This is a genomic window from Microbacterium nymphoidis (assembly GCF_021044885.1).
GTDB lineage: Bacteria > Actinomycetota > Actinomycetes > Actinomycetales > Microbacteriaceae > Microbacterium > Microbacterium nymphoidis.
This window is the reverse complement of record NZ_JAJNOD010000004.1, coordinates 56,923-111,448: the sequence shown is the minus strand read 5'-3', so window position 1 is coordinate 111,448 and position 54,526 is coordinate 56,923. Positions and strand designations below refer to the sequence as shown.

Sequence of the window (54,526 nt, the reverse complement as noted above, 5' to 3'; positions counted from 1 at the left end):
GTGGTGCGCTTGAAGTACGCCATGTCCTCGGGTGCGCGCCACGGCATGTCACCGTCACGGCCGATGACGCCGTCGATGGTCTGCGCCCAGATCAGTCCGATGCGTGCCATCTCACACCGCCACCGGAGCGCTGATTTGCGGGTGGTGCTGGTAGTCGTGCACGGCGAAGTCCTCGAACGCGTAGTCGAAGATGCTGTCCGGCCGCCGCGTGAAGGTGAGCGTAGGCGCCGGGTAGGGCTCCCGCCTCAGCTGCGTGCGGACCTGCTCGAGGTGGTTGTCGTAGATGTGGCAGTCGCCGCCGGTCCAGACGAATTCCCCGGCCTCCAGCGCCGTCTGCTGCGCGATCATCCGCGTGAGCAGTGCGTAGGAGGCGATGTTGAACGGCACGCCGAGGAACATGTCGGCCGAGCGCTGATAGAGCTGGCAGGAGAGCCGGCCGTCCGCCACGTAGAACTGGAAGAAGGCGTGGCACGGGGGCAGCGCCATGTTCTCGATCTCCGCCACGTTCCAGGCCGAGACGATGATGCGACGAGAGTCGGGGTTGTTCTTCAGCTGGTCCATGACCTGGCTGATCTGGTCGATGTGACCGCCACCGGGGGTGGGCCAGGAGCGCCACTGCACCCCGTAGACCGGGCCCAGTTCGCCGTCGTCGTCGGCCCACTCGTTCCAGATGCGAACGCCGTTCTCCTGGAGCCAGCGCACGTTGGAGTCACCACGCAGGAACCACAGCAGCTCCAGGGCGACGGATTTGAAATGGACGCGCTTGGTCGTGATGAGCGGGAATACATCATCTGCGAGATCGAAACGCAGCTGACGCCCGAAAACACTGGTGGTGCCCGTTCCGGTGCGATCCGTCTTGTGCGTGCCGTTGTCCAGCACGTCGCGCAGCAGGTCCTCGTACGGGGTCGGGATGCTCATGCTCCGATCCTAGTTCGGCAGATGCCGCACGGGCTCAGCGCGTACGGATCACGAGTTCCGGCGCGACGAGCTTCTCCGCCGGCTGCGGGCCCGCGGACGCTGGCAGGACATGACGGCCATCGGGTCCCATGAGCAGGCGCAGCACGGCACCGGCCACCTTCTCGGGACGCTGCTCGACGCTGGAAAGACCCAGCGCCTCCGCGGCCGGGGTGTTGTCGAAGCCGATGATCGGCAGCGCGCCCCGCCCGGCCGCAGCCGCCGCGAGCAGCGCGCCGATGGCGAGCGAATCGCTGGCGCACACCACCGCATCGACGTCGCCGATACCCGCAGCGGCGACGTCGCGGGCAGCTGCCACGTCATCGACGCTGCTCCATCGCGGTCCGGTGGCTGAGGCCGCGGCCATCGCTTCGCGCCACCCGCGTTCGCGGTCATCTCCGGTGCCCGAGCCCTCGGGCCAGCCGAGGAACGCCACCCTGCTGCCGTGCGTGAGCGCGTGCTCGGTGGCCTGCCGCGTGCCCGCAGCACCATCGACGTCGACCCACGGGTGCGCGGGTTCGGCACCGTCGTCCCAGGGCCGCCCGAACGCCACGAACGGCAGCCGGCGCGACGCCAGGAAGGACGCGCGCGGATCGCCCCGGAAGGTGCCGGTGAGGACCGCGGCGTCGATCTCGCCACCATCGGTGATCTCCGTGAGCCGGGCGACCTCCTCCTCCGGCGTGCGCGCAGCGTAGACGAGGATGCGCATGCCGCGATCACTCGCGCGCTCGGCGAGCGCGTGCACGAACCGGTCGAGCACCACGCCGGAGACCCCGCCGACGTACGGGTCCAGGTGGATGCCGATGGTGGAGCTGCGCTGCGTGCGCAGCATCCGTGCGGCCGCGTGCGTGCGGTAGCCGAGCTCCTCGATGGCCGCGGCGACGCGTTCCCGGGTGGCGGGACGCACGATATCCGGCGAGTTGAGGACGTTGGAGACGGTCTGTCGCGACACACCCGCACGGCGAGCGACATCCTCCACCGTGGGAGCACGACCCATCGCATCCCTCCTCTCCGATCCGGCGCCTGCCTGCACATCATATGCGTCATCCGGACGGGCTTGACACGGCCGGATCGGTCTGCTTAATGTGTCTCCAACCTGAATTTGATCGTTCAAATTGGCCGTGTCCACATGCGCGGCGATGAGCGGTCCTGCACCTTGAGCTCCCGAAGGAGAGAGTCATGACGAACAACGCACGCACCCGGGTGGGCGCCGGTGCCCTGATCGCGGTGAGCGCCCTCACCCTCACCGCCTGCGGTTCCGGATTCTCGTCCGGCGAATCCACGGCCGACGCCGGCTCCTCGGCCGGCGCCGCGGGAGGTCTGACCAGCTCGGACAGCGCCCTCACCGTGCTCATCGGATCCTCCGGTGACGCCGAGACGAAGGCGGTCACCGATGCCGTCGCAGCCTGGTCGAAGGAGTCGGGCACGGAGGCCACCGTGCAGGTGGCCAGCGACCTGAACCAGCAGCTGTCGCAGGGCTTCGCCGCGGGTAAGCCCGCCGACCTCTTCTACCTGTCCACCGACCAGATCGCCGGTTTCGCGCAGAACGGCTCACTGCAGGCGTACGGCGACGAGCTCTCCAACAAGAGCGACTTCTACCCTTCGCTGGTACAGAACTTCACCGTCGACGGCCAGTTCTACTGCGCCCCGAAGGACTTCTCCACACTGCAGCTCGTCATCAACACCGACATGTGGAAGGCCGCCGGACTCACCGATGCCGATCTCCCGAAGACCTGGGACGACCTGGCGGCGGTGGCGAAGAAGCTGACGACTCCGGAACACGTCGGTCTCGCGTTCGGCGGCGAGTACGCGCGTGTCGGGGCGTTCATGGCCGAGGCGGGCGGTGGGCTGGTGAAGGATGGCAAGGCCATCGCCTCCGACGAGGCGAATGTAACCGCGCTCGACTACGTGAAGACGCATCTCGCCGATGGCACGTTCGCGTTCGCGAAGGATGTCGGGGCGGGCTGGGGCGGCGAGGCGCTCGGCAAGAAGGCCGCCGCGATGGTGATCGAGGGCAACTGGATCACCGGCGCGATGAGCAACGACTTCGCCGACGTGGCGTACCAGGTGGCGGAGCTCCCCGAGGGCCCCGCGGGCAAGGGCACGCTGCAGTTCACCAACTGCTGGGGAATGGCGGCCGACAGCCCCAACCAGAAGGCGGCCCTGGATCTCGTCCAGTACCTCACCAGCGCCGACAGCCAGCTCGCGTTCTCGAAGGCCTTCGGCCCGATGCCGTCCATCATCTCGGCTGCTGACGCCTGGAAGAGCGCGAACCCGGAGCTCGCTCCCTTCCTCGCCGGTGCCGACTACGCGGGCTTCGTGCCCAACGAGGCGGGCGCCGCGGACGTGGTCAGCGACTTCAACTCCCAGCTGGAGTCGCTGAAGACCAGCGAGCCGAAGACGATCCTCGACTCCACCCAGTCCAACCTCGAAGCCATCCTCAAGTAATCACGATGGCGACCCCGACCACAGCGCCTCGTCGCGCGGGAGCCCGTGGGCTCCGGCGCGGCGAGGCCGCCGCCGGGTGGCTGTTCACCGCTCCGGTGATCGTCATCCTCGGCGTGTTCATGCTCATCCCGGTGCTCATGGCCGTCTGGGTGAGCGTCTCCGACTGGGGCGGCCGCGGCAGCCCGCTCTCCAGCAGCGTCCGCTTCGTGGGCGGGGCCAACTACGCGGCCATCACCACCGACGGCGGACTGGCCACCAAGGACTTCGGCACCGCGGTGCGCAACAACGCGTGGTACGTGCTGCTCGTCGTGCCGCTGCAAACGGCGCTCTCGCTCTTTCTTGCGGTGCTCGTCAACCGGGCCGTGCTGCGGGGTCGCGGTTTCTTCCGCACTGCGTTCTATTTTCCGTCTGTGACCAGCTCGGTGGCCATCACGGTGCTCTGGCTGTTCCTGTTCAACGCCTCCGGCGCCGTGAACGCGGTGCTCGGCTGGTTCGGGGTGAACGGACCGAACTGGTTCAACGACCCGTCCGGCATTCTGCAGAACTTCCTGCGGCTGTTCGGTGTGGAGCAGGGCCCGGAGGCTCTCACCGGCGGCGGATTCCTCGGCATCACGTGGTGGGACTGGCTGGCCGGCCCCTCGGTGGCGATGTCCGCCTACATCCTCATGGCGGTGTTCACCACCAGCGGGACGTTCATGCTGCTGTTCCTCGCGGGCCTGCAGAACATCGGCGGCGATGTGGACGAGGCGGCGATGATGGACGGCGCGAACGGCTGGCAGCGCTTCTGGCGGATCACCCTCCCGCAGCTGCGCCCCACCCTGTTCACCGTGCTCACGCTGGGACTCATCGGCTGCTGGCAGGTGTTCGACCAGATCTACACGGGCACGCAGGGGTCGCCGAGCAAGACCACGCTGACGCCCGCATTCCTCTCCTACCAGGCCGCGTTCAAGAACCAGGAGTGGGGCCAGGGCGCGGCCATCGCGTTCATCCTGTTCGGCATCATCGTGATCTTCACGCTGATCCAGCGCTGGGTGCTCCGCGACCGCCCGGTCTCGAAGCGCCGGATTCGGGCCTACCAGGTTCGCCCGGATTCCACGAAGGGAGGATCGAAGTGACCGCCACCTCCGTCATCACCGCGGCCCCGGGCGCACGGCTGCGCCATCTGCCGCCCCGCCGCATCATCGCGCAGGTGCTGCTCTACGTGCTGCTGGTGCTCATGGCGCTGGTCTACATCTTCCCGTTCCTGGTGGAGATCTCGACCTCGTTCAAGACCGACGGCGACGCGGCGCAGAATCCCGTGTCGCTCGTCCCCTCGGTGTTCACGTGGGCGGCCTACGAGCGGCTGTTCGCCAACTCGGACTTTCCGCTGTGGTTCGCCAACAGCGCGATCGTCACCGTGTTCGTCACCCTCGGCCGCGTGTTCTTCGACTCGCTCGCCGGTTACGCGCTCGCCCGCCTCCAGTTCCGGGGCCGCGCCGTGGTGTACGGCGCGCTGGTCGCTGTGATGTCGGTGCCGGCGGTGGTGCTCCTGATCCCGAAGTTCCTCGTGATCAACCAGCTCGGCATGTACGACTCCTACGCGGGAATGATCCTGCCGCTTCTGGTGGACGCCGCAGGAGTGTTCATCATGAAGAACTTCTTCGAGTCGATCCCCGCGTCCGTCGAAGAACAGGCGCGCATCGACGGGGCGGGCTCCTTCCGCCTGTTCTGGTCGGTGGTGCTGCCGATGGCACGTCCCGCGCTGATCACGATCATCATCCTGTCCTTCCAGGGCTCGTGGAACGAGCTGAGCCACTTCATCGTGTCGACGCAGTCCCCCGAGCTGACCACCCTCACCAAGGGTGTCGCCTCCCTCGCCAGCGGACAGCTGAGCCAGGGAACCCAGTACCCGATCAAGCTGGCCGCAGCGCTGATCATGACGATCCCCGTGGCCGTCATGTTCTTCGTGTTCCAGCGTCACATCATGAACTCCAGCGAGGGCGCGGTGAAGGAGTGATCTTTCGCTCCGTTCCGTCTCCCGCACGATCCCCGAGGCACGAATGACTTCCCCTGCAGTTCCCCGTCAGCCCCTGCTCGATGACGCCGTCATCCTTCTGCACGCGCCCACCCAGGCGTGGTCGGGACGCGACGGTGATATCGGCGACGCCGCGATCGACGGCGTCTATCACGGCGATGTGCGCCATCTCCGCTCCGTGCGGGTGAGCGTGGCCGGTTCGGGCATCGAGACCATCTCGCGCTCGATCATCGATGCCGGCACGGCCGAGTTCGGCAGCGTGCTGCGCGGGCTCGACGACGACGCCGCCGATCCGAAGGTGCGCCTCATCCGCCGCCGCGAGGTCAGCGCGGGGGTCGTGAGCGAGAGCCTCCGACTGCACTCGCATCGCGACGTCCCGCTGCGGTTCGCCGTGACCGTGGAGCTCGCCCCGGAGTTCGCGCCGATGCAGGACGTGAAGGCGGGGCTCGCCACTGCCATGCCCTGGCGCGCAGAGGCGGTGGCCGCTTCGGGCACCGCCCCCGGGCGCGTCGAGGTGATCTCCGCCGACGGACACCGGTCATTCCAGCTAGAGGCGGCAGGGGCTGCCGCCACGATTGCAGAAGCCATCGTGCTGCGTTGGGAGGTCGAGCTGGAACCGCATTCCGTGACGGACATCGGCTGGAGTGCGACGCTTGACGACGACACGCTGGTCGTGGGGGCGGCCTCGAATGCGGAGCTCGCCGTTCCATCGGCAGACGACCCGCGGCTGGCGCGATGGATCCGGCAGGCGACGCAGGACCTGGCCGCGCTGCGTCTCGTGCGGCCGGCCGATCCCGAGGATGCGTTCTATGCCGCGGGGGCGCCGTGGTTCTTCACGCTGTTCGGTCGCGACTCGATCTGGGCCGCGCGGCTCGCGCTGGCGGCCGACCCGGGTATCGCCGCCTCCACGCTTCGCGTGCTCGCGCGCCTGCAGGGCACGAAGTCGGATCCCGCTACGGCGGAGCAGCCCGGGAAGATCCCGCACGAGCTGCGCAGTGCACCGCTCAGCCTGCCGAACGAGGGCGTCCATCTCCCCCCGCTGTACTACGGCACGGTCGACGCCACACCGCTGTGGGTGTGTCTGCTGGCCGATGCGCGCGACGCCGGAATGCCAGAGGCGGAGGTTCGGGAGCTGGTACCCGCGCTCCGCGCGGCGCTGACCTGGATCACCGATTTCGGCTCCGGGACCGGATCGGGCTTCCTTGACTACGTCGACGAGACCGGGCACGGTCTGGCAAATCAGGGCTGGAAGGACTCCGGGGACTCCATCCAGTGGCGCGACGGACGGCTGGCCGAAGGCCCGATCGCGCTGTGCGAGGTGCAGGCGTACGCCTATGAGGCGGCGGTGCGCGGTGCACAGCTGCTCGACGATCTCGGCGAAGACGGCGGTGCGAAGCTGCGGGAATGGGCGACTGCGCTGCGCACCCGCTTCCGCGAGGCGTTCTGGGTCACCACGCCGGAGGGGCGCTACCCCGCCATCGCGCTCGACGCCCACGGTGCCGCTGTCGACTCGCTGACCAGCAACATCGGTCATCTCATCGGCACCGGGATCCTCGACGCGGACGAGGAACGTGCCTGTGCAGAGCTTCTCCTCGGTGCGTCGATGTCCAGCGGCTTCGGCATCCGGACCCTGTCCACGGGGGCCGCCGGGTTCTGGCCGCTCAGCTACCACGGCGGAAGCGTGTGGGCTCACGACACCGCCGTGACGGTCCACGGCATGCTCCGCAGCGGGCTCGTCACCGAGGCACGGCTCATCGCCGGCCAGCTGGTGGACGCCGCCGAGGGCTTCGCCTATCGGATGCCGGAACTGCATTCGGGCGACGGCCGCGATATCGTTCCGTTCCCGACGCCCTACCCCGCGTCGTGCCGTCCGCAGGCGTGGTCCGCCGCCGCCGCGATCGTCTGCGCCGAGGCGTACGCGGCGTCCTGAGGCGATCCGCCGCAGGGCGGCGATGCATCGCGGGGTGGTGTCTGAGATGTCAGACACCACCCCGCTCACGTCGTGGCTCGTCGCGACCCACAGGGCTAGCGTGGCGATATGGCTCTCTCGCACGATCCGCTGTGGCCCCGCGCCGGCTCCTGGCCGCTGGAATCACATCACTCGGCTCTCACTCTGCTCGGCGTTCCCGCGCATCTGACGTCGCTGTCGCCGACCGGAGCGGACCAGACCCCCGCGGCGATCCGCGAGGCGCTGCAACGGTACTCCCCCGCGCTGGTCACCGATGCGATCGCGGATCTCGGTACGCTGCTCGTCTCCGACGCCGGTGACATCACCGATCCGGATTCCCGTGAGGGCGAAGACCGCACCCGTGCGCGCGTCGCCGGCCTGATCACCCGCACGGATCTGCTGGTCGCCCTGGGCGGCGACAACTCGGTGACCTACGCCACCGCCCAGGGTGCGGGTGCCGAGGCGCTGATCACCCTCGACGCGCATCACGACCTGCGCGACGGCGTCTCCAATGGCTCCCCCGTGCAGCGGCTGATCGAGGCTGGTCTGGCCGGCACCCAGGTCGTGCAGATCGGGATCGCCGACTTCGCGAACTCGGTCGCCTACGCCCAGCGCGCTCGCGACTACGGGATCACCGTCATCGGCGTCGACGAGGTGCGCCGGCGCGGCATCGACGATGTGATCGCCGAGGCACGCGACATCGTGGGAACCGCCCGCACCCACCTGGATGTCGACGTGGACGTCTGCGACCGCTCCGTTGCCCCGGGCTGCCCGGCGAGCATGCCCGGCGGTCTCGCCGCCTGGGAGCTGCGATCGCTGGTGCGGGGGCTCGCCGTGCACCCGACGGTGGCGTCGGCTGATATCACCGAGGTGGACGCCACCGCGGATGCCCCCGACGGCCGGACCGTGCGCCTGGCCGCGCTGTGCGTCCTCGAGATGCTGGCCGGGGTCGCCCGGCGCTGACCCCGTTCATTGCGCGCAGTTTGCGCCTATTCGGCCGAGAATGGAGCCATTCGCGCTCGATGAAACGGAGGACCGATGGTCACACTCGCGCTGATCCGGCACGCGAAGTCGGACTGGGACGATCCGGCGCTCAGCGATCATGACCGGCCCCTCAACCATCGAGGACGCCGGGATGGGCCGCGCATGGCGGCACTCGTGGCGGCGCGCGACTGGCGGCCGCAGCTGATCCTCGCCAGCACCGCGGTGCGCGCGCGGACGACGGCGGAGGAGTTCGCCACCGCGCTGGAGGCGCCGCTGGAGCTGCGGGACGAACTGTACGGCGCATCGTCGAGCACCCTGTGGGCCGCGGCCTCCGGCTCCGGCGCCACGGACGTCGTCGTGGTGGCGCACGACCCGGGCATCAGCATCCTCGCCCGGCAGCTGTCGGAGAAGGCGCCGCTGATGCCGACCTGCGCGGTGGCGGTGTTCACCTGGCATGATGCGGACTGGTCGGAGGCGGCCATGCGGGTTCCCGACGACGTACAGTACGACATCCCCCGAGGCGAGAGCTGACCCTCGCCCGTCGCGCCATTGCCGTCGTTTGACATGGACCGCGGTCCAGGTCGGAGCATGGCAGCATGACCGGAAACCTCAACGATCACCCCCAGGATGGCGGAGCATTCGCCATCGGCACCATGCACTTCGGTACGCGGACCACGACGCGGGAGGCGCATCGGATCCTCGACTGCGCGCTCGATCTCGGAGCACGGCACTGGGACACCGCCAACAACTACGCCTTCTGGATGCCGGGTGCCACCGGCGACGAGTCCGAGACCTGCGTCGGCGAGTGGCTGGCGCGCCACCCCGGGCAGCGTGACGCTGTCTTTCTCACCACCAAGGTCGGTGCTCGGCCGAGGCCGGGCTACCGGGATCTCGACCACGTCCTCGGACTGAGCGGGCCGATGGTGCGTGCGCAGGTGGACGAGAGCCTGCGCCGACTGCGCACGGACCGCATCGATCTGCTCTATGCGCACATCGACGACCGGGAGGTGCCGCTGGCAGAGACACTCGGTGTACTCGGTGAGCTGCGCGACGAGGGCGTCATCGGGCAATTCGGCGCGAGCAACCTCACCTCCGATCGGCTGCATTCGGCGATCGAGTCCGCCACGGCGCCGGACGGTGGGTATCGGCACCTCCAGCAACGCTTCACGTTCCTGACCCCCGCGCCACGCGCGCACCTGCATCCGCACGTGCTGCTCACGGACGAGATGATCGCCGCCTGCATGGCTGCCGGATGGACGGCGCACGGTTACGCTCCTCTGCTGTCCGGCGCCTACACGCGTGCCGACCGGCCGCTGCCGGCCGCATATGACACCAGGGCCAATCGGACGGCGCTCCCGCTGTTGCACCGGATCGGAGAGGCACACGGGGCCGACGCCGGCCAGGTCGTCCTCGGGTGGATGATGCACAGGCGGCTTCCGGTCCGCCCCGTGGTCGGCGTCTCCTCGCCGGATCACCTGCGTTCCGCGGTCGAGGCGAGCGCTCTCATCCTGAGCGAGGAGGAACTCGGCCTGCTGGAGAGTGCGAGAATCAGCGGGTGAACGGCAACGGCTCCATCGGCGAGGTGGCGGCGGAGCTCGGCCTCGATCCCGACACGATCCGCTACTACGAGCGCGTCGGCGTGCTCCCTCCCGCGCCTCGCGATCCGGCAGGCCGACGCCAGTACCCGGATGATCACGTCCATCTGCTCGAGGTCCTGCTCCGGTTGAAGGAGACCGGCATGCCGCTGGCCGATGTCGCGGCCTTCACCCGGCTGGTGCAGCAGGATCCGCACGGCGTGCCCGAGCGGCTGCAGTTGTTGCGGGCGCACCGGGAGCGCGTGCTGGCGAACCGAGCCGCGCTGGATGCGGCCCTCGCCCTCATCGACCGGAAGATCGGCGACTACGAGGCGCGCGCTCAGCCGTCGCGGCCGAGCTGACCTTTCATCGCGCGCACCTGGCTCCCATTCGCGAGGAATTGCAGCCAGGTGAGCGCAATGAAACGGGATCAGCCGCCACACACCTCGGACACCAGGGGGACGCCGGGGCGGTAGGCCAGGTGAATTCGGCTGGGAGCGTCGAGCACCGCCAGGTCCGCGCGCGCACCCACCCGCAGCACGCCCACATCGTCGCGGCGGAGCGCGCGGGCACCGCCCGCGGTGGCCGCCCATACGGCTTCGTCCGGGCTCATCCCCATCTCCCGCACGGCAAGCGCCACCATCAGCGGCATCGAGGTGGTGAAGCTCGTCCCGGGATTGCAGTCGCTCGCCAGTGCCACGGTCACGCCCGCATCCAGCAGCCGGCGCGCGGACGGGTAGGGGTGCTTCGTCGAGAACTCCACACCGGGCAGCAGCGTAGCCACGGTGTCCGAGCCGGCCAGCGCCGCGACATCGGAATCGCTGAGGTACGTGCAGTGATCCACGCTTGCAGCGCCGACTTCCACCGCGAGCGCGACTCCCGCTCCCTCGCCGAGCTGGTTGCCGTGGACGCGCGGAAGCAGCCCCGCCGCGATCCCCGCCTGCAGCACCGCACGCGACTCATCGGGGTCGAACGCCCCACGCTCGCAGAAAACGTCGATCCATCGCACGAACGGGCGCACTGCCCTCAGCATCTCTCCGGTCACCAGTGCGACGTAGGCGGCTCGATCGTCGACGAACTCGGCGGGTACCACATGGGCACCGAGATACGTGACCTCCGACGTGACTTCGGCGGCGATGCGCGCGAGGCGGGCCTCCGTGTCGACATCCAGCCCGTACCCGGTCTTCACCTCCTGCGTGGTGGTGCCCTGGGCACGACTCTCGGCACGCAGCGCATGCAGGCGAGCGCGCAGATCATCGTCGCTCGCTGCTCGCGTCGCGGCCACGGTCGTGCGTATGCCGCCTGCGGCATACGGGGTCCCGGTCATCCGCGCGGCGAACTCCGCGGAGCGATCACCGGCGAACACGGTGTGAGTGTGACTGTCCACGAATCCGGGGATCACCGCCGCTCCCGCCACGTCTCGAGCGGCGTCTGCCGCCGGAGCGGCACTCGCATCCCCGATCCAGGCCACCCGGCCGTCCTCGACGACGACGGCCGCCCCATGCACCGTGCCGAGCGCATCCTGTCCGGCGTCGGGGTCGTTGGTGGTGAGCTCCCCGATGCCGGTGATGAGCAGCGACGTCATTCGGCGTCCAGCATCGGAATCGTGAGGCCGCGCTCCCGCGCGACGTCGGCGGCGTGCTCGTAGCCGGCATCCACGTGGCGCATCACTCCGGTGCCCGGGTCGTTGGTGAGCACGCGCTCGATCTTCTCGGCCGCGAGCGCCGTGCCGTCGGCGACGGTCACCTGACCGGCGTGGATGGACCGGCCGATGCCCACGCCACCGCCGTGATGCAGCGAGACCCAGGACGCCCCCGACGCCGTGTTGAGCAGGGCGTTCAGCAGCGGCCAGTCGGCGATCGCGTCGGAGCCATCCTTCATGGACTCGGTCTCCCGGTACGGGCTCGCCACCGAGCCGGAATCCAGGTGGTCGCGCCCGATGACGATTGGCCCGGACAGCTCGCCCGAGGCGACCATCTCGTTGAACTTCAGACCGGCGAGGTGGCGCTCCTTGTAGCCCAGCCAGCAGATGCGAGCGGGCAGCCCCTCGAAGTGGACCTTCTCCCCCGCCTGGCGCAGCCAGCGCTGCAGGTGGGCGTCCTCGGGAAACAGCTCGGCGACCGCGCGGTCCGTCTTGGCGATGTCCTCCGGATCGCCCGAGAGCGCCACCCACCGGAACGGGCCCTTGCCCTCTTCGAACAGCGGGCGGATGTATGCCGGCACGAACCCGGGGAAGGCGAAGGCCCGCTCGTAGCCCCCGAGCTCGGCCTCGCGGCGGATCGAGTTCCCGTAGTCGAAGACCGCGGCCCCCGCGTCCTGGAACTCCACCATGGCCTTCACGTGCGCCGCCATGGACTCCCGCGAACGACGCGTGAAGTCCTCCGGGTCCGCCTCCGCCTGCGCCTTCCACTCGGCGGTGCTGACGCCGATGGGCAGATAGGCGAGCGGATCGTGCGCGCTGGTCTGGTCGGTGACGATGTCGATCGGCACCCCGCGACGCAGGAGCTCCGGGAAGATCTCGGCTGCGTTGCCCACCACGCCGACCGACAGCGCCTCCGCTGCGTCCTTGGCCGCCACGACGCGGTCGATCGCGGCATCCAGGTCGGCGGTGTACTCATCGAGGTAGCCGTGCTCCACGCGGCGGACCAGGCGCGTCTCGTCGACGTCGACGATGAGCACGGCACCGCCGTTGAGGGTCACGGCGAGCGGCTGGGCACCGCCCATCCCGCCGGCGCCACCGGTGAGGGTGAGGGTGCCGGCCAGCGAGTCGCGTCCGAGCGATGCGGCGACGGCCGCGAAGGTCTCATAGGTGCCCTGCAGAATGCCCTGCGTGCCGATGTAGATCCAGGAGCCCGCGGTCATCTGCCCGTACATCGTCAGCCCCAGCGACTCGAGGCGCCGGAACTCGGGCCAGGTCGCCCAGTCGCCCACGAGGTTCGAGTTCGCGATGAGAACCCGCGGCGCCCACTCGTGCGTGCGGAACACGCCCACGGGCTTGCCCGACTGCACCAGCAGCGTCTCGTCAGCGTCCATCTCGTCGAGCGTGCGAACGATCGCGTCGAAGGCCTCCCAGCTGCGGGCCGCCCGGCCGGTGCCGCCGTACACGACGAGCTCGTCCGGATGTTCGGCCACCTCGGGATCCAGGTTGTTCATCAGCATGCGCTTGGCGGCCTCGGCACCCCAGGACTTCGCGGTGCGCTCGGCTCCGCGGGCGGCGCGGACGGTGCGGGGTTCGTGCGTCGACATCGACAGCTCCTTCGTATGGATCCGGTGCGGATCAGATCGTGGTGGCGTGTTCGCGCACGATGCGCGCGAACGACCCGTCCTGGACCATCGCGGTGACGGCCTCGATATCGGGCGAGACGAAGTGGTCGGGGCCGGGACCGGCCACGCGAGTGCGCACGAGGTCGCGCGCGGCCCCGGTGGCGGCGCCGGGCTGCAGGGGCGCGCGCAGGTCGAGCGCTCGCGATCCGGTGATCAGCTCCACGGCCAGCACACGGCCGAGCCCGTCGATCGCACGGCGGAGCTTGCGGGCCGCAGCCCAGCCCATCGACACGTGATCCTCCTGCATCGCCGACGACGGGATGGAGTCGACGGACGCCGGGACAGCGAGACGCTTGAGCTCGGAGACGATGCCGGCGGCGGCGTACTGGGCGATCATCAGCCCGGAATCGACACCGACCTCGTGCGCGAGGAAGGGCGGCAGATCGCGATTGCGCGCCACATCGAGCGCTCGGTCCGTGCGCCGCTCGGAGATGGAGGCCAGATCAGCGACCGCGATGGCGAGGAAGTCGAGCACATAGGCGACCGGGGCACCGTGGAAGTTGCCGTTGGATTCCAGACGGCCATCCCCGGTGAGGATCGGGTTGTCGACGACGCTCGCCAGCTCCCGGTCCGCGATGAGGCGGGCGTGGGCCGCGGTGTCGCGACCCGCGCCATGCACCTGCGGGGAGCAGCGCAGCGAGTACGCATCCTGCACACGTCCGTCTTCCGGGCCGGCGTGGCTGGCCACGATCGGCGAGCCCGCGAGGATCGCGCTCATGCGAGCGGCCGAGGCCGCCTGTCCCACCTGGGGACGCAGCGACATCAGGTCCGCGTCGAACACCCGGTCGGTGCCGAGCTGGGACTCCACCGACATCGCAGCGGCGAGATCGGCGGTGTCGAAAAGGTCCGCGAGGTCCGCGAGGGCGAGCGACAGCATGCCCAGCATCCCGTCCGTGCCGTTGACGAGAGCCAGGCCTTCCTTCTCACGAAGCACGATCGGCTCGATCCCCGCCGCCTGCAGCGCGTCCGCGGAGTCCTGCTCCACGCCGTCGACGCGCACACGCCCCTCGCCCATCGCGGCGAGCGCGACATGCGAGAGCGGCGCGAGGTCTCCCGAACAGCCGAGCGAGCCGTATTCCCGCACGATCGGCATGATACGGGCGTTCAGCATCGCCGCGTAGGTGTCGACCACCTCGGGGCGCACTCCCGTGTGCCCCGAGGCGAGGGTGCGCAGCCGCAGCAACTGCAGCGCACGCACCACCTCCTCCTCGACCTCAGCGCCGGTGCCCGCCGCATGCGAACGGATGAGGGATGCCTGCAGCTGAAGACGGCGATCCGGGGTGATGAAGGTCGTGGCCAGAGCGCCGAATCCGGTGGAGACGCCGTAGTGGGGGTGCGGGTCATCGGCGAGCGCATCGATGCGGGCACGCGATGCAGCCACGGCGGCACGCGCCTCAGCCGTCACCTCGACCCGCGCATGATGGCGTGCGACGGCAACCACCTCGTCGATGGTGAGGGGGTGCAGGCCGACGAGAACGGGGGCGGAAGTGCTCATGGTTCCGATTCCACACCGGCGGCCGCCACCGGACCAGGCGGGTGCTCGATATGCTGTCTGGTATGCCAGACAAGCCCCAGGTGCCCGCCGCCGATCAGACGCTGCGCATCCTCGCTCTGCTCGGTCGCTCCCGGGGCCCGGTGGCTGCCAGCTCGATCGCCACGACGCTCGGGCTGCCGCGCTCGAGCGTCTATCACCTGCTCGCCACGATGCAGGAGCACGGCTTTGTCGTGCATCTTCCCGAGCAGCGCCGATGGGGGCTCGGAACGGCAGCCGCCGAGCTCGCCGGCGGCTTCAACCGCCAGCAGCCGCTCGCACGGCTCGGCGGGCCGGTGGCGGCCGCGCTCGCCGACCGCACGGGCGAGAGCACGCACATCGCGATGCTCACTGGGCGGGACGTGATCTACATCGTCGAGGAGCGCGCCCCACGTCGCCCCGCACTCGTGACGGACGTGGGCGTGCGGCTGCCCGCGCACCTGACCGCGACCGGCCGCGCGATGCTGGCAGGCGTCGGCGCAGCCCAGCTGCGCGCGCTCTATCCGGACGCGGCATCCTTCAGTACGCGCACGGAGCGTGGTCCCACGACACCCCGCGAGCTGAGGGACGTTCTGCGTGAAGTGCGCCGCGCCGGGTACGCGTTCGAGGACGGTGAGGTGACCCTCGGCATGCGATCCGTGGCGGTGGCGGTCCACGATCACACCGGCTGGCCCATCGCCGCGGTGGCCGTGACGTGGTCGGAGGATGCCGCGCGCGACATGGACACCCTGATCGCCGCCGTGCACGACGCCGCCGACCGGCTGGCACGCCGCATCGGCTGACGGAATTGCCTAGACTGCCAGTCATCCGCGCCATCGCCGGGAAGGGAACGCCGTGACCGAACCGCAGAACGCTCCGCAGCAACCCGCAGTGCCCGCGCCTCAGCCGCCGGCGCAGCAGTTGTGGCCGGCATCACCGGACCCTCGGTACGAGGGATCCCCACCGGGCCCCGCCAGCGGACAGCAGGGATACTCCGGTGGGCCGCTGGGGCATCCCGGTCAGCCTCCGGCGCAGCCGTGGCCACCGTCAGCGCACAGCGGCACTGCGGCGACGGTCGCGGTGAACACGCCGTGGGCGTGGGTGATCAGCGCGCTCGCCTTCGTGCAGATCTGCGCGTACTTCGTGGTCGACTGGGGCGCGGTCCTCCGCCTCAACCTCGCGATCATCTCCTTCGGCGTGGGAAGGCCGGTGAGATCGGAACTCTCCCCCTACGTTACGGCGGTCGTGCCGAGCATCGCACTCGCCGGCGGGATCTCGCTCGTCTGCTATGCCGCCAGCATCGTGTGCGCATACCTGGATCAGCGCGCCCTCACCCGCCTCGGCGTCGTGAAGCCGTTCCCCTGGGGGTGGAACTTCCTGCTGCAGCCCCTCCTCTACCTCATCGGGCGCACGGTCGTGCTCCGGCGGCAGGGCCGCAGTTCATTCGGCCCGCTCTGGCTGGCGATCGCCGGCGTCATCGCGTCGTGGATCGCGTCGGCCATCGTGAGCTTCCTGAGCATCTACAGCGCCGGCTGAGACATCACGCGGCCGAGGCATCACGCGGCGGAGGCATCACGCGGCCGAGGCGACAGACGTCAGGCGGCGGGCTCGACCGAGCACACCGTCCCCCCGGTCAGGCGCACCAGCTCGGCGAAAGTGAGCGGGAAGACCGCGTGCGGGGTGCCGCCGGCGGCCCAGAGCGGGTCGAAATCGGCAAGCGATTCATCGACGATGGTGCGCAACGGCGCCGGGTGACCTGTCGGCGATACCCCGCCCACCCGTTGCCCCGTCGCAGCGAGCACCTGCTCGGCGCTGGCCCGGCGTATGCGCCGAACTCCGATCCGATCCGCGAGCGCAGCGGTATCGACCCGGTGCGCGCCCGACGTCATCACGAGCAGGGGCTCGTCGTCCGCGAGGAAGACCAGGCTGTTCGCAATCGCCCCCACCGTCACCCCGAGCGCCTCGGCAGCAAGTGCGGCGGTGGCAGCGGAGTCGGGCAGCGTCACGATGCGCGACTCGATTCCGGCCGCCGTGAGCCCGGCCGACACCAGGCCCGTCCGCTCTTCATCGTCGATCGCATCCACGTTCATCCGCGGCTCCTTTCGCTGTACATGTGCCCACGCTGATGCTCAGCGCTGGAGAAAACGCCGGGTCATCGACTCGATCTCGGCAGCGGAGGGCTGCCACCCCTGGGAGAGGATCCGGAAGACGAGCGGGCCGACCAGCTCAGCCGTGAGCGATCGCTCCTCCCCGTCTAGGGCGATACCACCGGCCCGCGCCCGGGCGATCACCTCTGCGGCTGCCTCCGTGAGCACGTCGGTCCCGGCAAGCAGATCGGCGACCCGGCGGTCGTGCTGAGCTTCCCCAAGCAGGGCCCGGTAGGCGAGTCCCGCGTCCGCTTCGGTCAGGAAGGACGCCAGACCCGTCAGAAAGCCGACGATCTCATCCTCCACCGTGGGGGCGGGTGGACGGGTGAGCTCACGGCGCGCGTCGGCCGCGCTCGCTTCCAGCAGGATCTCCGCCTTCGAGGACCACCACCGATAGACGGTCTGGCGCCCGACTCCGGCGCGCTCGGCGATCCCCTTCATCGTCATGGCCGCGTATCCCTGCTCCACGAGCAGATCATCCGCGGCGTGCAGCACTGCAAGACGGGCGTCCTCGCTACGCGGACGGCCGTGGGATCGAGTGCTCGCGGTCATCCCCGCATCCTATCGATTTCGATACGGCGTGCACCGGAACGGTCTTACGAGACATATTGTCTCGATACCTGCTACGCTTTCGAGACACCTTGTATTGAAACTGAAGGCCATATGACCACTCCGACCCCCGCGCGGGTTCGTCGCGCGATCCCCGCCACCGCCCTGGCGTTTCTCGTCACGATGATGGGGACCACGCTCCCGACGCCCCTCTACGCGCTCTATTCCGCCGAGCTGGATTTCACACCGCTCACGATCACGATCCTGTTCGCCGTCTACGCCGTCGGCGTGGTGGGCGCACTTCTCGCCTTCGGTCGGCTCTCCGACGACATCGGACGGCGGCCGGTCATGGTGCTCGCCGTCCTGCTGGCAGCCGCGAGCGCGCTGCTGTTCCTCCTCCCGCCGTCCCTGCCCGCCCTCATCTCGGCCCGGATCGTCTCGGGGCTCGGAGCGGGCCTCATGAGCGGCACCGGAACCGCCGCCATCATGGACCTCTTCCCGGCCCAGCGGAGGGCGCTCGCCGGCACCGTCGCCGTGATCTCCAACACGGGAGGGCTCGCCCTCGGAACCCTGGTCGCCGGCATGCTCGCCGATGCCGCCCCGTCTCCACTGCAGACCCCTTACCTCGTCCACCTCGCACTGTGCGCCGTCGCGCTTGCCGGGCTGTGGATCTGGACACCCCGGCCATCCCGCCTCCGCCGCGCCCGGTTGCGCCTGAACGGCCTGCGGGTCCCGCCGTATCTGCGTGGGGCATTCGTCCGCGCCGTCCTCGCAGCAGGATCGGGTTTCGCCGTCACCGGGGTACTCACCGCCGTGTCCGCGCTGTTCCTGGCCCGCGAACTGCACCTGGACAGTCACGCGCTGGCAGGCTTCGTCGTCTTCCTGGCGTTCGCGGGCATGGCGCTGGGGCAGGTGATCGCCGGCCGACTCGCGCCGCGCGTCGCGCTCCCGTCCGGATGCTCCGGACTCGTCCTGGCAGCCGCCACGCTGGCCTGGGCGCTGGGCGCATCCGCACTGGCACCCCTGCTCGCTGCCGCCGCGATCCTCGGACTCTCCGGCGGGCTCTGTCTGCATGCCGCGCTCGCCACCACCGTGGGGCAGGTTCCGCCGGCGCATCGCGGCGAGGTCTCCTCCTCCTTCTTCGCCGGGCTCTATGCGATGCTCGCGATCCCGGCGATCGGCGTCGGCCTCCTTGCCGGAGCCATCGGCTTGCGCCCCGCCGGGCTGGTCTTCACTGCGGTTGTGGCCGCCCTCGCCGCCACCGTCGGCGTGATCGAGCTCTTGTCCACCCGGGGCGACGGCAGCACCGTCGCAGCGTGACGACGGGCGAGGACGACCATGGCCGCATTCAGCCGTCGTCCGCGTCTTCCATCCGCGTAAGCACGTCTGCGAGCTCGTGGAGAAGCCGCCGGGCACCCTCCGGGGTCAGCTCCACGAGCTCGCTGTCCGTCGTCAGAGCCACCCACGGTTGTCGCTCGCCGATCTGCTGCACCGCGATCACGGACATCTCGGTGGGCACGACCACGCGGCGGACCTCCCCGGAGGGCAGAACCTGCCGGCGCCGGACCAGCTCCGGCCACCAGTGGGCGACGGACTGATGACGGCGGTCATCGAGCAGCTCCTGGCCGTCATGGTCGCCGCTGCACCAGACAGGACACCATTGCGCGAGCCAGGCGGGTCGTTCGGATTGCACGTGAGACTCCCTCCGATCTGGCGGGGCACACGCCGTTCCTGGAAGTACATCACCCGCTTCGGACATTCCCGCCGAGCCTGTCGCATCGCGGCGAAGGGATCTCTTCACCACGGGCCGCGAGAGTAGCACGCAAAGTCTGCCAGATGAAGGAGGCTATATAGGAGAGGTCGAGCACCGAGTGTGGATGGGTGGCAAAACGACGACCCAGCGGCGAGTGGACCCAGTACGCGCGCGAGCTCGGCGCGAGCATCCACCGTCTTCGCATCGCGCGCGGGCTCACACAGGAGCAGGTGGCCTACGCCGCCGGACTGACCCGGTACACCTTCCAGAAGTTCGAGAAGGGCGAGTCCATGCCGGGCACCCCGGCAAACCCCGCCCTTCACAACATCATGGCGATCGCGCAGGTCCTCGACGTCACGCTGGAAGAACTCCTCCCCCAGCCCTGGCCCGACCTGCGCGCCGGCGGCGTTTAGACGCCCGGTCGCCCGCGAGCCACGTGGCTGCGGGCATGCTCGATGGCTCCGGCAAGGTCGGAGAACTGGTGGTCGGCATGCCGCAGTGATGCGAGGACACCGACCCTCTCCGCAAGGCCACGCTGATCCGCGCGAATGCCCTTGAGCAGCACGACGACGCCACGCCTCTCCAGCGCTTCGATCATCTCCGCGACGACGCGCGCACCGGTGGCATCGAGCAGCTGCACCTGAGACATGCGCAGGACGACCACCTCTACGTTCTCCAGACGGGAGATCCGGTCGATCATCCGCTCCGCGGCCGCGAAGATCAACGCCCCCTCCACGCGGAACACGGCGATCCGTTCGTCTCCCGGTTGTGAGGCACCCGGAATCTCCTCACGATGCACACCGCTCGCACGCGCGACCTGTCGCAACGCGAGAACCCCTGCCACCGCGATTCCCGCGACCACGGCGTAGATGAGGTCCACGCTCACGGTGATCGCCGCGGTGAGGCAGAAGAGCAGAGCATCGGGGCGCGACGCCCGCAGGATCATCGTCGCGGTACGCCGCGAGACCATCCGCGTCGCCGTCACCATCAGCACGCCGGCCAGCGCCGCGAGCGGGATACGGGAGACAGCAGCAGCCCCGACCAGCACGATCAGCAGAAGCAGCAGCGCGTGGGTGATGGCAGCGAGGCGACTGCGCGCGCCGGCCCGAACGCCCACGGCGGTGCGTGCGATAGCACCGGTGGCGGGCATCCCTCCGAAGAAACCGGCTGCGATGGAGGCCAGTCCCTGGCCGACGAGTTCCCGATCCGGATCGTACGGGCCTGTGTCCGCGAGCGTGGACGCGACCCGTGCGGACAGGAGCGACTCGATCGCCGCGAGTGCGGCGACCGCCGCAGCGGGCATCAGCAGCTGCACGACCAGCGACGGGTCGAAGGAGGGAGGGGTCGGGCTGGGCAGGCCGGACGGCAAGGCGCCGATGGTCGCGACGGGGAGCTCGAAACGGATCGCGACGGCAGTGGCCAGTGCAATTCCCACAAGCGATGCCGGAAAGCGGGGAGCCATCCGATCCCCGACGGCCATCACCACCGCCACGATCGTCGCAAGCATGAGGGACCACCCCGCACCGGGCCATGCCATCGACCCCACGGACTCCCCTGCCGCGATCACGGCGTTCGCGCTATGCGCACCCTCCGATCCGATCGCGAGCGGAACCTGCTGGAGGAAGATGATCACGGCGATGCCGAGAGTGAACCCCTCGATCACCGGCCAGGGGATGTAGGCGATCGTCCGCCCCAGCCGCATCACACCGCACAGCAGCACAATGCCACCTGCGAGAGCGCATACTGTGGCCAGCGCGGACAGGCCGTGCGAGGCGATGATGGGCCCCAGAACCACGACCATCGCGCCCGTCGGCCCGGAAACCTGCACGTTCGAGCCCCCGAAGACGGCGGCGATGACGCCCGCAATGATCGCGGTGACCAGCCCGCTCGCCGCCCCGGCGCCGGAGCTGACGCCGAAGGCGAGCGCGAGAGGGAGCGCGACGATTCCCACGGTGAGCCCTGCCAGGAGATCTCCGCGCCACGTTCGCGGCACCTCGCGGTAGTCGGCGATCGAGGGCAGGAGCGAGCTGTGACGCCTCATCAGCGGTCGATACTCCGAGATGTGTCCGGGATCGCCGGAAGAGCGCCTTGCTCGGCGAGCTGCTGCTGCGTGGTCTCCAGGATCTCTCCGAGGAGCGCACGCGCCACCCGAAGCAGGTCCGCTACCTGCGGATACGCCAGCCGGTAGAACACCAGGCTCCCCCGCCGCTCGGACACCACCAGACGATTCCCGCGCAGCACCGCCAGGTGCTGGGAGACATGGGACGGCTCCAGTTCGATGTCCCTCAGCAGGTCCGAAACCGAGACCTCATCGGCTCCGGAGAGGATCTCCAGGATGCGGATGCGAATGGGGTGAGCCAGCCCCTTGAACAGTCCGGCCTTCACCTCATACAGCGGTCGGCTGGGGTCGCTGAGCATGGCTCTCCTTCACGCGATATGATGAATTGATCATATCGCGATATCATGACCCCATGGTTGATCCCCTTCCCTCGTGCCCGGATTGCGGCAGTGAGCACACCTACGAGCTGGGCGCACTCGTCGCCTGCGCCCTCTGCGGCCACGAATGGAGTCAGGCCGGTGCGACTGAGGCCGTGGATCCGCATCCACGCAGCGTGCTCGACGCGGTCGGCAACATCCTCGCCGACGGCGATTCGGTGATTGTGACGACGTCGATCAAGGTCGCCGGCGCAGCCCGGCCCATCAAGGCCGGGACCAAGGTGCGCAACATCCGGCTGATCGAGCCGGTGAACGGCCACGACATCGACTGCCGCGTCGACGGATTCGGAGCCATGCTGCTGAAATCGAGTGTCGTCAAACGCGCCTGACCGGCTGGCGGACGCGGGATCCCGCGGAGTCTCAGGCGCGGGACGGGTCACGTCATTCCGCGGGGGCGCTCCGGCGGACCCGCGGCCGCGGCTCTCGCAGCGCCTCGGCCACCTCGTCGGCGTGCGTCACCGCGAAGTAGTGCCCCTGCTGCTCGAACTCGCGCACCAGCGCGTCCGGGAACCGTGTCGCACCCCACTGTGCCACCGCGATCGGGACGTTCCCATCCGCGGTGCCGTGCAGCAGGTCGACGGGCTGGAGCACATCTTCCAGCGGAAACCGCCGGAAGTACTCGCGAAGGTCATCGATGGCGGCGCGCGAGCCCTGACGGGCGCCCGCGCGAGCATCACGCGCCATCATCGGCGCCATCGCAGCATCGACCATGACCTCGCGATCGGCGCTCGGCCATGCGGAAAGGTTGCGCTCCCGCGTCGCCCCGAACGGACCGCGCCCGTCGAGCATGGCAACGGCCAGGCCCGGCAGGAACCGGGCAACCCGGTAGAGCGCCGTCACGATCGGGATTCGCGCGCGCAGTGTCCGCGGCGGAGCCCCGGGAAGCATGCCGCAGACCAGGACGACGCGCTCGATGCGGTCGGGGTGCTCGCGCGCAAGAGCCAGGGAGTACCCCGCGCCGCCGGAGAAGCCGAGCGCCACCGCCGAGTCGATGCCCAGCTCGTCGAGCAGGGCGATCGCATCCCCGGACCCGGTCGCGAATCCGCGACGCCGCTCACGAGTCGTCTCCCCGAAACCCGGGCGATCCGGACTGATGATGCGCACGCGTGCTCGCGTTGCGGCGGCTGCGAGTGGTGCGAGCTGATACCGCGACCCCGGTGAGCCGTGTGCGGCGAGGACCGGCACGCCGGCGGGGTCGCCGTATTCGCAGTACGCGATCGTGCGCGCACCCACCCGCAACCGGTGCGTGACGGGAGGCGGATTCTCCGCCGGATCGGTCACTCCGCACCCCCGCTCAGCCGCTGCGCGATCCCGTCCAGAAGCAGATCCAGCCCGATACGGAACCGGCGCTCGGGATCGTGATACCTGTCGTAGACGGATGCGGCGCGCCGCGCCGCCGGGATCTCCGACAGCTCGGCATCGCCCCGCCCCAGACGAATGGCCGCGTGTCCGGTGACGAAGTCATGCACAGCGGCGTAGGTGTACACCGCCGCCTCCTCATCGAGTCCGGCATCCCGCAGCGTCGCCACGACCCGATGGGCGATGTCGTCGGCGTCGGGAGTGTCCAGCGAGGCACGCCGATGAGCCTCCAGCACGAGGGGGTGACGCATCAGCAGATCGCGCAGCGCGAGGGCGAACATCTCCACGCGCGCTCGCCAGCCGGGCTCAGCCCACTCCAGAGCGGCGATCCCCTCATCCACCACGCGCGCGATCAGCCGGTGCCGCAGCGCCTCGATGCCGCCGCTCGCGCGGTGAACGGCCATGGGCGATACCCCGAGGCGCTCAGCCAGCGCTCGGAAGGTGACGGCCTCCAGGCCTTCCTCGTCGGCGAGCACGGTGGCCGCTTCGAGCAGCGCCGCAGGATCCAGGGATGCCGGCCGCCCCGCTCTTGCGCGCCTGTGCGAATCCGCTGCCATGAGCCCATCATATCGTTACGCGTAACGAAATAGAAGCCGGCCTGCATCAGCGACGATCAGCGCCATGATCCGAGGAGCCCGATGACCCCCTCACCTCCACTCGCCGCAGCGACCTCCCGCCGCTGGCTCGTGATCTGCAGCCTCGCCATCATCGTGCTCTCCGCAGCCTCGCTCGAGGGGTTCATCGTCCCGGTGCTGCCCCGCCTGCAGCAGGATTTCGCCGTCACCGCGGCAGTGGGAGCGCTGGCCACGGTCATCCCCACCGTCGTGACCGTCATCATCACCCCGATCGCGGGGAGTCTGGCCGATGTGCATGGCGCGGAACGAACGCTGGGATGGCTGATCTGCATCACCGCGTGCGGGGGCCTGCTGAGCGCGTTCGCGCCGGCGTTCTGGGCCTTCATCGCGGGCCAGGCTCTTCAGGGCTTCGCCCTGGGGATCATCCCCGTGGGCTTCGTGATGCTGCGCGGTCTCCTTCCGCCGGACGGGGTGCGCACTGCCTCGGGAGTGCTCATCGCGATGAGCGTCGCCGGTGCGGGATTCGGCGTTCTGCTCGCCGGGCCGATCCTTGAGGCGAGTTCGCGCGCAGCACTCTACGGTGTGCCCACCGCGCTGGTGAGTATCGGGGCGATCGGGGTTTTCGCCGCACGTCGCCGCGGGCGTCGGGAAGCGCGCCACGCGGCTCGCCTCGATTGGCGTGGCGCAGCCCTCCTGTCCACCACACTGCTTCTCCTCGTGGCGACGCTGACGAGTTCGTCCGCTGGCGGGTGGTTCTCACCCCTGACGCTGACGCTTCTCGTGCTCACCGCCGCGGCCGGGACCGTCTGGGTGCGCGTGGAGAGCCGGGTCCCCACACCGATGGTCGACGTGACGGCACTGCGGTCGCGAAGCGTGGGCGGGGCGGTCCTGGTCGGGGTCGCGATCGGTGGCGGCTACGCGTCCCTGGTCTTCCTGGTTCCGCAGTTCATCGCCCAGCCCCCGTCTTCCGGATTCGGCTGGGGCGCCTCACCCAGTCAGACCAGCGCGATGCTCGCCGCGGCGTACGGCGCCGGGATCGTGGCCTCTCTCGCCATGGGACCGCTGTCGCGACCACTCGGCGTTCGAGGGCCGGCGACCCTGGCACTGCTGCTGATGGCCTGCGGAGCGCTGACCGGCATCCTCGCACCGACCCCTGCGGGTATCGCCACATCGCTCATCCTCGCGGGCATCGGTGCCGGGGCCGCCTCCACTGTCGTGTTCGCCTCGGCGGCTGCGGGCGCGGCGGCCGATCAGGTGGGCGTCTCCACGGCCCTCATCACGATCTCCCGGGCGATTGGAGGAGCCCTCGCCACCCAGACAGTGGCGGGGATCATCTCGACCACTCCGCCCGCTCTCGCCGACTTCCGGCTCGGGTTCCTCGTGGCGGCATCGGTCAGCCTTGCCGGCGCCGTCACAGCCGCGCTGCTGCTCAGCCGGGGAGCCCCCGGCACCCCGGCTCCGATCGTGGACCCGGCTCAGGTGGTGTGAGGGATCACACCAATCGCAGTGGCGCTGCCGCGATCGCACGTCGCAGCGCATCCACGGGACGACGCCGTGCCGCACTCGCTCCCGCCACCAGGGACAGGATCCACGGCTCCGGCATGTCCACGATCGGCAGGCTCACGCACCCCGGTGCGGGCATCCCGTCCGGGATCGCGGCGATGCCGAGCCCCGCCGCGACATACTCCGGGATGCTCGGCATGGCCTCGATCTCGGCCACGATGCGACGCGAGAGCCCCCGCTGAGCGAGCGCCCGATCGATCTGGACACGGTTTCCGTAGCCGGGCAGCACGTCGACCCAGGGCAGATCCGCCAGAGCGGCCAGATCGACCGTGCCGGCATCCACCAGTTCGTGGCCGTGCGGAACCAGAGCGACGTACGGCACCTGTGCCAGCTCGTGAGCGATGAGTCCCACGGGCGGCGGCACGGTGGTGAAGGCGAGGTCCAGCCGGCCCTGCATGACGTCGTCGACCAGCCCGGTCGAGCCCGACGGCGAGGCCGTCAGGTGTACGTCGACCAGCGGGAAATCACGGCGGAACTGCCCCAGCACACGCGGCAGGTCCATCAACGGCATCGCTGTGAACGTGCCGATCGAAACGCGGCCTCGGACGCCTGCCGTCGACTCCGACGCAGCTTCGCGCATGCTCTCCCATCCGTCGATGATCGACCTCGCCGCTGCGAGCAGATCCTCGCCCGCCGGTGTCAAGCCGACGCTGCGTGTGGTGCGCTCGAGCAGGGAGACGCCGAGTTCCTGCTCCAGACTTCGCAAGCCGGCGGAAACCGTGGACTGCGCGGCATAGAGCCGCTGCGCCGCGCGAGTCACGCTGCGCTCGTCCGCGACGATCACGAAGTACTCGAGCAGCCGGATATCCACGGTTCATGTTATCGAGTAAAGCGATAGATGATATCCATTCTCTGCGTTGGACACGATCAATCGACGGATCGACCATGGAGTCATGTCCACGATCCTGCTCGAGCGGCGCCGCCTGCTCACCCCCGGCGCCGCCTTCTGGGTGGTCGCCGCATCCTTCCTGCTCATGATGGCGTTCGCGACCGTTCCCACTCCCCTGTACGCGATCTACCAGCAGCGCGAGGGGTTCCCCACGTTCACCGTGACGCTCATCTTCGCCGCGTACGCCGTGGGCGTCATCGTCGCACTGAGCTTCGGTGGCCATATCAGCGACTGGGTCGGCCGTCGGCGCATGCTGGTCATGGCCGCGCTCGTGGAGGCCGTCTCCAGCATCATCTTCCTGCTCTCGGGAGGGATTCCCACCCTGCTGGCCGCGCGCTTCGTCTCCGGACTCGCCGTCGGTCTCCTCACGGCAGCGGCGACGGCCGGGCTGAGCGAGCTCCGCATCCATCATTCGGGCGAGGCCGGGATCGCCGCCACCGTGGCGACCGTCGCCAACCTCGGCGGCCTCGCGCTCGGCCCGCTCATCGGCGGGCTCTTCGGCGAGTGGTCGGCGTGGCCACTGTTCGCGCCGTACCTCGTCTTCCTGGGCGGACTGATCGCCGCCGCCATCCTGCTCTCCCGGATCCCGGAGACCGTGGCGACGGTGCCCCTGCGCACGAGCTACCGACGCCAGCGCGTCGCGGTACCGCGGGAGCGCCGCTCCGCATTCCTGCTCGCCGGCGCCGCAGCCTTCGCCGCATTCGCGATCACCGGATTCTTCGGCTCCGTGTCCCCGGCGTTCCTCGCCGAGATCGGCGGCGTCCACGACCCGCTCGCGGTCGGATCCACGGCCTTCGCCGTGTTCGGGGCCGCAGCCGCCGCCCAGCTCATCTCCGGGCGACTGGTCGCGCGCGCACAGATCATGGCGGGCGCGATCGCCGTCCTCGCCGGGATGACGACGTTCGCACTCGCGGCACTGATCGCCTCGACCGCGTTGTTCATCGGGGGCGGCGTGATCGCAGGGTTCGGCGTGGGGTTCCTCTTCCGCAGCGCCCTGATCACCGGTGCCGCGCTGGGCGACGCGGCCCGTCGCGGAGAGGTACTGGCAGGCGTGTTCCTCATGGCCTACGCCGGCATGACCCTCCCCCCGGTCCTCATCGGCTTCGCCCTGCTGTGGTTGCCGATGATCCCGGTGGTCGTCGTGTTCGCCCTCGCGACCATGGCGCTGTCCACGGCCGCAGCGGCAGGCCTGGCGCGCGTGGTGCGGACGGTCTGAGAACGGGCAGCCAGGTTCAGCGCTCTGCCAGAAACGGCACTACACACTGAGTGTATAGTCGCTGGCGTGGACACATCACAGGCATTCCTCGGACTGATCGAGGCTCGGCCGGGGTACGGCTATGAGCTCAAGCAGCGCTACGACGACTACTTCGGCGCGGAACGCGCGCTCAAGTTCGGGCAGGTCTACGCCATGCTCGCGCGGCTCGAGCGTGACGAGCTCATCGTGATGGACGGCGTGGAGGAAGGCGGAGGCCCCACTCGCAAGCGGTACCGCGGCCTCCCGGCCGGGCGCGAGCGCGTGATGCAGTGGCTCACCCAGCCGGACGAGGAGGCGACCGGGCGCAGCAACCTCTTCGCGAAGGTGGTGGTGTCGCTGCTGCTCGATGAGGACGCCGTACGCCTGCTTGCTCTGCACCGCAGCATGCTCCTGGACACGATGCGCGGCCTCACACGGGCCAAGCAGGGTGCCGATCTGCTCGACGTCCTCGCCTATGACCAGTCCCTCTTCCGCGTCGAGGCGGACCTCCGCTGGATCGACACCACCGAAGCCCGCCTGAACGACCTGAAGGAGTCCCTGCGATGAGCATCGTCACCCCCTCGGAGGCCCGGCCGCCCGCCATCGTGGCGCGCGGCCTCCACAAGCACTACGGCACCGCCCACGCCCTCCGCGGCGTCGACGTGGAGATCACGCGCGGCGAGATCGTCGCAATCATGGGACCGTCCGGCTCCGGCAAATCGACCCTGCTGCACAGCCTGGCCGGCGTGATCGCGCCGGATGCCGGCGAGGTGCGGGTGGGAGACACCGTCATCAGCGCTCTGGATGAGGCCGGCCGCGCCCGGTTCCGCCTCACCCGCCTCGGGTTCATGTTCCAGTTCGGCCAGCTCCTGCCCGAACTGACCGCCGAAGACAATGTCGCACTACCCCTGATGCTCGCGGGGATGAAGCGCAAGAGCGCGCTGGTGCAGGCACACGAGTGGCTGGACCGGCTGGAGCTCGCTGGGTTCGCGAAGCGTCTTCCCGCTGAGCTCTCCGGCGGCCAGGCGCAGCGCGTCGCCCTCTCGCGCGCGCTCGTCACGAGCCCCGAGGTGCTCTTCGCGGATGAACCGACGGGAGCCCTCGACTCCCTGACGGCGGAGAAGGTCATGCAGACCCTCACGGAGGTCGTCCGGACCACCGGCACGACCCTGATCCTCGTGACTCACGATGGCCGGGTGGCGTCGTACAGCGACCGCGAGATCTTCATCCGGGACGGTCTCGTGCTCGACCCGGCGGCTGCGGGCGCGCGATGATCGGCGCGATGCGTCTGCTGACGTTCGGCAGTCGCGGGAACTGGGGGCGATTGGCCGCCATCGCCTCCGGGGTGGCCGCCGGTGTGCTCGTCGTGCTCATGCTCATCGCCGGGGCCGGCGCCATGGAGACGCGCGATCTGCGCGGGGCCTGGTTGCACCCCTCCGGCACCGCCGTCTCCGGGCCCGTCACCGATGCCACGGTCGTCGCCACCGGCACCGACACCTTCCAGGGACAGCGCATCAGCCGGATGGATGCGTCCGTTCCCGCGTCGGGGATGCCGCTGCCCGGCATCGCCGAGCCGCCCGCGCCCGGCAGCTACCTCGCTTCCCCGGCCCTGGTCGCCCTGATCGAGGCGAATCCCGCCGACCGGCTGGGTGAACGCTACGGCACCTTCGTCGGGGAGATCCCGGCCGATCTGCTGCCCAGCCCGGACACCCTCGCCGTGATCGTCGGCGCGACGCCGGAGTCGGTCGCAGCCGAGAGGTCGGCGCTGGAGATGATGCCGTTCGACGGCCAGAGCTTCGGCGGCAACGAGAACTATCAGGCGCTGGCGGCTGTGGGCGCGATCGCGCTCCTCATGCCGGCGTTCCTGCTCGTCGCCGTGGCGACGTCGCTGGGGGCAGCCGCACGGTCCGAGCGGAATCAGACGCTGCGCACCATCGGCGCATCGGGACGATTCCTGGTGCGGACCGCAGCGGTGGAGGCCGGTTTCAGCGCTGCGATCGGCGCGCTGGTCGGGATCGGGCTGTTCTCCGCCACCCGCCCGCTGCTGGCGCTGCTGCGGGTCGCGGGCGAGCGACTGGCCCTCGCCGATCTCACTGTCGACCCCGGCACCCTGGCGTTGGTGGTGGTCGTCGTGGTCGTGGGGTCGGTGATCGCGGCGACCTGGTCGGCGATCCGTTCCGACTCGCACGCCACCACCACGCAGGCCGTGTTCGAGCGCGCTCCGAGGCTCTGGCGCGTCATGCCTTTCCTGGCGGGGCTGCTCGCCCTGGGCGTCGTGCGCTTCGCCGGCTCCGCACTCCCCGTCCCCACCACCATCGCCGTGATCGCCTGCTTCGCGGTACTCGCCGTCGGGCTCGTCATCGCGGGCCCCTACATCACCTACCTCACGGGACGGGCGTATGCGACGATGGCGACGAGCGGTGCCGGGGTCCTCGCATCCCGACGGATTCTGCGAACCCCCGCGGCGGTGTTCCGCTCGGTCGCGGGCCTCGTAGCGGCGACGTTCCTGGTGTCCCTGTTCGCCACCGCTGTCACCGCACGAGCGGACGCCGACTCCTTCGGCAGCGATGTGCTGCTGCCCGCGGATGCCGTAGCCGTGGAGTTCGCCGCCGCAGGCGATCATCCGGTGGACGAATCGCTGCTGACGGATGCGCTGCAGGCCGCCCGCGACGAGCCCGGCGTGCGCGACGTCATCGTCGTTCACGGCAACGTCGACGGCGTCTTCCTCACCGCGGACGACGCCGCTCGCCTGGGCGCGACGAGTTTGCCCCCGAGCCCGGTGCTGTCCGTTGTCGGCGGCATCTTCTCCCTCGCGCCAGACACGCCCGCGCTGACGGGTGCCGACGTCACCGAAGTGTCCTCGCTGCCGGTCGCCGCGGTGATCATCCGGACCGACGACACCCCCGCAGCCGTCGAGCGGGCCCGCACCATCCTGCTCGCGCTGCCCCAGGTGGATCCGAGCACCGGCGCGTGGACGCGCGACGAGTTCGTCTCGAACGCCGACACGAACCTGGCCATCCAGTTCGCGGAGATCGGCCGTTTCGCCATCGGGATCGCGACGCTGCTCGCCGCTTCGGTCCTCGTCATGGCAACCATCGCTGCGCTGTACGACCGCCGCCGGACGCTGGCGCTGCTGCGCCTGATCGGCATGCCGAACGGCACCCTGCGGGGCCTCATCACGCGGGAGACTCTCGTGCCGCTGATCGGCGTCACGGTCATCTCTGCCGGCACCGGCTCCCTCACCGCCTGGCTGCTGGTCACGTCGCTGTCGGCCGACCGGACGGTCGGCTGGCCTGATCCCCTGATGCCGATCGCCCTCATCGCCACGGCCGTCATGGCCGTGATCGCGATCGGGATCGCCACGGCGGCCGGCCGTCGCCTGCTGCGCACGGAGCAGGTGCGCTACGAGTGACGCCGGACGCTCGGTGAAAGACGGAAAACGCACCCCTGGCGGCCGCTGGGGGTGCGTTTTCCATCTTTCCCCGGCCGACATCGGAGAAATAGTTCCCTGAGGCAACTATCCGGCGTAGGCTGAGGACATGACCGACTCCCCCACGCCGGAGACCGTGCTGCTGTCCTCGCTCACGCGCCTCATGGCACAGTGGTCGTCCACCGCCGTGCACGCCGAGTTCGCGCGCGTCGCCGAGGTCGACATCGACGCCGGCGACGTGCAGCCGGTGTACCTGCTGGGACTGGACGGCCCGAAGCGCGCGAGCGATCTCGCCGTGATGCTGCGGATCAGCCGCCCCACGATGACCAAACAGATCGCCCGCCTCGAAGCGGCCGGCTTCGTTGCACGCGCCGATGACCCGCGCGACGGTCGCGCCGTGATCGTCTCACTCACCGACCGCGGGTCCCGGGCGTTCGAGGCGCTGGTCCAGCAAGGACTCGTCGCCGTTCACGGAGCGCTGGGCGCGTGGACGCACGTCGAGCGAGCACAGTTCGCCGACATGATGCACCGATTCACCGCCGACCTCACCGGATCGACGGCTCATCCGAAAGAACACCGATCAGAGGAGAAATCATGACTCGCACCTACGTCGTCACCGGCGCTGCGTCGGGAATCGGCGCCACCACGGCGCGACTGCTCACCGAGCGCGGTGAGCGCGTCATCGGCATCGACCTGCGGGGCGCGGAAGTCGAGGCGGACCTGTCCACCCCGACTGGCCGCCAGGAGGCGGCCGCGAAAGCCACGGAGCTCGCTGGCGGAACGATCGACGCGGTCATCGCCTGCGCGGGCATCTCGGCTCCCATCCCAGCCACCGTCGCGGTGAACTTCTTCGGCGTCACCGAGCTGCTGGAGGCCCTGCTGCCCGCGCTCGCCGGCTCCGATGCTCCGCGCGCCGCCGTCGTCTCCTCCATGGCCTCGCTGCAGCCGAACTCCCCCGAGATCGTGGCCGCCGCGCTCGCCGGCGACGAGGCCACGGCTCTGGCCGAAGCGGAGAAGCTCACCTCGCAGGGACCCGAGATCGGCTACCTCGTCTACCCGTCCTCCAAGCGCGCGCTCGCCCGCTGGGTCCGTCGCGAGTCGATCACGCCGGCCTGGGCCGGTGCCGGCATCCCGCTGAATGCCGTCGCACCCGGTACCGTCCTCACTCCGATGACCGCCGGCCTGCTGGCCACGCCCGAAGGTGCGGCGATGGTCGACGCCTCGGTGCCGATGCCCCTGAACAGCCACCAGCCGCCCGAGTCGGTGGCGAACCTGCTCATCTGGCTCACGAGCGTGGAGAACACACACATGGCCGGCCAGGTCATCTACGACGACGGCGGCGCCGATGCGACGCTCCGCGGCGATGACATCTGGAGCTGGGCAGACCAGCGCTGACCTCGGAAACGACAGAACCCCCGCCGCGGCGGGGGTTCTTTTCTGGTGGACCTAAGGGGATTCGAACCCCTGACCTCCTCGATGCGAACGAGGCGCGCTACCAACTGCGCCATAGGCCCGTGAACAGATTCAGCCTAGCACGCTCGCACGGGTGCTCCCGACCGACGAGAATCGAACCATGACGACAACGCCGTTCCCTCCCGTCCGCCTCGTGCGCAACGTCCGCCCCTGGGGCGGCGAGGCATCCGACATCCGGATCGACGAGAACGGCGTGGTCACCGAGATCACGCCGGCCGCCGAGCAGGAGAGCGCGCCGGGTACGGTGGATGGTCGCGGCCTGCTGGCGATTCCGGGCCTCATCAATGCACACGCCCACGTCGACAAGTCGTGGTGGGGACACCCCTGGCAGTCCTACGGCGGCGAGCAGAGCACCGAGGGCCGCATCCGGCACGAACGAGAGCGCCGCGGCGAGCTGGGGATCCCCAGCATCGACATCACCCGCGCCGTGCTCGATGAGTCCGTCCGCACCGGAACCACCGCGTTTCGCACGCACGTGGACGTGGACCTCGGTCTGGGTCTGGACGGCATCAGCATCGTCCGGGACGCGTTCGCTCAGTTCGACGGGGCTCTGGGGCTCCAGATCGTCGCCTTCCCCCAGGACGGCGTGCTGCGCCGCCCGGGCGTCGTGGACCTGCTCGCCCAGGCCGCAGCAGCCGGGGTCGAGTTCATCGGCGGGCTGGATCCCGCGGCGATCGACCGGGACCCGGTGGGACAGTTGGACGCGCTGTTCGACATCGCCGCCGAGCACGGCTGCGGCATCGACATCCATCTCCACGACGGCGGCGAGCTCGGCGCGTTCGAGCTGGAGCTGATCGCGGAGCGCACCGAGAGGTATGGCCTGCAGGGCAGGGTGAACGTCGCGCACGGGTTCGCCATCGCGCAGATCCCGGAGACCCGCCGACGCGACCTGCTGCAGACCTTCGGCCAGCTCGACATCACGTGGAGCACCGTCGCACCGCTGCGGCTACCCCAGCTGCCGCTGCACGAGTTCGCCGAGGCGCGCGTCGACTTCGCCTTCGGAACCGACGGCATCCGCGACCTCTGGAGCCCCTACGGCACCGGCGATCTGCTCGGCATCGCCTGGCAGTACGCTCGCGCGGGCGGCGTGGTCCGGGATGAGGACCTGCTGCGCGTCGTCGAGATCGCCAGCTCTCGCGCAGCGCGCTTCGTCGGTCGCGAGGTCCACGATCTGGTCGTCGGCTCGCGAGCAGACATCGTCCTCATCGACGCGGAGAACCCGATGGACGCCCTCGTGCGCACCCCCGCGCGCGAGATCGTGATCGGCGGAGGACGCCTCCTGCATGCCTGACGCGTCGGTCGGTGTCCACTCCGGCGTGAGCATCCGCCGGCATGGCAGCACTGACGAGCGCAGCAGCGCCCGGCCCACAGCGCGACATCCGGCCACCAGCGCGGCCTGACCCCGCAACGCGGCGCCCAGGCCGCAACACGACATCCAACCCGCAACGCGACGTTCAACGACATTCAACCCGCAACACGACATTCAACCCGCCACGCGCGGAGGCTGAACCCGCAGCGCGATACTCAGCCCGCAGCGCGGCGGGCGAGGAGCGAGCGCACGTGCGCCTCGATCTCCTCGTCGCTGACGACGCCCATCCGGGCGTACGGCGAGGCCGCGGCAGGTCGCTGCGGAGCCTCGGGGCGTACGGGACGAATCGGCACGGGAGCCGCCTCGGCTGCGCGCTGACGTGCCGCCTCTTCCATCGCAGCGCGGCGCAGTGCTTCCCGGGCGTCGCGAGCGTCCTGGGCCGCGGCGGCCGACGTGCCGGTCACGGTGCTGAGCGGGCGAGGAAGCACGCGCGGCTGCCACTCCGGCACCCGCTCGACGACCGGCACGACCACGGCCGGGCGCGGGGTGGCCACCGGCACGGCCTCGACCGTGTCCACTGCCGCCGAGCGGACCACCGCACGGCGTGCGACCCGGTTCATGCGCTGCAGCACCGAGATTCCCGCCACAACGGCCACCACGCCTCCGGCGATCACCAGACCGCCGAATCCCGTGCCCGCCGAGACGACGATCTGCCAGACGCCGGAGACAAGCCCACCGAGCCCGGCGACGGTGAGAAGCGTGGCGACGAGACGCGTGGTGCGCCGGGCCCGGGCACGACGCTCAGCCGAAGCACGACGCTCGGCGATGAGCTTCGCCCGCGCGGCGGCGAGCTCCGACCGCTGACGTTCCTTGTCGATGCGTGCCTGCTCGGCTGCGACCCGGTCACGCTCCTTCTGCACAAGGGCCTCGGCGCGCTGCTGCTCACGAACGGCCGCAGCCGCGGCGCGGACGCGCTCGCGCTCCGACCGCAGACGCTCCGCCTCCACGGCGCGCGCCAGTCGGGCCTGTTCGTGCGCGGTGCGGGCGTTCAGCTCGAGCTGGAGCTCTTCCGGGTTCTCCGCGGTCTCCGCCAGCACCCGAAGCGCTTGGTTCAGTCGCACGGCATTCCGCTCGGTGGCATTGAAGCGGCTGCGCGACTGCCAGACGGGCACGAGGTACACGAACCAGAGGACGAGTGCGATCGCCAGGATCACACCGCCGCCGAGTACCGTTCCGCCCATGCGTCCACGATATGGGAGCCGGACAACGCTCCCGGTGATGCTTTGGGCGTGTCGGACTACGCCGGACCGATCCGATCGGCGGGAGGCACGGCAGCGGCATCGCGCGGAACCGCGCCGAGGAGATAGCGGTTCAGGACTCCGCGGGGCACGTCTTCCGTCGTGAGCGCGTAGGCGTAGTGGTCCCGCCAGTCACCGTCGATGTGGATGTAGCGCCGCCGCAGGCCCTCGTAGCGGAAGCCGAGCTTTTCCACGATGCGCCGGGACGGGTGGTTCTCCGGCCGGATGCAGATCTCCATGCGGTGCAGGCGCAACTGGGTGAAGGCGATGTCGGTGGCGAGTGCGACCCCGATGGTGGTGATCCCCCGCCCCGCGAAACGCTCCGACACCCAGTACCCGATCGTCGCCGACGCCAGGGATCCGCGCGCGATCCCCCAGATGTTCAGCTGGCCGGCGATCTCCCCGTCGTACTCCATGACGAACGGGACGCCGGCTCCCTCCCGGTACTGTTGGAGGAGCCGGCGCACGCCGCTGCGCATGTCGAAGGACACCGGACCGCCCGGAAGCGTCGCCTCCCACGGACTCAGCCAGGAGCGGTTCGAGAGGAGCTCGTGCTGCAGGATCCGTGCGTCGCGCGGCTTCACCAGCCGCAGCGAGACGGACCCGTGCCTGCTCGCGATCTGCGGTTCCACGGGGCGACGGGTCAGACTCAGAGGGTCTCGGCGAAGTCCTTCAGCCAGTCGCGCAGCTCCGGACCGAGGTCGGGCCGGGCGACGGCCAGCTGGACGATGGCCTGGATGTAGTCGATCTTGGCGCCCGTGTCGTAGCGACGACCGCGGAACACAACGCCGAACACGCCATTGCCCTCGGCATCGGCGGCCTGCTCCTGAAGCGCGTCGGTGAGCTGGATCTCGCCGCCCTTGCCCGGCTCGGTGTGCTCGAGGACATCGAAGATGTCCGGACCCAGCACATACCGTCCGATGACGGCGAGGTTGGAGGGAGCGTCCTCTGCGGAGGGCTTCTCCACCATGCCGGTGATGCGGACGACGCCCTCATCCTCGGTCGGCTCGACGGCGGCGACGCCGTACAGGTGGATGTGCTCGCGCGGGACCTCCATGAGCGCGACGACCGCGGCGCCGCGCTTGGCGTGCTGCTCAATCATCTGGGGAAGCAGCGGATCGCGCTCGTCGATGAGGTCATCGCCGAGCATGACCGCGAACGAGGAGTCGCCCACGTGCGCCTTCGCGCGCAGGACGGCGTGGCCGAGCCCCTTGGGCTCACCCTGGCGCACGAAGTGGATGTCCGCGAGGTCGCTGGAGGCCAGCACCTGCTGCAGCTTCTTGTCGTCGCCCTTCTCCACGAGCTTGCTCTCGAGCTCGGGGACAGCGTCGAAGTGGTCCGAGATCGCGTTCTTGTTGCGCCCGATGATGACCAGGACGTCATCGATCCCGGCGTTGACCGCCTCTTCCACCACGTACTGGATGGCGGGCTTGTCGACGACCGGAAGCATTTCCTTCGGCATCGCCTTGGTGGCGGGAAGGAAGCGCGTTCCAAGACCGGCGGCAGGGATGACCGCCTTCATACGAGACTGAGACATTCAACCACTCTAAAGGATGCGCCGTCGTGCGCCGTAGACTCGGGGGTATGGCGAGACACATCGCGGACGAGAAGCAGGCCCTGCGCGCGGACATCCGGACGCGGCGGCAGTCGCTGTCGGAGTCCCAGCGCGATCAGGCCACTGCCGACATCGCCGGGCGGCTGGACGAGCTGGTCGAGCGCGTCGGGGCCCGGACGGTGTCCTGCTACCTCTCCTCCCCCGCTGAGCCCGGCACCCGGACCTTCATCAACGACGCGATGGAGCGCGGCATCCGCGTGCTGCTACCCGTCACGCGAGCGGACGGCCTCCTCGACTGGACGGTGGCCACACCGGACGGCGGCGAGTACGAGGGCCTGTTCGGCCTCTCCGAGCCGGAGGGCGAGCTGCTCGGGCCCATGGCCGTGGACGATGCGGACCTGATGATCGTGCCGGCTGCAGCGGTCGGGTCCGACGGCACACGCCTCGGGTGGGGACGCGGCTACTTCGATAAGACGCTCGGCTCCATGCAGAAGTGCCCGCCGGTGTACGCGGTCGTGTACGACAACGAGGTTCTCGACGCGGTTCCCCGCGAGCCGCACGACCAGCCGGTCGACGGCATCGTCACTCCCACCACCATCATCGCCCTCACCTCCAGCGCCCGCTGACCTCGTCGCGGCGCCATTCACGAAAGAACACTCAGATGCCCACCTACGCCTATGCCTGCACGCAGTGCGGCCACCGCTTCGATGCCGTCCAGTCCTTCAGCGACGACGCCCTCACGGCCTGCCCGGAATGCGGCGGAGCGCTGCGCAAGCAGTACGGATCGATCGGGGTGACCTTCAACGGCGGCGGCTTCTATCGCACGGACTCCCGCGCGTCCTCTGGCGGCGGCGGAAGCGCTGCGTCATCATCGAAGGCTGAGACGGGTTCGTCTTCCGCTACGACCTCCGCGTAGCGGTCTCGCACGGAGATTGGGTAGGGGAAAGAACATGATCAAGGGATTCCGGCAGTTCATCCTGCAGGGAAACGTCATCGATCTCGCGGTGGCGGTCGTCATCGGCGCCGCGTTCGGCGCGATCGTCACGAAGCTGGTCGAGGGGATCATCAATCCTCTGATCGCCTTCTTCTTCTCGGTGAAAAGCCTGGACTCGCTCGTTTGGAATGTCCCGAACCTCCAGGGCGGCGTCACGGCCTTCGGCATCGGATCGGTGATCGGCGCGATCATCAACTTCCTCGCCGTTGCCCTGGTGGTCTACCTCTGCCTGGTGCTGCCGATGAACAAGTGGAAGGAGCGCCAGGCCGCGAAGGCCGGCACCTCCGTCGAAGAGGAGATCGCCCTGCCCAGCGAACAGGAGCTGCTCTCGGAGATCCGCGACCTGCTCGCCAAGGACCGCGCGTAACACGTCTGCGAAAGGGCGCCGACGTCGGTCGGCGCCCTTTCTCGTGCCATCAGTAGTGCGGCGGGACGTCCTGGCGCAGTCGCGCATCGTTGGGCCCCTCACCCGCGGACACGGGCGCCGCGGCCTCGTCCTGCGTGACCGCCGGTTCGGCAAAGGTGCCGGGCGCCGCCGTCAGCTTCGCGCGGCGCGAGCCGACCCGGACCACGCGCTGCCGCGGGTTCGCCGGATCAGTTCCCATCGACCGGCTGCACATCGATCGGCTGCGTCTCGTCACCACGCGAAGGCGCCGGCTCCACGCCGAGGAGCACCGCGATGCGCTGAGCGACACCGGCGGGGTCGCTGTACAGGTCGAAGGCGTGCACGCGCACGTAGTGCCAGCCGAGCTTGCGCAGCGCCTGCGGGCGCAGCCGGACGCTCTCGCGGAGCGACTGGTCGGCCACGTCCGGATCGCTCTCCACCACCACGGCCTTGTCGCCGTGGCGTGCCACGAGCGGGAGGATGCCACGGTAGTTGAGCTCGACATCCGCTCCGAGCTGTCGCAGCTCGCGCGCCAGTCCGCGGGTGAGCACATCGACGTCCTCTTCCGGATACACCTCGGCGGCTCGCTCGTCGACGCCGGCGAGAATGCCCATCAGCGTGGCGGCACCGTGCTCGAGGCGGCCGTCATCGAAGGCGGACGGCTGAATGCAGGACACGATCACCATCGAGCGCCGCGCCCGCGTCATCCCGACCGTCAGGAGGCGTTCTCCGTCGGGCGTGGACAGATCGCCGAAATCACTGAGCACACGGCCGTGCTTGGTGAGACCGAAGCCGAGCGAGAAGATCACGCGGTCGCGGCTCTCCGCCACCGACTCTTCGAGGGTCAGCACCGCGAACGGCTCGCCGGCGTCGCGCGAGACGAAGTCCGCGACATCCGAGCGGCCCGCGAACGCCGCGGCCACGGAGCGACGGACCCGCTCGGCGTGCCGCCTGCTCGCGGTGACCACCATCAGTGACTCGCGCGGACGCTTCACCGCGTGCTGCACCACCAGGGCGACGACACGGGACACCTCCGCATCGGTGCTCTCCACCGCACCGGAGTCGGGATCGGGCGCGCCGAAGCCGCCCTCCACGTAGTCGACGCTGAGGCTGCCACGACCGAGGTACGACCCCGCCCACGGCAGCGACACGATCTCACCGCCGTAGAACGCGTCGTTCACCAGCTCGGCGAGGTCCTCGCCGCCGGCGCGGTAACTGCGCGTGAGCGTCTCCACCGGGACGACCTCCGCGAGCCGTTCGAACACGCTGGTGGCGTCGAAGGGGTCTTCGGGCTCCCACTCGCCGTCGTCGGAGGTGGCGATGCGGAACGGTGTTGGAGCCTGGGTGGCCGGGTCGCCGAGAGCGACAATCTGGTGTGCGCGACGGATGGCCGGGGCCGCTTCGGCCAGGTTGATGGCACCAGCGTCGGCGATGATCGCCACATCGAAGCGGACGTCATCGCCCAGCGAGGGGACCTCGTAGGGCGAGGCGATCCACACCGGGGCGACGATGTCGGCGAGGTGGGGCGCGACCCGCACCAGCTCTCCCGGGCTCGGTGTGCCTCGCGTCAGCGTGTGCTTCAGGCCGATCGCTTCGTCGGGGTGATCCACGATGCCGATGCGCCAGTCGGTCGCGAGGCGCGCAGCCAGCAGCGGACCGGAGGCGGCGTTGTGCGCCTCGTCGACCAGGCGGAAATCGCGCTCCAGCCGATCCACGATGGAGGTGTTCGCACCGAGGAGGCGCCGGTCGTTCTGCAGCAGGTGTTCCAGCACCGACTGCCACCAGGTGAACTCGAGCTCGTCGCTGACCCGCTCCTCGTCGACGTGGCGAACAGAGAGCTCTTCCAGCAGGGGTTCCAGGCCCAGGCGCGCGAGCTCGGTGCGCAGGCTCGCCCGCTCCACGAGGTTGTCGAAGTACTTGGATTCCGCGGCCAGGCCCGCGAGCGTGCGCACGAGCTGTGCGACGGGCATGGCCGACAACCGCGCGGTGCCGGCGCGGCCGAGCACTGTGTCGAGTGAGGCGAGATCGGCGTGCACGCGCTGCCATGCCACCGTGACGTCGTGCAGGCCCACCGGGACCTCGGGCACGGCGCCCTGCTCGACGTAGCGCTGCCACTGCGTGCGCTGCTGCTGGATGCGCAGCAGCCCGGCGTGCATATCGGCGACGTGGACGCCGGGGCGCACGAGATCCCGCGACAGGTTCTTCAGGCGCCGCCGGTTGGCGTTGCTCATCTCCGCCGTACCGCGCCGCGGGCCGTGTGCATCGATCATCTCGCCCAGCGGACGCTCGAACGCGGTGGGCAGGAACTTGTCGAGGGACTCGCCGATGCCCTGCAGCAGCCGGAGGTACTCCCCCAGCTCGTCGACGGTGAGGAACGGACGCATGCGCGTCTGTGCGATCAGCTCGTAGCCGCGCTCCAGGAGGCTCGACACATCGCTCTTGTGAAGACGCGCGGCCAGGGCGTGTGCGTCCGTGGCCGATGCCGTCGTGCTGAAGCTGACGCCGTACCAGGGCGAATCGTCGGGCCCGAAGCGGAACTCGCCCAGGCGTGCGGCGAGGGTGAGCTTCTCCGCGGCCTCCCGACGTCCGCTGGCGAGAGCCTGCAGGGCGCGTGTGTCCAGACGCGCTGCGGTGTTCGGAGCGGTGGGTTTCTGCGCGAGCGCCGACAGCGCACGGGTGGCGTCGAGCGCGGACACGCCGAAGACGGGATGCGGCGCGGACAGCGCGGCACGATAGTCGGTGAGGATCGCACGCAGGCGCACCAGCGCCTCGTCCACATCGGCCACCTGCGGCTGCTCCGCCTTCTCGTTGCGGCCGATGGCGCGGATCAGGTCCTTGCGCACCGCGGCGGGTGCGATGGCGAGCGCGTCCAGACCGACACCCGCGAGGCGATGACGGATGCCGTCGAGCGTCGAGCGACGCGCGCTCACCACAAGCACACGTTTGCCCGAGTCGACCAGCGAGCCGACGGCGTTGATGATCGTCTGGGTGCCGCCGGTTCCCGGAAGCGTGGTGATGGCGAGGGACTGCCCCGCCATGATGCGCGCGAGCACCCGCTCCTGCTCGGAGTCGGCGTCCAGCAGCAGCGTGTCGGCAGCCGGCGCCCGGGTGTCCGGGTTGGTCGGCACCACATCCCCTCGCGCCGCCCGCAGCCGGGCCCGATCGTCCTGGTGGCCGCCGAGCGCGTTCAGCACCGGGTGATCCAGCGAACCGTCCCGGGACATCGCGCTGGCGACGTCGGCGAACACCGACACCACCAGACGAGGGTGCACGGAGAACGTGTCGATGCGGGCGGTGGCACGACGGAGGTGATCGATCACGGGCTGCGGCTTGAACACCCCGCCGTCGTAGGCGAGCGCCGCGAGTCTCGGGCCGTCGATCGTGATGCCGAAGTGCTCCTGCGCTGCGCGTACGAGCTCGGGATTGATCTGAAAGTTGCCGTGGAGTTTGAGTTCGAAGTCGTGCTGATGACGGCGGATGGCGAGCGGGCGCAACAGCACGGGCGCGGTATAGGAGACGCCGCCGATCCGCCACGAGGCCAGCCCCACGGCCAGATGCACCGGATCCAGACCCCGCACTGCGCGCAGTTCCAGGTTCTTGGTGGTGATCCGCTCGGCCGCGATGCGGGCTGTGCGGAGGGCCACCTCGTCGCGGAACAGTCCGGACAGCAGCGTGGAGCGGCCCGTGATGAACTGCGGGAGGCTGCCGGGATGGGCCTTGGTGATCTCGATTCCCGCTTCCGGGATGTCGTGGTACCGCAGCAGCGGAGAGGGACCGCCGAGGTCCGCCGCCTGGCGGACGATGGCGTCCCGTGTCGGCTGCGCGGCGTGGGTGACATGCACTCCGGGCGCGAGCGAGTCGATGTCGCCGGGAACGATCGGCCTCACCGTCGCGCCCGCACGCTCGTCGTCTTCGGTGTTGTCGTGCCGCACACGACCAGACTAGGTCGACAGCCCGCAGATTCGCCGTATTCCGCGCCGCGAGAGGGTGATCCCTCACCTCCTCCTCCCCCGATGGCCCGGCTCGGGAACTTGTCCGCATCGGCGCCCATGTCAGAAGGCAGGCGCACAACGGCGATGATGATGTGGTCATGGAATACACCTGGGACGTCATATCCACACCCTTCGGCGCGGCCGTGGGAGTCACCGGCGAGCACGGACTCGTCTGGTTCCACCTGATCGACGGGGACCCGCAGTGGGAGATCGAGCGCGTCTCGGCTCAGCTCGGGACCGTTCCGGAGAGCAGTCCGGGCTCCCTCGCTGAGCTGTGCGAGCAGATCGAGGAGTATGCCGACGGCCGGCGCCGGGAGTTCGATGTCGAGCTCGACTGGCGTCTGATCGACGGTTTCGCACTGGACGCGCTGCGAGCGGTGACCCAGATCCCCTACGGCACGACCGCGTCGTATGGCGAGATCGCGCTGGTCGCCGGGCGGCCGCGCGCGGCGCGGGCCGTGGGCACGGCCTGCCGGCTCACCCCGTTCTCCCTGATCGTGCCCGTGCACCGGGTCGTCCGCTCCGATGGCTCCGTTGGCGAGTACGGCGCGCATCCCGAGACCAAGCGTGCCCTGCTGGAACTCGAAGGAGCGATCGCTCCGCGCCCGGTGACTCGTCGGGCGGCACGCGCGGATGACGCCGCAGCGGAAGACGCGTTCGAAGGAGCGCTTCGCCCCTGATCCGGCGATATCCTCAAATGCTCGATCCCTCACCAGCACAGGCGCCACGCAGGCACCACGCAGCATCCCGGAGGCACCGTGAACGCTCGCACAGCACCGCCCAGTGAGGCGGAACTGGTGGCGCACGCGGTGAGCGAGCTTTCCCGCCGGACGGGGTTTCCGGTGGCGTTCGGAGGGCTGTTCCGGGACGGCGAGGTGTCCATCACCGCGGTGCACGGCGCGCGCACCCGCAGCCTGGACGGTTTGCGTGTGCACCCGGAGCGCGGTCTCGGCGGCCGCGCGGTGGTCGAGCTTCGCCCTCGGATGACCAGCGACTACGGCGCGAGCCGCTCTATCACCCACGATTATGATCGAGCGATCCTCGGTGAAGGAATATCCACTCTTCTCGCGGTGCCGATCATTGTGGAGGGAATCGCGCGCGGCATCCTGTACGGCGGATCCTGGAGCGGTCAGCCGGTCGGCGAGGTGAACGCCGCTCCCGCATTCCAGGTGGCGGAAGCTCTCGCATCCGAGCTGCGGGTTCGCGATGAAGTGGAGCGCAGAGTTCGCATGCTCGGCACCACCGCCCCCTTACCGGTGGTCACCGACCCTCTTCCCGTCGCTCATCGCGAAGAATTGCGCTCCATCTACGCATCTCTTCGCCCCCTCATTAATCGCGCATCAGAATCGGATGCACAGCAATTGCGCGTGCTGTCCGCACGGTTGGCGTCACTCGCCGGTGATCAGCTTCCCGTGCCCGGAGAGGAAACCCCGCGGCTCGCGCCGCGCGAGGTGGATGTTCTCGCGTGGGCCGCGCTCGGCGGAACGAATGCGGATATCGCGCGGCAGCTCGGGCTCAAGCCGGGAACGGTCAAGGCTTATCTGGCCACCGCCATGTCGAAACTGGGTGTATCCACCCGCCTCGCCGCCGTAACGGAAGCGCGGCGGGCGGGAATCATTCCCTGAACATCCGCGCTGCGATCATTCTCATCGCTCGGATGTGCGCCACGCGGCATTCTGTGAAATTCCTCATGCATGAATGGTCCCGCATCTTCTATTGTTATCCCTATGGCAAAGAAGATCGTTCACCAGATCATTGACGACCTCGATGGCACTGTCCTCGAAGTCGGGGACGGCGAGACCGTTCATTTCTCGCTCGATGGCGTCGCCTATGAGATCGACCTGACGGATGACAATGCCGCGGCACTTCGCGCCGCCGTGGCACCGTTCATTGCCGCCGGTCGCCGCCTTGCGCGCACCGCTTCCGTTTCCGCCGCCGCCCCCAAGCGCGGCTCCGGCCGCACGGACCTCGCCGCCGTTCGCGCGTGGGCGAACGACAATGGCCACTCGGTCTCCGATCGCGGCCGCGTCCCGGCCAGCGTCCTGGAGGCCTACGACGCCGCTCACTGATCTTCACCGCACTCGGGCCGCTGCGCAGTTGTTGCGCAGCGGCCCGAGTGCTCTGATCAGGACGCCACCCGGGTGAGGAATCGCGTCAACGCGAGGCGGCCATGGCCGGTGACGATGCCGTCGTTTCCGCCGCCGACCAGCATCGTCATTGTCGGCTCCAGATCCTGAGCCTCCAGCGATGCGGCACCGGCGATCACGGTCACGGAGGTGACATCCCCGGTGAGGCCGGTCGGTTCGGTGACGGTCACCGTCGACAGCGTGGCGATGGCCTCGCGCTGGTCGAGACTGAGGCAGAGGAGACGGCTGATCCCGCGGGAGGCCCACCGGCGCAGCTCCATCGTGTCGCCCGCGGAACGCAGCACCTCACCGGAGCGCAGCGGCCGATACGAGCCCCGCTCCCCGATCGCGATCTGCGCCCCCGAGAGCCCGACCACCTGATAACTGGCATGGCGCTCGGGGAGCACGAAGGTCCCGGTGCGCGAGCGCAGCTCGATCACGTGCAGACCGGCATCGGACCAGCGCTCGTCGTCTGCGAGTGCGGTGAGGTGGCGAATACGTCCGTCGCCGGCGTCGAGTGGCCGTACAGCGACCGCTTGGTTGATCGGAGTGAACATGTCCCTGCCTCTGCGGTCTTGAAGAGTGTCGGGGCGGGAAGGCGCGTTGTGTGCGCTCCCGCCCCGTCTGGCCCAGCTCAGCGATCAGCGAGCACGTAGCCGGCCTCTCCGTGGATGACCTTGTCGATGCCCGCGATCTCGTCCTCGTCCTTGATGCGGAAGCCCAGCGTCCGATCGATGACGAAGCCGATGCCGTAGGCCAGGACGAAGGAGTAGACGAGCACCGCGAGCGCTGCGATCGCCTGGACCAGCAACTGCGTTCCGTCGCCGCCCAGGAACAGGCCGGTGCCGTTGGCGAAGAAGCCCAGGTAGAGGGTTCCGATGAGCCCGCCGATCAGGTGGATGCCCACCACATCCAGCGAGTCGTCGAAGCCGAGCTTGAACTTCAGCTCGATCGCGATCGCGCACACCGCGCCGGCGATGAGGCCGAGCAGGATCGCCCAGATGGGCTGCAGCGAACCACAGGCCGGCGTGATGGCCACGAGGCCTGCCACGGCACCGGATGCCGCACCCACCGAGGTGGGCTTCTTGTCCTTGATCTTCTCAACGACCAGCCACGCCAGCAGGGCGGCGGCGGGAGCCGCGATCGTGTTCACGAAGGCGAGCGCCGCGGTGCCGTCGGCCGCGAGCTCCGAACCGGCGTTGAAGCCGAACCAGCCGAACCACAGCAGTCCCGCACCCAGCAGCACGAACGGCGGGTTGTGGGGCACGTGGGCGCCCTTCTGGAATCCCTGACGCTTGCCCAGGACGAGAGCGAGGGCGAGAGCTGCGGCACCCGCGTTGATGTGGACCGCCGTGCCGCCGGCGAAGTCGATGGCACCGACGCCGAACGCCTCCTGAAGTCCGTGGGTGATCCATCCGCCGTAAGCGAAGCTGCCGTCATCGGCCAGGCCGAAATTGAACACCCAGCTGGCCACCGGGAAGTACACGACCGTCGCCCAGATAGCGGCGAAGATCATCCACGACCCGAACTTGGCACGGTCGGCGATGGCACCGGACACCAGCGCGACCGTGATGATGGCGAACGTCGCCTGGAAGGCCACGAAGGCGAGCGGCGGATAGGCCGCACCCTCCGGCACCTCGATCAGGCTTTCCAGCCCGACCGCCGACCAGTCGATGGCCCAGGGTGCGAGAGTGCCCTCTGCGCCCGGGAATGCGATGGCGTAGCCGTAGAGCACCCACAGCACGCCGATGAGACCGAGCGCACCGAAACTCAGCATCATCATGCTGATGACGCTCTTCGCCTTCACGAGTCCGCCGTAGAAGAACGCGAGGCCGGGAGTCATCAGAAGCACGAGCGCCGCCGCGATGAGAATGAACGCTGTATTTCCCTGGTCCATCCGAGTCCACCTTTCCGAGAGGTCGCGATCTGCGCGGGCGCGCTGCGACACCGCCCAATCTGGCGCACATGAATTTCCCAGCCGTCACACGATTGTTTCCATCGCGTGACGATTTCCGCGGCTGTGCGCTCCGGTGAACCGTTCGGCGGTCAACTAAGCTGGGTAGTCGCGCCCCTGTAGCTCAGTGGATAGAGCGTCGGTTTCCTAAACCGTGCGTCGCTGGTTCGAGTCCAGTCAGGGGCACCGCAGACGCATCGACCACGGCGGCGCGGCGGACCCTCACGCCGGGCTGAAGATCCTGAACCCGACCGACGCACCGAGCGTGACGAGGCGGTCGTACTCGGTCTCGGGAACCAGGTACAGGTGGTAGCTGTCGCTCTCCGTGTCGATGACGGTGAGAGCGTACCCGCGCGCCCGCACATGCTGTGCGATGCGCTCCAGCGCGGCCTCCGTGTCCTCGTCGGCGGCGAAGGGGATGTCGGCGAAGTCCAGCGGGGCATGAAGCGAAGCCGCCGCCCGCTCCAGCTGCCACACGATGTCCTCGGGGGCCGCCTTCCAGTCGATGTAGGCGCCGTAGTGAAACGGGGTCTCGTAGCCGGCGAGCCAGTAGACGAAGACGTCACGCACCGTCGCGTCTTCATGCTCGGGTGCGACCTCACCGAAGCTCATGGTCTCGCACCAGCCCGGATACGCCGCTTGGAACGTCTCGTATCCCGTGGCGAGGAGGGCGATGTCCGCGGCGACCTGGGCGTCATCGTTGCTGATGATCGCAGCCATCGGCACCAGCGCGGCGTAGTCGACGGGCGGTGCCGGCTCCGGAGCCGCGGCGGGCGAGGCTGCTCGCGGCTTGCGTGAGAAGAAGTCGAAGATCCCCATGGGATGAATCTAGCGACCGGATCAGCGCGCGACGGTGCGGAAGCCGGCATTTCCCATCGACGAGTCCGGTGTGTTCTGCGAACGGGCGGAGTTACGGTAGCGGTTGCAGTACGAGATGTGGCAGAGGTAACTGCCGCCGCGAAGAACGCGCACGTCTCCGCTGCGCGGACCTTGAGGGTCCGTTTCCGGTGACTGCGCGTAGTAGCCGGGGTCGAAGCGGTCCTCGCACCACTCCCAGACATTGCCCACCGTCTGCCACAGCCCGAATCCGTTGGGCGCGAAGCTCCGCACGGGTGCCGTCGTGCTCCATCCGTCCTCGGCCGTGTTGCGCGCGGGGAACTCGCCCTGGAAGATGTTCGCGCGCCAGCCGCCGTCATCCACCTCCTCGTCGCCCCACGGGTACTTCGCTGCGTCGAGGCCGCCACGAGAGGCGTACTCCCACTCCGCCTCCGTCGGAAGCCGACGCCCCGCCCACGCGCAGTACGCCTGAGCGTCGTTCCAGCTCACGTGCACCACGGGATGATCGCCACGGTCCACGATGTCGGAGCCCGCCCCGCCGGGATGGCGCCAGTCCGCACCCCGCACACCGCGCCACCACGGGGTCTGGGGCGGCACTCCCACGATGTCCTGTTCGGGTGCCGTGACGGCGAGGTGGAAGACCGCCGAGTACCCGAAGACCTCGGCCTCGGTGCGATAGCCGGTGGCGTCGACGAACGCCGCGAACGCGTCATTGGTCACCGACGTGGCGTCGATCGAGAACGCCGACAGCCGCACCCGATGGCGCGGGGTCTCCCCGTCCGCGGGGTTCTCATCGCCTGAGGAGTCGCCCATGGTGAACGAGCCTGCCGCGATGGCGACCTGCTCGATGGCATGCGTCCCTCGCGCAGAGGACGGCGGCGGCGGGCTGGCGGTGCCGATCTGCATCAGCGAGGACCGAGACGGAGCACCGCACCCGCAACCACAACCGCTCTCCTGGTCCACGCGTTCATCTCCGTTCGGCTCTGCCGCACGTCGCCGGCTCGACGACGCGCCTGCTTGCGAGCCTATCGGGAGAGCGTGGCGCCTCGGCCGCGGCGGCTGCGTGTGCCGATGACGACCCCCGCGACCACGAGCGCCATGCCGATCGCCTGCGCCGGGCCGAACAGCTCTCCGGCGAACGCGACGCCCAGCAGCACGCCGGAGACCGGGTTGAGCAGGCCGATCGCACCGATCGCCGCAGCAGGCAGCCGCTGCAGGCCGGTGAACCACACCACGTAGGCGAGAGCGGTGGCCACCAGCGACACGTAGAGGAAGCCGAGCCACTGCGTCGCGCCCGCCGGTACGGGCGGTGCACCCTCGACCGCGGCGGCCACCGGAATGAGCATCACGGCGCCGGCGATCAGCTGCCACGACGCCAGGGTCACGGGCGGGATGCCCGCTCCCCACTTGGCGGTGAGGACGAATCCGATGTTCGAGGAGATCATCGCAGCCAGCGATGCCAGCACTCCCCAGCCGCTGACGTCGGACGTGCCCACCCCGAGCATCACCACAACGCCGACGACGCCGATCACCGCTCCCGCGACCGCCATCAGCGTGGGACGCTGCGCAAGGAAGGCCCAGCCGAACAGGAGCATCGCCCCGGCCGATGCGGACATCAGGGTGGCGGCCAGGCTGGATGGCAGCAGGGTTCCGGCGAGGTAGATCAGCGCGAAGAAGCCGCCGACGTTCAGCACGCCGAGGACGATCGACCGCCACCACCACGCGCCGTGCGGCAGCCGCCGGGCGATCAGCAGCAGGACGATCCCGGCCGGCAGCGCACGGTAGACGCCACCCCAGAGCGGGATGCCCGCGGGCAGGAAGTTCCGAGTCACGAAGTACACGCTCCCCCATGCGATCGGTGCGATCGCCGCGATGAGGATCCACTTCAGACGCCCATTATCTTCCATGGAAGATAGATTACACCTTCCATGGAAGATAGATTGTCCTCATGGCTGGAGATCCCCGTGACGAAGACCGCGTCGACCTGATCCTCGCCGAGTGGCACCGGGAACGACCGGATCTCGACACCACGCCGCAGGCCGTCATCGGCCGCCTGCACCGGCTGGCGGCGATTCTGGATCGCGCCCTGGACGAGGAGTTCGCGAAGTTCGGCATCTCACAGGGCGAGTTCGATGTCCTCGCGACGCTCCGCCGGGCCGGCGCCCCGTATCGCCGGAGCGCCGGAGAGCTGGCGGAACGCACCATGATCTCGACGGGCGGGCTCACGAAGCGTGTCGACCGCCTGGCCGCACGCGGCCTCGTCGAGCGCGAAGGCGACGCAGACGACCGACGTCGCCGCCACATCCGCCTCACCCCCGCGGGGTTCGACCTGGTCGAACGCGCCGTCGAAGCCCACACCGCGAACGAGCACCGGCTGATCAGCGCCCTCGGCGCCGACGCCTCGACTCTGGCGGGCCTGCTCAGCCGCTGGCTGCGCGCCCTCGACGTCGACTGACGCGGGTCAGGCGGCCGCGCTGAGATATGGAGCCCAGGCCGGCTCCGCCCGCTCCGTGCCGCGCACGGTCCACTGCGAGCCCCGCGGCGGCTGCGGGATGAACCGCAGCTCCCAGCCCATCTCGTGCGGCGTCCGGTCGCTCTTCACGTTGTTGCAGCGCAGGCAGCAGGCGACAAGGTTCTCCCACGAGTCCGCTCCCCCACGCGAGCGCGGCATCACGTGGTCGATGGTGGCTGCGGGTTTGGCGCAGTAGGCGCACCGGTATCCGTCCCGCCGCAGCACGCCCCGCCGTGTGACGGGGACGTTGTATGTGGCGGGCACGCGCACATAGCGCGAGAGCAGAATCACCGCCGGGCGGTCGTACACGCTACTCGTGCCCCAGACCGGCGAGTCCTCCACCCGCTCGATGATCGTCGCCCGGTCGTTCATGACCAGCAGCAGTGCTCTCTTGAATGAGACCACCGCGAGCGGTTCGTATCCTGCGTTCAACACCAGCGTGCGCATCCGTCATCCTCTCGATTCGCCCCGGCTGGTTGCCGGGTTTCACGATGCGTTGCGACGCGGTCGGATCATCCCGGAACGACACAGGGCGCCACCCGTGCGGATGGCGCCCTGCGAGAGCTCGCGGACATGCTCGATTGCGGCAGGTGATGCTCATGCACGCGCGACTGACCCACACCCGTGGTTCGGATGCTCGTCGTCGTATACATGTGCGCCCTCCGCTTTCGACCGGCGTCAGGACACAGCGTAACCCCGACACGCCCGGGAGGCATACGACGCGCAGGTGAACATCCCACGTCCGAAGCGTACGAGAGAGGGGCATCGCACGCGTGCGATGCCCCTCTCTCGTACTGGTCGCGTCAGCCGGCGTTCGCGACCAGGAAGGCGTAGGAGTCCACGAGGGAGCCGTCCAGGCGAACCTCGAGGTGAAGGTGGTTGGCGGTCGATCGGCCGGTGCTGCCGACGAGACCGATCAGCTGGCCAGCCTCGACGTGGTCGCCCTCGGAGACCACGCGGGATCCGGACGTCATGTGACCGTAGCGGGATTCGACGGAGGTGCCGTTGACGTCACCGGTGATCTCGACGAAGTTGCCGTATCCGCCGTAGCTCTCCGCGGAGATGGTGACCGTGCCCGCGTTCATCGCGTAGATCGGAGTGCCGGCGGCGATCAGCAGGTCGGAGCCCTCGTGTCCACGGCCGGCACCGAGAGTGTCGCCCAGGACGAAGCCCGTCACCGGCCACACGAACGTGCCCGTGGCGCCGGAGAAGGTGGGAACGTTGGAGAAGTCGATCGAGACCTTCTTGTCGGCCGCCGCCTTCTTCGCCGCCTCCGCTGCCGCAGCAGCCTCCTGCGCGCGACGCAGAGCCTCTTCTTCCGCCTTCTTCTGGGCGATCTCCGCGGCGGTCGTTGCCGCATAGGCATCGCGCTGCACGGCGTCGCCGGTGACATCGGATGCGACCACCAGCGCCTGGGCACCGTTGGATGCAGCCTGCTGCAGGGTCAGGCCCTGGTTGTCGGCGGCGGCGCTGTTGGCGCCGTTGTACGCACCGTAGGCCGACAGGCCGACGGTGCCGATCAGACCGGCGACGATCACCAGGCTGCCGAGAACGCGCGCGGGTCGCGCCCGTCCCCCGCTCGCGGGGCGTACCTGGCGGCGCGCACGGCGCACCACCTCTCCGGTCGACTCCGGCGTCCCCTCAGACTCGGGCGGGTTCGACTCGTTCACTGCACTCAAGCTGGTTCCTCCGTCGCCTCCACGCCCATGGCGTCCGGCTCGTCGGCACTCGGTTCAGGGCACTTTGTGCATCGGGACCCACGGAGGTGACGAGCCGTCGAGGCAATTCCGGGGTGTCCTTCGGCCAGCTTGCGCCGACGGACAATTCCAGAGTACGGGAATGTAACGATTCTGTCACTCTGAATCCCAAACTCTCAGGATGAGCCTCACGGATCGGTCACCGATCAGGCCTTTCCTCTGATCACTTCAGCTGGAACTGCGAGGCGACCGCGTGGAGAACCTCCTGCGGCACCTCGGTCCCATCGCAGCGAACCGCGATCTCGTAGGTGCGATCGCCCGCAACGTCCACACGCGCATAGCTGACGGAGGCCTTCTCGTAGTCCCCCGTGCTGACCTCGGAGTATCCGGAGAACTCGTACAGGGTCCCGTCGGGTCCCGGAACCAGCAGCGGGGCAATCGGCGAGGCCGTCGTTCCCGGTGCCGCGTACTTCTGCGCCAGCTCCCCCCAGTACTCACTCCCGTCCCGGTCGTCGTCGCCGAAGGCTCCCTCGTTGGAGTGCAGCGCGAAGTAGCACGGGCTGCGCCACGCGTCATCGCCCGCGGGAGCGGCGGGCCCGAGAAGATGCTCGGGATCCGTCGTGTCGTAGGGGGCCCAGTCGGCCGACTCGGCCATCGCGAGCACCGTCCCCGCCGGCAGATTCGCCGACATGTCCAGCGTCACCGTCCCCTCGGGAGCAGGTGCGCCCGCCGTGGGAGCACCCGGGTTGCTCGCTCCCGCCACCGGCGTCGCTGGCCCGGTTTCGGGTGCCGCCGTGAGGATGCGTGCTGCAGCACCACCGACGACGACGATGATCGCCAGCGCAATCAGGACGAGGACAGCCCAGCCCCAGCTGGGAAGTCCGTTCGCCCGAGGGGCAGCCGCATATCCGGGCGGCACGGCGAGAGGCGGCGCAGGGGCTGGCAGCGACGTGCTGTCCGGTGCCGGTACGGGATACGAGCTAGCGGGGTGCTGCGCCCCGGCGTACGGGGCCCCGGCATGAGGCGCACCCGCATGTGACGCACTGGCGTGCGGTGTCCCGGCGTACGGTGTCCCGGCGTACGGGCTCCCGGTGTACGGTGTCCCGGCATACGGCGTTCCGGTGTACGGTGTCCCGGCATACGGCGTTCCGGTGTACGGGATTCCGGTGTACGGGATTCCGGCGGGAGCCGAGGGCGGCCCCGCGGGCGCTCCCGCGGTCGGTGCCGGCGGATAGACGGGCGGAACGTACGGTGTGCCGTAGGGAGGCAGACCGCCATACTCCGGCCTCCCGTTCGGCCAGGTGCGCGCAGCGGAAGGTCCGAGCCCGAGCTCCTCGGAGCTGCGCTGTCCGAGCGGCATCGGGGCGAAGCCGTCGAACCCGCCGGAGTCGGGCGGCGTACCGCCCGTGTTCTGTTCACCCGCCATGTCGTCCCCCTTGGACTGGCCGTGTGCTGTCGTGCGGCCCGGGATCAGCGCCGGTCGTCGACCAGGAAGATGTGGCCGGCGATCTCCACCGGAAGCTCCAGACCGTCAGCGTGACCGTCCATCTCCACCAGCACGTAGCCCTCGTTGAAGCGGAAGCTGCCGTGCGCGCCCGGGAGAACGCCGGCGTCGCGGAGCTGCTCGAGCAGCTCCGGGTCCACCTGTGCCGGTTCGGCGAGGCGTCGCACCGTACCCTCGATCGGCGTTCCCGCATCGGTGAGCCGGTTCACCAGCCCGATCACGCCCTGTTCAAACTCCGTGGCCACCTCGCTGCCCAGCACGTCGAGTCCAGGGATCGGGTTGCCGTACGGAGACTCGGTCGGGTGCCCGAGCAGCTCGATGAGCCGGCGCTCGACCTGCTCGCTCATCACATGCTCCCAGCGGCATGCCTCATCGTGCACATAGGCCCAGTCGAGGCCGATGACATCGGAGAGCAGCCGCTCGGCGAGGCGATGCTTGCGCATCACGTCCACGGCCTTGGCCCGGCCGCTCTCGGTCAGCTGCAGACGGCGATCGTCCGACACGACCACGAGGCCGTCACGCTCCATGCGCCCGATCGTCTGTGACACCGTCGGCCCGGAGTGCCCCAGCCGCTCGGAGATCCGCGCGCGCAGCGGAGTGATGTTCTCCTCTTCCAGCTCGAGGATGGTGCGCAGGTACATCTCGGTGGTGTCGATGAGATCAGTCATGTGCCCCTCACGATCGCGACGATTGTCCCCTCCAGCCTATCCGTCACCGAGCGTCACGCGGTCAGGGGCGCCCGTTCACCCGCCCTAGAATCTGTTCATGGCGAGCGTTGAGATCCCCCGTGACCTTCTCCCCTCCGACGGACGCTTCGGCTGTGGTCCGTCCAAGATCCGCCCTGAGGCGGTGTCCGCCCTCGCAGGAGTGGGATCGTCGCTGCTCGGCACCAGTCACCGTCAGGCGCCCGTGAAGAACCTCGTGGGTTCGGTGCGTTCTCAGCTCGCTGAGCTGTTCCAGCTCCCCGAGGGCTACGAGATCATCCTCGGCAACGGCGGATCCACGGCCTTCTGGGATGCCGCCGCGTTCGGCCTGATCGAGAACCGTGCTCAGAACCTCGTGTTCGGTGAGTTCGGCGGCAAGTTCGCCGCGGCTGCGAAGGCTCCGTGGCTCCAGGCGCCGGACGTCCGCACGGCGGAGCCGGGCTCGGTGGCATTCGCGGAGGTCGTGGATGGCGTGGACGTGTACGCCTGGCCCCACAACGAGACGTCGACGGGTGCTGCGGCTCCCGTCACCCGTGTGGACGGCGGTGAAGGCACCCTCACCGTCATCGACGCCACCAGCGCCGCCGGTGGGCTGAACGTCGACATCGCCCAGACGGACGTCTACTACTTCGCACCCCAGAAGAACTTCGCCTCCGACGGCGGACTCTGGTTCGCAGCGGTGTCCCCCGCAGCACTGGAGCGGATCGCGCGGATCAATGCCGGTGACCGTTACATCCCCGAGTTCCTGAATCTCCAGACCGCGGTCGACAACTCGCGCCTCAATCAGACCCTCAACACCCCGGCTCTGTCCACACTCCACCTCTTGGACAGCCAGCTTCACTGGATGCTGGACAACGGCGGCCTGAGCTGGGCGGCATCGCGCACGGCGGAGAGCTCCGGAGCGATCTACGCCTGGGCGGAGGCGTCGGATGTCGCCTCGCCCTTCGTCGCTGATCCGGCATACCGCTCCGGAGTCGTCGCCACCATCGACTTCGACGAGAGCGTCGATGCCGCCGCCATCGCCGCGACTCTGCGCGCGAACGGCATCGTCGACACCGAGCCGTACCGCAAGCTCGGCCGTAACCAGCTCCGCATCGCGACCTTCGTCGCCATCGAGCCCGAGGATGTCCGTCAGCTGCTCCGCTCGATCGACTACGTGCTCGCGAACTCCTGACGAATACGACGGGGGCCGGACGATCTCATCGTCCGGCCCCCGTCGTATTCCGCTGAGGGGAGGTCGTCACTCCTCGTCGTCATCCTCATCCGAGTCATCGGACTCGTCGTCATCGTCCGAGTCGTCATCGTCCGAGTCGTCATCGTCGTCGTCCTCGGGATCCTCGTCGTCCGAGTCATCGGACTCGTCGTCGTCCGAGTCGTCGTCGTCACCGTCGCCCGAGTCGTCGTCCGAGTCATCATCGTCCGAGTCATCGTCGAC

Annotated in this window: 58 protein-coding genes and 2 tRNA genes (2 of these 60 running past the window's edge); 30 read left to right on the top strand and 30 right to left on the bottom strand. The window is 69.3% G+C overall.

Going from position 1 to position 54,526, the window contains the following annotated elements:
• The 3 genes in view from LQ566_RS13575 to LQ566_RS13565 are tightly spaced (at most 34 nt apart) and all read right to left on the bottom strand, a layout consistent with a single transcriptional unit that may run on beyond the window.
• A protein-coding gene (locus LQ566_RS13575) for a dihydrofolate reductase (RefSeq protein WP_231092255.1) crosses the window boundary here: on the bottom strand, nt 1-110 show its beginning. The gene continues 421 nt to the left of window position 1, outside the view; 110 of the gene's 531 nt are visible here — the first part of the coding sequence; the start codon lies at nt 108-110; its stop codon lies beyond the left edge, outside the window.
• 1 nt (nt 111) lies between these two features.
• Nucleotides 112-918, bottom strand: a complete 807-nt coding sequence (locus tag LQ566_RS13570; protein ID WP_231092254.1) for a thymidylate synthase — start codon at nt 916-918, stop codon at nt 112-114.
• Between the two features lie 34 nt (nt 919-952).
• Nucleotides 953-1,951: a LacI family DNA-binding transcriptional regulator gene (locus LQ566_RS13565; RefSeq protein WP_231092253.1), complete on the bottom strand. Its 999-nt coding sequence runs from the start codon at nt 1,949-1,951 to the stop codon at nt 953-955.
• A 182-nt stretch (nt 1,952-2,133) separates the two neighbouring features.
• Here LQ566_RS13565 and LQ566_RS13560 point away from each other — a divergent pair, with 182 nt between their 5' ends.
• The 8 genes from LQ566_RS13560 (at nt 2,134) to LQ566_RS13525 (ending at nt 10,284) form a co-directional block, all read left to right on the top strand.
• Entirely contained in the window at nt 2,134-3,402 is a 1,269-nt protein-coding gene (locus LQ566_RS13560; RefSeq protein ID WP_231092252.1) for a sugar ABC transporter substrate-binding protein, read from the top strand.
• Nucleotides 3,403-3,407: 5 nt separating this feature from the next.
• Entirely contained in the window at nt 3,408-4,517 is a 1,110-nt protein-coding gene (locus LQ566_RS13555) for a carbohydrate ABC transporter permease (protein WP_231092251.1), read from the top strand.
• Nucleotides 4,518-4,564: 47 nt separating this feature from the next.
• Nucleotides 4,565-5,398, top strand: coding sequence for a carbohydrate ABC transporter permease (locus tag LQ566_RS13550; RefSeq protein ID WP_372459808.1), 834 nt, complete (start codon nt 4,565-4,567; stop codon nt 5,396-5,398).
• A gap of 43 nt (nt 5,399-5,441) precedes the next feature.
• Entirely contained in the window at nt 5,442-7,346 is a 1,905-nt protein-coding gene (locus tag LQ566_RS13545) for a glycogen debranching N-terminal domain-containing protein (RefSeq protein WP_231092250.1), read from the top strand.
• A gap of 108 nt (nt 7,347-7,454) precedes the next feature.
• Complete coding sequence (locus LQ566_RS13540; protein WP_231092249.1) at nt 7,455-8,327, top strand: arginase family protein; 873 nt, start codon at nt 7,455-7,457, stop codon at nt 8,325-8,327.
• A gap of 75 nt (nt 8,328-8,402) precedes the next feature.
• The gene (locus LQ566_RS13535) at nt 8,403-8,879 is read left to right on the top strand and encodes a SixA phosphatase family protein (protein WP_231092248.1); all 477 of its coding nucleotides are present in this window, start codon (nt 8,403-8,405) and stop codon (nt 8,877-8,879) included.
• Between the two features lie 65 nt (nt 8,880-8,944).
• The gene (locus tag LQ566_RS13530; protein WP_231092247.1) at nt 8,945-9,907 is read left to right on the top strand and encodes an aldo/keto reductase; all 963 of its coding nucleotides are present in this window, start codon (nt 8,945-8,947) and stop codon (nt 9,905-9,907) included.
• A complete protein-coding gene (locus LQ566_RS13525) occupies nt 9,904-10,284 on the top strand; it encodes a MerR family transcriptional regulator (protein ID WP_231092246.1) in 381 nt (126 codons plus the stop codon). The genes LQ566_RS13530 and LQ566_RS13525 overlap by 4 nt, the downstream gene beginning before the upstream one ends.
• Before the next feature lie 68 nt (nt 10,285-10,352).
• Here LQ566_RS13525 and hutI read toward each other — a convergent pair whose 3' ends face one another.
• Genes hutI through hutH form a run of 3 tightly spaced genes read right to left on the bottom strand, consistent with a single transcriptional unit; the run spans nt 10,353 to nt 14,741 of the window.
• Nucleotides 10,353-11,507 carry an imidazolonepropionase gene (gene hutI, locus LQ566_RS13520; RefSeq protein WP_231092245.1) on the bottom strand — a complete coding sequence of 385 codons (1,155 nt, stop codon included), beginning with the start codon at nt 11,505-11,507 and terminating at the stop codon, nt 10,353-10,355.
• Nucleotides 11,504-13,168 (bottom strand): urocanate hydratase, encoded by a 1,665-nt coding sequence (gene hutU / locus LQ566_RS13515; protein ID WP_231092244.1) that lies wholly within the window; start codon nt 13,166-13,168, stop codon nt 11,504-11,506. The genes hutI and hutU overlap by 4 nt, the downstream gene beginning before the upstream one ends.
• 31 nt (nt 13,169-13,199) lie before the next feature.
• On the bottom strand, nt 13,200-14,741 hold the full coding sequence (gene hutH / locus LQ566_RS13510) for a histidine ammonia-lyase (protein ID WP_231092243.1): 1,542 nt from the start codon (nt 14,739-14,741) through the stop codon (nt 13,200-13,202).
• Between the two features lie 62 nt (nt 14,742-14,803).
• Here hutH and LQ566_RS13505 point away from each other — a divergent pair, with 62 nt between their 5' ends.
• Both LQ566_RS13505 and LQ566_RS13500 read left to right on the top strand, forming a co-directional pair.
• A complete protein-coding gene (locus tag LQ566_RS13505; RefSeq protein WP_231092242.1) occupies nt 14,804-15,559 on the top strand; it encodes an IclR family transcriptional regulator in 756 nt (251 codons plus the stop codon).
• A 52-nt stretch (nt 15,560-15,611) separates the two neighbouring features.
• Entirely contained in the window at nt 15,612-16,292 is a 681-nt protein-coding gene (locus LQ566_RS13500; protein WP_231092241.1) for a hypothetical protein, read from the top strand.
• Nucleotides 16,293-16,351: 59 nt separating this feature from the next.
• Here LQ566_RS13500 and LQ566_RS13495 read toward each other — a convergent pair whose 3' ends face one another.
• Together LQ566_RS13495 and LQ566_RS13490 are read right to left on the bottom strand one after the other, a co-directional pair.
• Nucleotides 16,352-16,846: a YbaK/EbsC family protein gene (locus LQ566_RS13495; protein WP_231092240.1), complete on the bottom strand. Its 495-nt coding sequence runs from the start codon at nt 16,844-16,846 to the stop codon at nt 16,352-16,354.
• Nucleotides 16,847-16,885: 39 nt separating this feature from the next.
• Nucleotides 16,886-17,455: a TetR/AcrR family transcriptional regulator gene (locus LQ566_RS13490; RefSeq protein WP_231092239.1), complete on the bottom strand. Its 570-nt coding sequence runs from the start codon at nt 17,453-17,455 to the stop codon at nt 16,886-16,888.
• Nucleotides 17,456-17,566: 111 nt separating this feature from the next.
• Between LQ566_RS13490 and LQ566_RS13485 the strand changes: the two genes are divergently transcribed.
• Nucleotides 17,567-18,772 carry an MFS transporter gene (locus LQ566_RS13485; protein WP_231092238.1) on the top strand — a complete coding sequence of 402 codons (1,206 nt, stop codon included), beginning with the start codon at nt 17,567-17,569 and terminating at the stop codon, nt 18,770-18,772.
• Nucleotides 18,773-18,800: 28 nt separating this feature from the next.
• Here LQ566_RS13485 and LQ566_RS13480 read toward each other — a convergent pair whose 3' ends face one another.
• Complete coding sequence (locus LQ566_RS13480) at nt 18,801-19,145, bottom strand: DUF6907 domain-containing protein (RefSeq protein ID WP_231092237.1); 345 nt, start codon at nt 19,143-19,145, stop codon at nt 18,801-18,803.
• Nucleotides 19,146-19,333: 188 nt separating this feature from the next.
• Here LQ566_RS13480 and LQ566_RS13475 point away from each other — a divergent pair, with 188 nt between their 5' ends.
• Complete coding sequence (locus LQ566_RS13475; RefSeq protein WP_231092236.1) at nt 19,334-19,618, top strand: helix-turn-helix domain-containing protein; 285 nt, start codon at nt 19,334-19,336, stop codon at nt 19,616-19,618.
• Here the strand turns inward: LQ566_RS13475 and LQ566_RS13470 are convergent.
• Together LQ566_RS13470 and LQ566_RS13465 are read right to left on the bottom strand one after the other, a co-directional pair.
• The gene (locus tag LQ566_RS13470; RefSeq protein ID WP_231092235.1) at nt 19,615-21,246 is read right to left on the bottom strand and encodes a SulP family inorganic anion transporter; all 1,632 of its coding nucleotides are present in this window, start codon (nt 21,244-21,246) and stop codon (nt 19,615-19,617) included. The two genes, LQ566_RS13475 and LQ566_RS13470, sit on opposite strands and share 4 nt — an antisense overlap.
• A complete protein-coding gene (locus tag LQ566_RS13465; protein WP_231092234.1) occupies nt 21,246-21,623 on the bottom strand; it encodes an ArsR/SmtB family transcription factor in 378 nt (125 codons plus the stop codon). Before LQ566_RS13465 ends, LQ566_RS13470 begins: the two co-directional genes overlap by 1 nt.
• Nucleotides 21,624-21,676: 53 nt before the next feature.
• Here LQ566_RS13465 and LQ566_RS13460 point away from each other — a divergent pair, with 53 nt between their 5' ends.
• Nucleotides 21,677-22,030, top strand: coding sequence for a zinc ribbon domain-containing protein YjdM (locus tag LQ566_RS13460; protein ID WP_231092233.1), 354 nt, complete (start codon nt 21,677-21,679; stop codon nt 22,028-22,030).
• A gap of 52 nt (nt 22,031-22,082) precedes the next feature.
• On the opposite strand, the gene LQ566_RS13455 is transcribed toward LQ566_RS13460, so the two are convergent.
• Both LQ566_RS13455 and LQ566_RS13450 read right to left on the bottom strand, forming a co-directional pair.
• Entirely contained in the window at nt 22,083-22,982 is a 900-nt protein-coding gene (locus LQ566_RS13455) for an alpha/beta fold hydrolase (protein ID WP_231092232.1), read from the bottom strand.
• A complete protein-coding gene (locus LQ566_RS13450) occupies nt 22,979-23,617 on the bottom strand; it encodes a TetR/AcrR family transcriptional regulator (protein ID WP_231092231.1) in 639 nt (212 codons plus the stop codon). The genes LQ566_RS13455 and LQ566_RS13450 overlap by 4 nt, the downstream gene beginning before the upstream one ends.
• Before the next feature lie 81 nt (nt 23,618-23,698).
• Between LQ566_RS13450 and LQ566_RS13445 the strand changes: the two genes are divergently transcribed.
• On the top strand, nt 23,699-25,123 hold the full coding sequence (locus LQ566_RS13445) for an MFS transporter (RefSeq protein ID WP_231092230.1): 1,425 nt from the start codon (nt 23,699-23,701) through the stop codon (nt 25,121-25,123).
• Nucleotides 25,124-25,127: 4 nt separating this feature from the next.
• Here the strand turns inward: LQ566_RS13445 and LQ566_RS13440 are convergent, their stop codons facing one another.
• Entirely contained in the window at nt 25,128-26,009 is an 882-nt protein-coding gene (locus LQ566_RS13440; RefSeq protein WP_231092229.1) for a LysR family transcriptional regulator, read from the bottom strand.
• An 82-nt stretch (nt 26,010-26,091) separates the two neighbouring features.
• Between LQ566_RS13440 and LQ566_RS13435 the strand changes: the two genes are divergently transcribed.
• The 6 genes from LQ566_RS13435 (at nt 26,092) to LQ566_RS13410 (ending at nt 32,146) form a co-directional block, all read left to right on the top strand.
• Complete coding sequence (locus LQ566_RS13435) at nt 26,092-27,303, top strand: MFS transporter (RefSeq protein WP_231092228.1); 1,212 nt, start codon at nt 26,092-26,094, stop codon at nt 27,301-27,303.
• Nucleotides 27,304-27,369: 66 nt separating this feature from the next.
• A complete protein-coding gene (locus tag LQ566_RS13430) occupies nt 27,370-27,888 on the top strand; it encodes a PadR family transcriptional regulator (RefSeq protein ID WP_231092227.1) in 519 nt (172 codons plus the stop codon).
• Nucleotides 27,885-28,595: an ABC transporter ATP-binding protein gene (locus LQ566_RS13425; RefSeq protein ID WP_231092226.1), complete on the top strand. Its 711-nt coding sequence runs from the start codon at nt 27,885-27,887 to the stop codon at nt 28,593-28,595. The genes LQ566_RS13430 and LQ566_RS13425 overlap by 4 nt, the downstream gene beginning before the upstream one ends.
• 8 nt (nt 28,596-28,603) lie before the next feature.
• Nucleotides 28,604-30,733, top strand: a complete 2,130-nt coding sequence (locus tag LQ566_RS13420) for an FtsX-like permease family protein (RefSeq protein ID WP_231092225.1) — start codon at nt 28,604-28,606, stop codon at nt 30,731-30,733.
• A 127-nt stretch (nt 30,734-30,860) separates the two neighbouring features.
• Nucleotides 30,861-31,349: a MarR family winged helix-turn-helix transcriptional regulator gene (locus LQ566_RS13415; protein ID WP_231092224.1), complete on the top strand. Its 489-nt coding sequence runs from the start codon at nt 30,861-30,863 to the stop codon at nt 31,347-31,349.
• Entirely contained in the window at nt 31,346-32,146 is an 801-nt protein-coding gene (locus LQ566_RS13410) for an SDR family NAD(P)-dependent oxidoreductase (protein WP_231092223.1), read from the top strand. The genes LQ566_RS13415 and LQ566_RS13410 overlap by 4 nt, the downstream gene beginning before the upstream one ends.
• A 43-nt stretch (nt 32,147-32,189) precedes the next feature.
• On the opposite strand, the gene LQ566_RS13405 is transcribed toward LQ566_RS13410, so the two are convergent.
• Nucleotides 32,190-32,265: transfer RNA gene (locus LQ566_RS13405), tRNA-Ala, on the bottom strand.
• A gap of 59 nt (nt 32,266-32,324) precedes the next feature.
• Between LQ566_RS13405 and LQ566_RS13400 the strand changes: the two genes are divergently transcribed.
• A complete protein-coding gene (locus LQ566_RS13400) occupies nt 32,325-33,515 on the top strand; it encodes an amidohydrolase family protein (protein WP_231092222.1) in 1,191 nt (396 codons plus the stop codon).
• 233 nt (nt 33,516-33,748) lie between these two features.
• On the opposite strand, the gene LQ566_RS13395 is transcribed toward LQ566_RS13400, so the two are convergent.
• From LQ566_RS13395 to galU, 3 genes are read right to left on the bottom strand one after another with little or no spacing between them, the layout of a single operon-like run.
• Complete coding sequence (locus tag LQ566_RS13395) at nt 33,749-34,774, bottom strand: large exoprotein (protein ID WP_231092221.1); 1,026 nt, start codon at nt 34,772-34,774, stop codon at nt 33,749-33,751.
• A gap of 56 nt (nt 34,775-34,830) precedes the next feature.
• Entirely contained in the window at nt 34,831-35,463 is a 633-nt protein-coding gene (locus LQ566_RS13390; RefSeq protein WP_231092220.1) for a GNAT family N-acetyltransferase, read from the bottom strand.
• A 17-nt stretch (nt 35,464-35,480) separates the two neighbouring features.
• Complete coding sequence (galU, locus tag LQ566_RS13385) at nt 35,481-36,368, bottom strand: UTP--glucose-1-phosphate uridylyltransferase GalU (protein WP_231092219.1); 888 nt, start codon at nt 36,366-36,368, stop codon at nt 35,481-35,483.
• A 47-nt stretch (nt 36,369-36,415) separates the two neighbouring features.
• Between galU and LQ566_RS13380 the strand changes: the two genes are divergently transcribed.
• Genes LQ566_RS13380 through mscL form a run of 3 tightly spaced genes read left to right on the top strand, consistent with a single transcriptional unit; the run spans nt 36,416 to nt 37,747 of the window.
• Nucleotides 36,416-37,012, top strand: a complete 597-nt coding sequence (locus LQ566_RS13380) for a 5-formyltetrahydrofolate cyclo-ligase (protein ID WP_231092218.1) — start codon at nt 36,416-36,418, stop codon at nt 37,010-37,012.
• A 35-nt stretch (nt 37,013-37,047) separates the two neighbouring features.
• Complete coding sequence (locus tag LQ566_RS13375; protein ID WP_231092217.1) at nt 37,048-37,302, top strand: FmdB family zinc ribbon protein; 255 nt, start codon at nt 37,048-37,050, stop codon at nt 37,300-37,302.
• A gap of 34 nt (nt 37,303-37,336) precedes the next feature.
• Nucleotides 37,337-37,747 carry a large conductance mechanosensitive channel protein MscL gene (mscL, locus tag LQ566_RS13370; protein WP_231092216.1) on the top strand — a complete coding sequence of 137 codons (411 nt, stop codon included), beginning with the start codon at nt 37,337-37,339 and terminating at the stop codon, nt 37,745-37,747.
• A gap of 49 nt (nt 37,748-37,796) precedes the next feature.
• Here mscL and LQ566_RS13365 read toward each other — a convergent pair whose 3' ends face one another.
• On the bottom strand, nt 37,797-37,985 hold the full coding sequence (locus LQ566_RS13365; RefSeq protein WP_231092215.1) for a hypothetical protein: 189 nt from the start codon (nt 37,983-37,985) through the stop codon (nt 37,797-37,799).
• Nucleotides 37,975-41,697: an AAA family ATPase gene (locus LQ566_RS13360; RefSeq protein WP_372459804.1), complete on the bottom strand. Its 3,723-nt coding sequence runs from the start codon at nt 41,695-41,697 to the stop codon at nt 37,975-37,977. The genes LQ566_RS13365 and LQ566_RS13360 overlap by 11 nt, the downstream gene beginning before the upstream one ends.
• Nucleotides 41,698-41,855: 158 nt before the next feature.
• On the opposite strand from LQ566_RS13360, the gene LQ566_RS13355 reads away from it, so the two are divergent.
• The 3 genes from LQ566_RS13355 (at nt 41,856) to LQ566_RS13345 (ending at nt 43,826) form a co-directional block, all read left to right on the top strand.
• The gene (locus LQ566_RS13355; protein ID WP_231092214.1) at nt 41,856-42,437 is read left to right on the top strand and encodes a methylated-DNA--[protein]-cysteine S-methyltransferase; all 582 of its coding nucleotides are present in this window, start codon (nt 41,856-41,858) and stop codon (nt 42,435-42,437) included.
• 117 nt (nt 42,438-42,554) lie between these two features.
• Nucleotides 42,555-43,382 (top strand): LuxR C-terminal-related transcriptional regulator, encoded by an 828-nt coding sequence (locus LQ566_RS13350; protein ID WP_231092213.1) that lies wholly within the window; start codon nt 42,555-42,557, stop codon nt 43,380-43,382.
• Between the two features lie 102 nt (nt 43,383-43,484).
• Nucleotides 43,485-43,826: a histone-like nucleoid-structuring protein Lsr2 gene (locus tag LQ566_RS13345; protein ID WP_231092212.1), complete on the top strand. Its 342-nt coding sequence runs from the start codon at nt 43,485-43,487 to the stop codon at nt 43,824-43,826.
• 56 nt (nt 43,827-43,882) lie between these two features.
• Here the strand turns inward: LQ566_RS13345 and LQ566_RS13340 are convergent, their stop codons facing one another.
• Both LQ566_RS13340 and LQ566_RS13335 read right to left on the bottom strand, forming a co-directional pair.
• Nucleotides 43,883-44,440 carry a hypothetical protein gene (locus LQ566_RS13340; protein ID WP_231092211.1) on the bottom strand — a complete coding sequence of 186 codons (558 nt, stop codon included), beginning with the start codon at nt 44,438-44,440 and terminating at the stop codon, nt 43,883-43,885.
• 77 nt (nt 44,441-44,517) lie between these two features.
• Nucleotides 44,518-45,780 carry an ammonium transporter gene (locus LQ566_RS13335; RefSeq protein ID WP_231092210.1) on the bottom strand — a complete coding sequence of 421 codons (1,263 nt, stop codon included), beginning with the start codon at nt 45,778-45,780 and terminating at the stop codon, nt 44,518-44,520.
• Between the two features lie 170 nt (nt 45,781-45,950).
• Between LQ566_RS13335 and LQ566_RS13330 the strand changes: the two genes are divergently transcribed.
• Nucleotides 45,951-46,023, top strand: a tRNA-Arg gene (locus tag LQ566_RS13330).
• Between the two features lie 36 nt (nt 46,024-46,059).
• Here the strand turns inward: LQ566_RS13330 and LQ566_RS13325 are convergent.
• The 3 genes from LQ566_RS13325 to LQ566_RS13315 all read right to left on the bottom strand — a co-directional run bounded on the left by LQ566_RS13325 (nt 46,060) and on the right by LQ566_RS13315 (nt 48,581).
• Nucleotides 46,060-46,656: a DUF6630 family protein gene (locus LQ566_RS13325; protein ID WP_231092209.1), complete on the bottom strand. Its 597-nt coding sequence runs from the start codon at nt 46,654-46,656 to the stop codon at nt 46,060-46,062.
• Nucleotides 46,657-46,677: 21 nt separating this feature from the next.
• Nucleotides 46,678-47,580, bottom strand: a complete 903-nt coding sequence (locus LQ566_RS13320) for a formylglycine-generating enzyme family protein (RefSeq protein ID WP_231092208.1) — start codon at nt 47,578-47,580, stop codon at nt 46,678-46,680.
• A 119-nt stretch (nt 47,581-47,699) separates the two neighbouring features.
• Nucleotides 47,700-48,581 carry an EamA family transporter gene (locus LQ566_RS13315; protein WP_231092207.1) on the bottom strand — a complete coding sequence of 294 codons (882 nt, stop codon included), beginning with the start codon at nt 48,579-48,581 and terminating at the stop codon, nt 47,700-47,702.
• Between the two features lie 41 nt (nt 48,582-48,622).
• On the opposite strand from LQ566_RS13315, the gene LQ566_RS13310 reads away from it, so the two are divergent.
• Entirely contained in the window at nt 48,623-49,129 is a 507-nt protein-coding gene (locus LQ566_RS13310) for a MarR family winged helix-turn-helix transcriptional regulator (protein WP_231092206.1), read from the top strand.
• Nucleotides 49,130-49,135: 6 nt separating this feature from the next.
• Here LQ566_RS13310 and LQ566_RS13305 read toward each other — a convergent pair whose 3' ends face one another.
• From LQ566_RS13305 to LQ566_RS13290, 4 genes are all read right to left on the bottom strand, one after another.
• Nucleotides 49,136-49,633: an HNH endonuclease gene (locus LQ566_RS13305; RefSeq protein ID WP_231092205.1), complete on the bottom strand. Its 498-nt coding sequence runs from the start codon at nt 49,631-49,633 to the stop codon at nt 49,136-49,138.
• Between the two features lie 356 nt (nt 49,634-49,989).
• Nucleotides 49,990-50,856, bottom strand: a complete 867-nt coding sequence (locus LQ566_RS13300; RefSeq protein ID WP_231092363.1) for a M23 family metallopeptidase — start codon at nt 50,854-50,856, stop codon at nt 49,990-49,992.
• Between the two features lie 250 nt (nt 50,857-51,106).
• The gene (locus LQ566_RS13295; protein WP_231092204.1) at nt 51,107-52,309 is read right to left on the bottom strand and encodes a hypothetical protein; all 1,203 of its coding nucleotides are present in this window, start codon (nt 52,307-52,309) and stop codon (nt 51,107-51,109) included.
• A 44-nt stretch (nt 52,310-52,353) separates the two neighbouring features.
• Entirely contained in the window at nt 52,354-53,055 is a 702-nt protein-coding gene (locus LQ566_RS13290) for an iron-dependent transcriptional repressor DtxR (RefSeq protein ID WP_231092203.1), read from the bottom strand.
• Nucleotides 53,056-53,152: 97 nt separating this feature from the next.
• Here LQ566_RS13290 and serC point away from each other — a divergent pair, with 97 nt between their 5' ends.
• Entirely contained in the window at nt 53,153-54,265 is a 1,113-nt protein-coding gene (gene serC, locus LQ566_RS13285; protein WP_231092202.1) for a phosphoserine transaminase, read from the top strand.
• 66 nt (nt 54,266-54,331) lie between these two features.
• Here serC and LQ566_RS13280 read toward each other — a convergent pair whose 3' ends face one another.
• Nucleotides 54,332-54,526, bottom strand: the 3' end of a protein-coding gene (locus LQ566_RS13280) for a DUF3027 domain-containing protein (protein WP_308070983.1). The gene runs 663 nt beyond the window's last position; the window shows 195 of its 858 coding nt (coding positions 664-858); the start codon falls outside the window, past its right edge — the gene reads right to left on this strand; its stop codon occupies nt 54,332-54,334.

Coding starts and splice junctions, on each gene's coding strand:
- LQ566_RS13570 (WP_231092254.1), bottom strand. CDS start 918: ATGAGCATCCCGACCCCGTACGAGGACCTGCTGCGCGACGTGCTGGAC.
- LQ566_RS13565 (WP_231092253.1), bottom strand. CDS start 1,951: ATGGGTCGTGCTCCCACGGTGGAGGATGTCGCTCGCCGTGCGGGTGTG.
- LQ566_RS13560 (WP_231092252.1), top strand. CDS start 2,134: ATGACGAACAACGCACGCACCCGGGTGGGCGCCGGTGCCCTGATCGCG.
- LQ566_RS13555 (WP_231092251.1), top strand. CDS start 3,408: ATGGCGACCCCGACCACAGCGCCTCGTCGCGCGGGAGCCCGTGGGCTC.
- LQ566_RS13545 (WP_231092250.1), top strand. CDS start 5,442: ATGACTTCCCCTGCAGTTCCCCGTCAGCCCCTGCTCGATGACGCCGTC.
- LQ566_RS13540 (WP_231092249.1), top strand. CDS start 7,455: ATGGCTCTCTCGCACGATCCGCTGTGGCCCCGCGCCGGCTCCTGGCCG.
- LQ566_RS13535 (WP_231092248.1), top strand. CDS start 8,403: ATGGTCACACTCGCGCTGATCCGGCACGCGAAGTCGGACTGGGACGAT.
- LQ566_RS13530 (WP_231092247.1), top strand. CDS start 8,945: ATGACCGGAAACCTCAACGATCACCCCCAGGATGGCGGAGCATTCGCC.
- hutI (WP_231092245.1), bottom strand. CDS start 11,507: ATGACGTCGCTGCTCATCACCGGCATCGGGGAGCTCACCACCAACGAC.
- hutU (WP_231092244.1), bottom strand. CDS start 13,168: ATGTCGACGCACGAACCCCGCACCGTCCGCGCCGCCCGCGGAGCCGAG.
- hutH (WP_231092243.1), bottom strand. CDS start 14,741: ATGAGCACTTCCGCCCCCGTTCTCGTCGGCCTGCACCCCCTCACCATC.
- LQ566_RS13505 (WP_231092242.1), top strand. CDS start 14,804: ATGCCAGACAAGCCCCAGGTGCCCGCCGCCGATCAGACGCTGCGCATC.
- LQ566_RS13495 (WP_231092240.1), bottom strand. CDS start 16,846: ATGAACGTGGATGCGATCGACGATGAAGAGCGGACGGGCCTGGTGTCG.
- LQ566_RS13490 (WP_231092239.1), bottom strand. CDS start 17,455: ATGACCGCGAGCACTCGATCCCACGGCCGTCCGCGTAGCGAGGACGCC.
- LQ566_RS13485 (WP_231092238.1), top strand. CDS start 17,567: ATGACCACTCCGACCCCCGCGCGGGTTCGTCGCGCGATCCCCGCCACC.
- LQ566_RS13470 (WP_231092235.1), bottom strand. CDS start 21,246: ATGAGGCGTCACAGCTCGCTCCTGCCCTCGATCGCCGACTACCGCGAG.
- LQ566_RS13465 (WP_231092234.1), bottom strand. CDS start 21,623: ATGCTCAGCGACCCCAGCCGACCGCTGTATGAGGTGAAGGCCGGACTG.
- LQ566_RS13460 (WP_231092233.1), top strand. CDS start 21,677: ATGGTTGATCCCCTTCCCTCGTGCCCGGATTGCGGCAGTGAGCACACC.
- LQ566_RS13450 (WP_231092231.1), bottom strand. CDS start 23,617: ATGGCAGCGGATTCGCACAGGCGCGCAAGAGCGGGGCGGCCGGCATCC.
- LQ566_RS13445 (WP_231092230.1), top strand. CDS start 23,699: ATGACCCCCTCACCTCCACTCGCCGCAGCGACCTCCCGCCGCTGGCTC.
- LQ566_RS13435 (WP_231092228.1), top strand. CDS start 26,092: ATGTCCACGATCCTGCTCGAGCGGCGCCGCCTGCTCACCCCCGGCGCC.
- LQ566_RS13425 (WP_231092226.1), top strand. CDS start 27,885: ATGAGCATCGTCACCCCCTCGGAGGCCCGGCCGCCCGCCATCGTGGCG.
- LQ566_RS13420 (WP_231092225.1), top strand. CDS start 28,604: ATGCGTCTGCTGACGTTCGGCAGTCGCGGGAACTGGGGGCGATTGGCC.
- LQ566_RS13415 (WP_231092224.1), top strand. CDS start 30,861: ATGACCGACTCCCCCACGCCGGAGACCGTGCTGCTGTCCTCGCTCACG.
- LQ566_RS13410 (WP_231092223.1), top strand. CDS start 31,346: ATGACTCGCACCTACGTCGTCACCGGCGCTGCGTCGGGAATCGGCGCC.
- LQ566_RS13400 (WP_231092222.1), top strand. CDS start 32,325: ATGACGACAACGCCGTTCCCTCCCGTCCGCCTCGTGCGCAACGTCCGC.
- LQ566_RS13395 (WP_231092221.1), bottom strand. CDS start 34,774: ATGGGCGGAACGGTACTCGGCGGCGGTGTGATCCTGGCGATCGCACTC.
- galU (WP_231092219.1), bottom strand. CDS start 36,368: ATGTCTCAGTCTCGTATGAAGGCGGTCATCCCTGCCGCCGGTCTTGGA.
- LQ566_RS13380 (WP_231092218.1), top strand. CDS start 36,416: ATGGCGAGACACATCGCGGACGAGAAGCAGGCCCTGCGCGCGGACATC.
- LQ566_RS13375 (WP_231092217.1), top strand. CDS start 37,048: ATGCCCACCTACGCCTATGCCTGCACGCAGTGCGGCCACCGCTTCGAT.
- mscL (WP_231092216.1), top strand. CDS start 37,337: ATGATCAAGGGATTCCGGCAGTTCATCCTGCAGGGAAACGTCATCGAT.
- LQ566_RS13365 (WP_231092215.1), bottom strand. CDS start 37,985: ATGGGAACTGATCCGGCGAACCCGCGGCAGCGCGTGGTCCGGGTCGGC.
- LQ566_RS13355 (WP_231092214.1), top strand. CDS start 41,856: ATGGAATACACCTGGGACGTCATATCCACACCCTTCGGCGCGGCCGTG.
- LQ566_RS13345 (WP_231092212.1), top strand. CDS start 43,485: ATGGCAAAGAAGATCGTTCACCAGATCATTGACGACCTCGATGGCACT.
- LQ566_RS13340 (WP_231092211.1), bottom strand. CDS start 44,440: ATGTTCACTCCGATCAACCAAGCGGTCGCTGTACGGCCACTCGACGCC.
- LQ566_RS13335 (WP_231092210.1), bottom strand. CDS start 45,780: ATGGACCAGGGAAATACAGCGTTCATTCTCATCGCGGCGGCGCTCGTG.
- LQ566_RS13325 (WP_231092209.1), bottom strand. CDS start 46,656: ATGGGGATCTTCGACTTCTTCTCACGCAAGCCGCGAGCAGCCTCGCCC.
- LQ566_RS13320 (WP_231092208.1), bottom strand. CDS start 47,580: ATGCAGATCGGCACCGCCAGCCCGCCGCCGCCGTCCTCTGCGCGAGGG.
- LQ566_RS13315 (WP_231092207.1), bottom strand. CDS start 48,581: ATGGAAGATAATGGGCGTCTGAAGTGGATCCTCATCGCGGCGATCGCA.
- LQ566_RS13310 (WP_231092206.1), top strand. CDS start 48,623: ATGGCTGGAGATCCCCGTGACGAAGACCGCGTCGACCTGATCCTCGCC.
- LQ566_RS13305 (WP_231092205.1), bottom strand. CDS start 49,633: ATGCGCACGCTGGTGTTGAACGCAGGATACGAACCGCTCGCGGTGGTC.
- LQ566_RS13295 (WP_231092204.1), bottom strand. CDS start 52,309: ATGGCGGGTGAACAGAACACGGGCGGTACGCCGCCCGACTCCGGCGGG.
- LQ566_RS13290 (WP_231092203.1), bottom strand. CDS start 53,055: ATGACTGATCTCATCGACACCACCGAGATGTACCTGCGCACCATCCTC.
- serC (WP_231092202.1), top strand. CDS start 53,153: ATGGCGAGCGTTGAGATCCCCCGTGACCTTCTCCCCTCCGACGGACGC.